The sequence below is a fragment of the Paenibacillus sp. FSL H8-0315 genome (genome assembly GCF_038005365.1).
GTDB lineage: Bacteria > Bacillota > Bacilli > Paenibacillales > Paenibacillaceae > Paenibacillus_AQ > Paenibacillus_AQ odorifer.
Window position 1 is genome coordinate 1,614,800 of the sequence record NZ_JBBOTA010000001.1, and the last position, 57,671, is coordinate 1,672,470.

57 protein-coding genes, 3 tRNA genes, 1 pseudogene and 1 other annotated feature (2 of these 62 running past the window's edge) are annotated in these 57,671 nt (G+C 45.8%); of the genes and pseudogenes, 15 read left to right on the top strand and 46 right to left on the bottom strand.

Features of this window, described 5'->3' with window-relative positions:
• Window positions 1–509 carry the 3' portion of a hypothetical protein gene (locus MHB56_RS06955; RefSeq protein WP_076302545.1) on the top strand. It extends 325 nt beyond the left edge of the window, so the window shows 509 of its 834 coding nt (coding positions 326–834); its start codon lies beyond the left edge, outside the window; the stop codon is at window positions 507–509.
• 340 nt (window positions 510–849) lie between these two features.
• Here the strand turns inward: MHB56_RS06955 and MHB56_RS06960 are convergent, their stop codons facing one another.
• Window positions 850–1,134 (bottom strand): M15 family metallopeptidase, encoded by a 285-nt coding sequence (locus MHB56_RS06960; protein WP_076302544.1) that lies wholly within the window; start codon window positions 1,132–1,134, stop codon window positions 850–852.
• Window positions 1,135–1,822: 688 nt separating this feature from the next.
• On the opposite strand from MHB56_RS06960, the gene MHB56_RS06965 reads away from it, so the two are divergent.
• Window positions 1,823–2,023, top strand: a complete 201-nt coding sequence (locus MHB56_RS06965) for a hypothetical protein (RefSeq protein WP_076302543.1) — start codon at window positions 1,823–1,825, stop codon at window positions 2,021–2,023.
• Window positions 2,024–2,525: 502 nt separating this feature from the next.
• Here the strand turns inward: MHB56_RS06965 and MHB56_RS06970 are convergent.
• From MHB56_RS06970 to MHB56_RS06980, 3 genes are all read right to left on the bottom strand, one after another.
• Window positions 2,526–2,611 (bottom strand) — tRNA-Leu (locus MHB56_RS06970).
• Window positions 2,612–2,770: 159 nt separating this feature from the next.
• Window positions 2,771–3,247 (bottom strand): WGxxGxxG-CTERM domain-containing protein, encoded by a 477-nt coding sequence (locus MHB56_RS06975; RefSeq protein WP_052097266.1) that lies wholly within the window; start codon window positions 3,245–3,247, stop codon window positions 2,771–2,773.
• Between the two features lie 75 nt (window positions 3,248–3,322).
• Window positions 3,323–4,009: a M15 family metallopeptidase gene (locus tag MHB56_RS06980; protein ID WP_076220018.1), complete on the bottom strand. Its 687-nt coding sequence runs from the start codon at window positions 4,007–4,009 to the stop codon at window positions 3,323–3,325.
• Between the two features lie 117 nt (window positions 4,010–4,126).
• Here MHB56_RS06980 and MHB56_RS06985 point away from each other — a divergent pair, with 117 nt between their 5' ends.
• Window positions 4,127–4,291, top strand: a complete 165-nt coding sequence (locus MHB56_RS06985; protein ID WP_169744799.1) for a hypothetical protein — start codon at window positions 4,127–4,129, stop codon at window positions 4,289–4,291.
• On the opposite strand, the gene MHB56_RS06990 is transcribed toward MHB56_RS06985, so the two are convergent.
• Window positions 4,288–4,623, bottom strand: coding sequence for a YolD-like family protein (locus tag MHB56_RS06990; protein WP_076128863.1), 336 nt, complete (start codon window positions 4,621–4,623; stop codon window positions 4,288–4,290). The genes MHB56_RS06985 and MHB56_RS06990 overlap by 4 nt on opposite strands.
• Window positions 4,624–4,837: 214 nt before the next feature.
• Entirely contained in the window at window positions 4,838–5,398 is a 561-nt protein-coding gene (locus tag MHB56_RS06995) for a hypothetical protein (protein WP_076128860.1), read from the bottom strand.
• Window positions 5,399–5,515: 117 nt separating this feature from the next.
• On the opposite strand from MHB56_RS06995, the gene MHB56_RS07000 reads away from it, so the two are divergent.
• Window positions 5,516–6,004, top strand: coding sequence for a PH domain-containing protein (locus MHB56_RS07000; RefSeq protein ID WP_076128858.1), 489 nt, complete (start codon window positions 5,516–5,518; stop codon window positions 6,002–6,004).
• Window positions 6,005–6,076: 72 nt separating this feature from the next.
• Here MHB56_RS07000 and MHB56_RS07005 read toward each other — a convergent pair whose 3' ends face one another.
• A complete protein-coding gene (locus tag MHB56_RS07005) occupies window positions 6,077–7,552 on the bottom strand; it encodes a glycosyl hydrolase (RefSeq protein ID WP_340397092.1) in 1,476 nt (491 codons plus the stop codon).
• Between the two features lie 176 nt (window positions 7,553–7,728).
• Window positions 7,729–8,145, bottom strand: coding sequence for a cytidine deaminase (locus MHB56_RS07010; RefSeq protein WP_248549353.1), 417 nt, complete (start codon window positions 8,143–8,145; stop codon window positions 7,729–7,731).
• A gap of 100 nt (window positions 8,146–8,245) precedes the next feature.
• Here MHB56_RS07010 and MHB56_RS07015 point away from each other — a divergent pair, with 100 nt between their 5' ends.
• Window positions 8,246–8,683 (top strand): NucA/NucB deoxyribonuclease domain-containing protein, encoded by a 438-nt coding sequence (locus MHB56_RS07015; protein ID WP_076128851.1) that lies wholly within the window; start codon window positions 8,246–8,248, stop codon window positions 8,681–8,683.
• Between the two features lie 80 nt (window positions 8,684–8,763).
• Here the strand turns inward: MHB56_RS07015 and MHB56_RS07020 are convergent, their stop codons facing one another.
• Window positions 8,764–8,913 (bottom strand): hypothetical protein, encoded by a 150-nt coding sequence (locus tag MHB56_RS07020; protein WP_155288175.1) that lies wholly within the window; start codon window positions 8,911–8,913, stop codon window positions 8,764–8,766.
• A gap of 149 nt (window positions 8,914–9,062) precedes the next feature.
• Here MHB56_RS07020 and MHB56_RS07025 point away from each other — a divergent pair, with 149 nt between their 5' ends.
• The 7 genes and pseudogenes from MHB56_RS07025 to MHB56_RS07055 all read left to right on the top strand — a co-directional run bounded on the left by MHB56_RS07025 (window position 9,063) and on the right by MHB56_RS07055 (window position 12,926).
• A complete protein-coding gene (locus MHB56_RS07025) occupies window positions 9,063–9,239 on the top strand; it encodes a YjfB family protein (RefSeq protein WP_076098563.1) in 177 nt (58 codons plus the stop codon).
• A 163-nt stretch (window positions 9,240–9,402) separates the two neighbouring features.
• A complete protein-coding gene (locus tag MHB56_RS07030) occupies window positions 9,403–9,954 on the top strand; it encodes an ImmA/IrrE family metallo-endopeptidase (protein WP_036683410.1) in 552 nt (183 codons plus the stop codon).
• Between the two features lie 66 nt (window positions 9,955–10,020).
• On the top strand, window positions 10,021–10,182 hold the full coding sequence (locus MHB56_RS07035) for a hypothetical protein (RefSeq protein ID WP_155288176.1): 162 nt from the start codon (window positions 10,021–10,023) through the stop codon (window positions 10,180–10,182).
• 363 nt (window positions 10,183–10,545) lie between these two features.
• On the top strand, window positions 10,546–10,881 hold the full coding sequence (locus MHB56_RS07040) for a DUF3139 domain-containing protein (protein ID WP_076279280.1): 336 nt from the start codon (window positions 10,546–10,548) through the stop codon (window positions 10,879–10,881).
• 114 nt (window positions 10,882–10,995) lie between these two features.
• Window positions 10,996–11,115: pseudogene (locus MHB56_RS07045) on the top strand (phosphomethylpyrimidine synthase ThiC); the annotation flags it as partial.
• Between the two features lie 330 nt (window positions 11,116–11,445).
• Window positions 11,446–11,940: an RNA polymerase sigma factor gene (locus tag MHB56_RS07050; RefSeq protein WP_076136658.1), complete on the top strand. Its 495-nt coding sequence runs from the start codon at window positions 11,446–11,448 to the stop codon at window positions 11,938–11,940.
• Complete coding sequence (locus MHB56_RS07055; RefSeq protein WP_341143428.1) at window positions 11,937–12,926, top strand: hypothetical protein; 990 nt, start codon at window positions 11,937–11,939, stop codon at window positions 12,924–12,926. The genes MHB56_RS07050 and MHB56_RS07055 overlap by 4 nt, the downstream gene beginning before the upstream one ends.
• Window positions 12,927–13,776: 850 nt before the next feature.
• Here MHB56_RS07055 and MHB56_RS07060 read toward each other — a convergent pair.
• Entirely contained in the window at window positions 13,777–14,280 is a 504-nt protein-coding gene (locus MHB56_RS07060) for a hypothetical protein (RefSeq protein WP_076128844.1), read from the bottom strand.
• A 408-nt stretch (window positions 14,281–14,688) separates the two neighbouring features.
• Here MHB56_RS07060 and MHB56_RS07065 point away from each other — a divergent pair, with 408 nt between their 5' ends.
• Together MHB56_RS07065 and MHB56_RS07070 are read left to right on the top strand one after the other, a co-directional pair.
• Window positions 14,689–15,054 (top strand): hypothetical protein, encoded by a 366-nt coding sequence (locus MHB56_RS07065; RefSeq protein WP_339244497.1) that lies wholly within the window; start codon window positions 14,689–14,691, stop codon window positions 15,052–15,054.
• A gap of 33 nt (window positions 15,055–15,087) precedes the next feature.
• On the top strand, window positions 15,088–16,305 hold the full coding sequence (locus MHB56_RS07070; protein WP_076128840.1) for a sialidase family protein: 1,218 nt from the start codon (window positions 15,088–15,090) through the stop codon (window positions 16,303–16,305).
• A 439-nt stretch (window positions 16,306–16,744) separates the two neighbouring features.
• Here the strand turns inward: MHB56_RS07070 and MHB56_RS07075 are convergent.
• The 14 genes from MHB56_RS07075 to lspA form a co-directional block, all read right to left on the bottom strand.
• Window positions 16,745–16,818, bottom strand: a tRNA-Ile gene (locus MHB56_RS07075).
• A 44-nt stretch (window positions 16,819–16,862) separates the two neighbouring features.
• Window positions 16,863–16,939 (bottom strand) — tRNA-Met (locus MHB56_RS07080).
• Between the two features lie 82 nt (window positions 16,940–17,021).
• On the bottom strand, window positions 17,022–17,186 hold the full coding sequence (locus MHB56_RS07085) for a hypothetical protein (RefSeq protein WP_167347621.1): 165 nt from the start codon (window positions 17,184–17,186) through the stop codon (window positions 17,022–17,024).
• A gap of 112 nt (window positions 17,187–17,298) precedes the next feature.
• The gene (locus MHB56_RS07090; protein WP_341143429.1) at window positions 17,299–18,786 is read right to left on the bottom strand and encodes an ABC transporter substrate-binding protein; all 1,488 of its coding nucleotides are present in this window, start codon (window positions 18,784–18,786) and stop codon (window positions 17,299–17,301) included.
• Between the two features lie 1,173 nt (window positions 18,787–19,959).
• Window positions 19,960–20,598 (bottom strand): orotate phosphoribosyltransferase, encoded by a 639-nt coding sequence (gene pyrE / locus MHB56_RS07095; protein ID WP_076128834.1) that lies wholly within the window; start codon window positions 20,596–20,598, stop codon window positions 19,960–19,962.
• Window positions 20,595–21,341: an orotidine-5'-phosphate decarboxylase gene (pyrF, locus tag MHB56_RS07100; protein WP_341143430.1), complete on the bottom strand. Its 747-nt coding sequence runs from the start codon at window positions 21,339–21,341 to the stop codon at window positions 20,595–20,597. Before pyrF ends, pyrE begins: the two co-directional genes overlap by 4 nt.
• Before the next feature lie 111 nt (window positions 21,342–21,452).
• On the bottom strand, window positions 21,453–24,680 hold the full coding sequence (carB, locus tag MHB56_RS07105) for a carbamoyl-phosphate synthase large subunit (RefSeq protein WP_076185242.1): 3,228 nt from the start codon (window positions 24,678–24,680) through the stop codon (window positions 21,453–21,455).
• A gap of 1 nt (window position 24,681) precedes the next feature.
• A complete protein-coding gene (gene carA / locus MHB56_RS07110; protein ID WP_051491286.1) occupies window positions 24,682–25,863 on the bottom strand; it encodes a glutamine-hydrolyzing carbamoyl-phosphate synthase small subunit in 1,182 nt (393 codons plus the stop codon).
• 115 nt (window positions 25,864–25,978) lie between these two features.
• Entirely contained in the window at window positions 25,979–27,262 is a 1,284-nt protein-coding gene (locus MHB56_RS07115) for a dihydroorotase (protein WP_076128828.1), read from the bottom strand.
• 109 nt (window positions 27,263–27,371) lie between these two features.
• On the bottom strand, window positions 27,372–28,277 hold the full coding sequence (locus MHB56_RS07120; protein ID WP_036683376.1) for an aspartate carbamoyltransferase catalytic subunit: 906 nt from the start codon (window positions 28,275–28,277) through the stop codon (window positions 27,372–27,374).
• Window positions 28,278–28,281: 4 nt separating this feature from the next.
• On the bottom strand, window positions 28,282–28,845 hold the full coding sequence (gene pyrR, locus MHB56_RS07125) for a bifunctional pyr operon transcriptional regulator/uracil phosphoribosyltransferase PyrR (protein ID WP_036683379.1): 564 nt from the start codon (window positions 28,843–28,845) through the stop codon (window positions 28,282–28,284).
• 1,004 nt (window positions 28,846–29,849) lie between these two features.
• Entirely contained in the window at window positions 29,850–31,103 is a 1,254-nt protein-coding gene (locus MHB56_RS07130; RefSeq protein WP_076098555.1) for an LL-diaminopimelate aminotransferase, read from the bottom strand.
• A 205-nt stretch (window positions 31,104–31,308) separates the two neighbouring features.
• Window positions 31,309–32,280, bottom strand: a complete 972-nt coding sequence (locus MHB56_RS07135) for an RluA family pseudouridine synthase (protein ID WP_076192046.1) — start codon at window positions 32,278–32,280, stop codon at window positions 31,309–31,311.
• Entirely contained in the window at window positions 32,273–32,785 is a 513-nt protein-coding gene (lspA, locus tag MHB56_RS07140; protein WP_036683603.1) for a signal peptidase II, read from the bottom strand. Before lspA ends, MHB56_RS07135 begins: the two co-directional genes overlap by 8 nt.
• 246 nt (window positions 32,786–33,031) lie before the next feature.
• On the opposite strand from lspA, the gene MHB56_RS07145 reads away from it, so the two are divergent.
• Complete coding sequence (locus MHB56_RS07145) at window positions 33,032–33,754, top strand: TraR/DksA C4-type zinc finger protein (protein WP_076098553.1); 723 nt, start codon at window positions 33,032–33,034, stop codon at window positions 33,752–33,754.
• A gap of 92 nt (window positions 33,755–33,846) precedes the next feature.
• Here MHB56_RS07145 and MHB56_RS07150 read toward each other — a convergent pair whose 3' ends face one another.
• The 22 genes from MHB56_RS07150 to MHB56_RS07255 all read right to left on the bottom strand — a co-directional run.
• Window positions 33,847–34,137, bottom strand: coding sequence for a DUF5665 domain-containing protein (locus MHB56_RS07150; protein ID WP_282579970.1), 291 nt, complete (start codon window positions 34,135–34,137; stop codon window positions 33,847–33,849).
• A gap of 335 nt (window positions 34,138–34,472) precedes the next feature.
• A complete protein-coding gene (gene ileS, locus MHB56_RS07155) occupies window positions 34,473–37,565 on the bottom strand; it encodes an isoleucine--tRNA ligase (RefSeq protein WP_341143431.1) in 3,093 nt (1,030 codons plus the stop codon).
• Between the two features lie 916 nt (window positions 37,566–38,481).
• Window positions 38,482–38,756: a binding site (T-box leader), on the bottom strand.
• A gap of 185 nt (window positions 38,757–38,941) precedes the next feature.
• Window positions 38,942–39,454 carry a DivIVA domain-containing protein gene (locus MHB56_RS07160; protein ID WP_051491297.1) on the bottom strand — a complete coding sequence of 171 codons (513 nt, stop codon included), beginning with the start codon at window positions 39,452–39,454 and terminating at the stop codon, window positions 38,942–38,944.
• 227 nt (window positions 39,455–39,681) lie between these two features.
• Window positions 39,682–40,464 carry a YlmH family RNA-binding protein gene (locus MHB56_RS07165; RefSeq protein WP_339169298.1) on the bottom strand — a complete coding sequence of 261 codons (783 nt, stop codon included), beginning with the start codon at window positions 40,462–40,464 and terminating at the stop codon, window positions 39,682–39,684.
• A gap of 9 nt (window positions 40,465–40,473) precedes the next feature.
• Entirely contained in the window at window positions 40,474–40,740 is a 267-nt protein-coding gene (locus tag MHB56_RS07170; RefSeq protein ID WP_036683616.1) for a YggT family protein, read from the bottom strand.
• Window positions 40,741–40,747: 7 nt separating this feature from the next.
• A complete protein-coding gene (locus tag MHB56_RS07175; RefSeq protein ID WP_036683619.1) occupies window positions 40,748–41,188 on the bottom strand; it encodes a cell division protein SepF in 441 nt (146 codons plus the stop codon).
• 11 nt (window positions 41,189–41,199) lie between these two features.
• On the bottom strand, window positions 41,200–41,886 hold the full coding sequence (locus MHB56_RS07180) for a YggS family pyridoxal phosphate-dependent enzyme (protein ID WP_340394477.1): 687 nt from the start codon (window positions 41,884–41,886) through the stop codon (window positions 41,200–41,202).
• Between the two features lie 3 nt (window positions 41,887–41,889).
• Complete coding sequence (gene pgeF, locus MHB56_RS07185; protein WP_340394480.1) at window positions 41,890–42,747, bottom strand: peptidoglycan editing factor PgeF; 858 nt, start codon at window positions 42,745–42,747, stop codon at window positions 41,890–41,892.
• 104 nt (window positions 42,748–42,851) lie between these two features.
• Entirely contained in the window at window positions 42,852–43,196 is a 345-nt protein-coding gene (locus MHB56_RS07190; RefSeq protein WP_036683628.1) for a YlmC/YmxH family sporulation protein, read from the bottom strand.
• Window positions 43,197–43,326: 130 nt separating this feature from the next.
• Complete coding sequence (gene sigG / locus MHB56_RS07195) at window positions 43,327–44,109, bottom strand: RNA polymerase sporulation sigma factor SigG (RefSeq protein ID WP_036683631.1); 783 nt, start codon at window positions 44,107–44,109, stop codon at window positions 43,327–43,329.
• Between the two features lie 78 nt (window positions 44,110–44,187).
• A complete protein-coding gene (sigE, locus tag MHB56_RS07200; RefSeq protein WP_036683937.1) occupies window positions 44,188–44,910 on the bottom strand; it encodes an RNA polymerase sporulation sigma factor SigE in 723 nt (240 codons plus the stop codon).
• 92 nt (window positions 44,911–45,002) lie between these two features.
• Window positions 45,003–45,950, bottom strand: a complete 948-nt coding sequence (gene spoIIGA / locus MHB56_RS07205; protein WP_076129086.1) for a sigma-E processing peptidase SpoIIGA — start codon at window positions 45,948–45,950, stop codon at window positions 45,003–45,005.
• 269 nt (window positions 45,951–46,219) lie between these two features.
• Window positions 46,220–47,341 carry a cell division protein FtsZ gene (gene ftsZ, locus MHB56_RS07210; protein ID WP_076129065.1) on the bottom strand — a complete coding sequence of 374 codons (1,122 nt, stop codon included), beginning with the start codon at window positions 47,339–47,341 and terminating at the stop codon, window positions 46,220–46,222.
• A 61-nt stretch (window positions 47,342–47,402) separates the two neighbouring features.
• Window positions 47,403–48,665, bottom strand: a complete 1,263-nt coding sequence (gene ftsA / locus MHB56_RS07215; protein ID WP_076136520.1) for a cell division protein FtsA — start codon at window positions 48,663–48,665, stop codon at window positions 47,403–47,405.
• Between the two features lie 343 nt (window positions 48,666–49,008).
• Complete coding sequence (locus MHB56_RS07220) at window positions 49,009–49,764, bottom strand: cell division protein FtsQ/DivIB (RefSeq protein WP_076129061.1); 756 nt, start codon at window positions 49,762–49,764, stop codon at window positions 49,009–49,011.
• 65 nt (window positions 49,765–49,829) lie between these two features.
• The gene (murA, locus tag MHB56_RS07225) at window positions 49,830–51,113 is read right to left on the bottom strand and encodes a UDP-N-acetylglucosamine 1-carboxyvinyltransferase (protein WP_036683642.1); all 1,284 of its coding nucleotides are present in this window, start codon (window positions 51,111–51,113) and stop codon (window positions 49,830–49,832) included.
• Window positions 51,114–51,318: 205 nt separating this feature from the next.
• On the bottom strand, window positions 51,319–52,431 hold the full coding sequence (murG, locus tag MHB56_RS07230; RefSeq protein ID WP_076278780.1) for an undecaprenyldiphospho-muramoylpentapeptide beta-N-acetylglucosaminyltransferase: 1,113 nt from the start codon (window positions 52,429–52,431) through the stop codon (window positions 51,319–51,321).
• 5 nt (window positions 52,432–52,436) lie between these two features.
• Complete coding sequence (gene spoVE / locus MHB56_RS07235) at window positions 52,437–53,534, bottom strand: stage V sporulation protein E (protein WP_036683647.1); 1,098 nt, start codon at window positions 53,532–53,534, stop codon at window positions 52,437–52,439.
• A gap of 49 nt (window positions 53,535–53,583) precedes the next feature.
• Complete coding sequence (murD, locus tag MHB56_RS07240; protein ID WP_076185248.1) at window positions 53,584–55,005, bottom strand: UDP-N-acetylmuramoyl-L-alanine--D-glutamate ligase; 1,422 nt, start codon at window positions 55,003–55,005, stop codon at window positions 53,584–53,586.
• 3 nt (window positions 55,006–55,008) lie between these two features.
• Window positions 55,009–55,974, bottom strand: a complete 966-nt coding sequence (gene mraY / locus MHB56_RS07245) for a phospho-N-acetylmuramoyl-pentapeptide-transferase (RefSeq protein WP_036683653.1) — start codon at window positions 55,972–55,974, stop codon at window positions 55,009–55,011.
• A gap of 21 nt (window positions 55,975–55,995) precedes the next feature.
• Entirely contained in the window at window positions 55,996–57,402 is a 1,407-nt protein-coding gene (locus MHB56_RS07250; protein ID WP_036683655.1) for a UDP-N-acetylmuramoyl-tripeptide--D-alanyl-D-alanine ligase, read from the bottom strand.
• Window positions 57,399–57,671, bottom strand: the 3' end of a protein-coding gene (locus MHB56_RS07255) for a UDP-N-acetylmuramoyl-L-alanyl-D-glutamate--2,6-diaminopimelate ligase (protein WP_038572864.1). The gene runs 1,215 nt beyond the window's last position; 273 of the gene's 1,488 nt are visible here — the last part of the coding sequence; its start codon lies beyond the right edge, outside the window; the stop codon is at window positions 57,399–57,401. Before MHB56_RS07255 ends, MHB56_RS07250 begins: the two co-directional genes overlap by 4 nt.

The following is a 57,671-nucleotide window of genomic DNA, read 5'->3' on the forward strand; positions in this document are numbered from 1 at the left end:
AAGAATCACCTAAAAATTGGATTTTTGAAGCATGGGATGGGGAAAACTGGGTTGTTCTTGACACCCAAAACAACATTACTGGTTGGACTACATCAGTGGACAAAGTATTCGCGTTTAAAAATGAAAAAGAGTATAAAAAATACAGATTAAATATATCAGAAAATAATGGATACTCTTATTTTGTTACTATTGGTGAAATAAAAATGAATTATACTCCTGCTCCAGAACCAACTTTCACGCCTGTACCAACTCCATCTGCTACTCCGGAAGTTCCAACAGGTGACAGAGCAATTTTGACAGTAACTCTAACCACTGGGTTAGAAAAAGAATTTGATCTACCAATGTCAGAAGTTACTACATTCCTAAATTGGTACGACAGTGCTTCGGAATCTGCACGTTATGGAATAGATAAGCACGAGAACAACAAAGGCCCTTTCAGCAAACGTACAGAATATGTTGTACACGATAAGATACTTACATTTGAAGTTAGTGAATACACAATTGAATAAATAAAAACACCTCGCCGACCAATAAAGGTTGGCGGGGTGTTCTTATCACTGCTCAAAATTCAAATCGCACTCGCACGAAATGGGCACGAGCAATCTTAATTGAGTCTGGTGTATATCCCTCTACGATTCCGTCGTAATCCATCTTGGTACCATAAAGATACCATAAATTAAACCAATACTGTCATAAGAAACTCGCCGCTTCCTTGTACCGCTCTATATTAGTCAAATCTTTAGCCATTTCCGTTTCAGTCAGCTTAGTACCCGCACGTAGTTGTGAGGTTGTCAGTCCAGAGGTCATTTGAAAATGCTGTGCATCCTTATTAAGAAAAAAAACATCGCCTCAGTTGAAGCCAAAAGATTTTGCCTCTTGAACTACCTCCGTCCAATCAGCCACTTTACCACCGTCACCGTCACGTTTTATATCCCAAGATACTTGTTTCCCATCGGGTAGTAACACTGCAAGGTCGATAGCTAGTCCAAAGTTATAATAACTAGTTCCACCCTTTGCATTGATAACACTAAAGCTGAGTTTAATGCTTCCTAGTGCATTTAGAGCGACTTGCTCAGCAATAGTTCGAAATAGTTGAGTGAAACGGATAGGCAGTCCGAGTGTAACAGCGTTCAATTAAAACTGTGATAGCTAAAATAACGGGATGGAAACCAATAAATCTCGTAGATGATTTACTCTTTACTCGATCCAGTGTCAGAGACATTAATCATCGCCTCCCTTTCTGCTGGTAGCGCGTTTAACTTTCTTATCCAACTCACTACCTCCCTACTTGAGCACTACATCCAAGACAGTTAATGGAAGTGAATCTCCCCACACTGTCCGAATTAAGTTAGGACTCATGCTTTGTAAAACATGAAATAGGTTACTGATGGACAGCGCTCCAAACCTCAGGCAGTCCAAACACCATGTTCAAAAGATATCCATCAGCCGGAAGCAGTAACATAAAAAATGTTCGGGAGACTCCATCAATTCCGTATTTACTAGCATGGGTGTTGTCTTTCTTGCCTGCTCTAATACCTGATAACCAATCCATGATAATAAAAGCGCGACCATGATGGTTACGACTTCGTCCGCCTCCCCATATTAATAATCATATGTCGGAATAAGTACTGCACCTACTGTTGACGTAGCGATTTGTGATTTAGTCATTATAATTCGCCCCTTTCTATTGTTTTTCCGAATTAACTAGCACTTCTTTTCGTAATCACTGCGGATTTGATGACCACCGTTAACTCTAGGGCATTTAAGGAGGATACAGTGAAATAATGTATAATTATGGTAATGGAATGAAGAGGTTTTTATTATGCCAAAGAAAGAGGAAGAAAAGCAATGGATCTCATTAATGGATCTGTCGATAAGGTATGGGCAAGGAATTTCCCTAAAACATCCGGCGACATCAACAGAACTTCATCTCAGGATGCCACCAAGAGTGATACGTAAGGTGAACAATAACATGTGTAATAAACAAGCAGTTAATAGTCAGCCTTTATTTGAGCATCTTTAATTTGCTTTGAATCAAATATTTTTACATAAATGCCCGACTTTGTGTCATGAAAAATCTTGTATACTGAGATATCGTGTCTTTCTCATTTACTTCTCCAATTCCGCAATCCGCATATCGACATCAGATAGCTGCTGCTGGAGAACGGTGAGATCGGACTTATGCTTTAATAGAATTGCCTCATACTGTTCAAGTACTGCTTTTGCTGTTTCATCAGCGCCTTTATTATTTTTGAGAATTTCTGCTGACTTGATACAAATTCATTTGTAACTCGTATGCTTGCCCAAATAAAAGATGGAGAACTTAGATATGTGTAAATCAGCGTTTATTCTGACAAACAAAGAGAGAACGCTATTGGAAGCTTTACCTGGGGTTCTACTATAGGGACAAAGTTCTTATCAAGTGCTTTTAATTTGTCCAATATTATCATCCTTTGCTTTGGAATTTTTTCCGAAACCAATAAAAAAAACAAAAAAACCTTGATTTCTCAAGGTTTTCACTGTGATGCCGAGGACGGGGGTCGAACCCGTACGGTACTCACGTACCGCAGGATTTTAAGTCCTGTGCGTCTGCCTGTTCCGCCACCCCGGCATATTATGTGTTGAAGCTTCATACGTTGTTCACATATAACGCGACAAGAAATATAATATCATGAATATCGATAACGCGCAATCCTTTTTCGAAAAAAAATTATTCACAATAAAAATAACCCGTTCAGCCAGAACCGATACGGGTTATTATAAACGCGGATTATCTACGCTCGTCACTTCTGCTTCTCATTCCGGCAAGACCCAAAAGTCCAAGCAGACCGAGCCAGCCCCAGTTAGATCCTTTGTTAGTTGCAGCATTCGTTGTTGTACTAGTTGCACGGTATTTGCCGGTCTGTGTGGTATTGGTTGCCGGGTTGACAGTGCTGTTGGTTCTGTAGTTGTTCCTGGTGTCATTATAGTTATTGGTGTTGTAGTTGTTAGGTCTGTAATTATCATCGATGCGGATCTTATCTTTCATAATGCTCTCATGCTGATTCATTGTTCCCGTGGTGCCGTTCATTAAATTGCCTTCCGTGTTCATCATCCGAGTGTGTTCCGCAGTCCCATCCATCCCGGTATTCGCGGCGGGGATACCGCCCAATGCTGCTGATCCCACGGCATTTGATGCATAGCTAGCTCCCATTAGACTCATTGATAATACAGTACCGCATGCAAGGCTTGTTATCAGCTTGTTCACAGTGTTATGCCTCCCTTTAAGGTTAGTTATCACTGATAATTTCCCCTTGGACGGCACTGTCTATGCATGGTGGTTTTACTCTTTTACTACATTAACTGTCTTAGTCACAGCATCATAAGTAACCTTTGCTCCAAGCGCCTCAGCCAGCGCACGTATGGGTACATAGGTTGTTCCGGTATCGAGAACGCCATCGGTAAGCTTGCGGCCGTTTAGGTTAATGGTCACTGTAACGTCTTTGTTCACCTGATCATCCCCTCCGGTAATCTTTTTTAAAGCCTCTTTGGCTTGGTCCGTCGTTGGACGTTTACCTGCCCGAAGTTGATCTATAGTTAAACCGAAAGTCATTTGCAGATGTGAATAATCTTTAAAAGAGGTCCAGTCCCCGCCCCATTCTAAACCAAGCCGCTTAGCCTCCTGTACAACCTCTTGCCAATCTGCTGTCTTATCCTTATCACCATCACGATTGATATCCCAAGAAAGGCTAGTGCCATTCGGCAGCAAAAGCGCAAAATCAAACGCAAGACCATAATTATGATAGCTGGTACCGCCTTTAGCGTTGGTAACTATCGGTCCTGGTTTGCTTCTACCCTGCGCATACAAAGCATTTTGCTCAGCAATGGTCCGTAGACCCTGAGTAATAACGATAGGGACTCCTCTCGCATGGCTTTGCTGAATCAAAACATTCGCACCTGCCGCCAAGACAGGATGAAGCCCGACCAGACGCGCCGCGGATTTTTCCCTCAATTGCTCCAAAGTCAGCATAGAATCACCCCTTTGGTATATTCAATGATGCCGCTGCCCTATTTGCCTGTACCCCTGTCCCCTTTAGGATGATTTCCACAAAAAAGGACAAAATATTTAAGGAAAGGTGGGAGACATATGGATATTCATAGCGATAGCTATAAAGTTGCAGCCCTTAGTGAACAGGAAGAAGCACTGGAAATTATTCGGAATGCTGAAGCTTCCATTGCACATCTGACCGGTAACCCTACCGTTACCTTAATCGCTTATGAGAAAAGCGAAGGCAACGGTTCTCAGCATTAAACGATGTAGACCTCGACAATATCATCCACATCGATCCACTTCCATTCCTCCGCCCACTGCAGCTTAAACTCACGCGAGTGGGTGTGAATGGAAGTCACAAAACCACTTAACATCGTATTTTCAAAAGGGTCAAAAAGAACAACTGTCACTCGTACATGACTCCGCAACGACAAAGCCAGTGTACATTCAATCTCCTCCAGCTTCTGCTCATCCAGAATAGGCTTGATGCGGCGCAGCGTTTCCCGTTCATCTCTTATAATTCGTATCTTATGCTCCGGCAGCATCATGCGGCTGCTTTCCCACAGCCCGTTTTTCTCCAGCTTTTTGCCCATGGTAACCCCTCCTTAATTATATATCTATTCCTCTAAACACGAACGTATGTTTGTATTATATCCGTATCTTCGCATATTAATCAATAATCAGGAAAAAGATACCTTTTTAAGGGTCACTCTTTATTCAAAAGATGTATATTAATGTATATCTATTCAAGCTAAAATTCGCAGCAAAAAGACGCTGACAGATAAACTGCGCAGCGCCTGATTTGATTTATTCTTGAACAACGTCCCCAGACTCTGAGGTAGCCTGACCTTCGGAGTCTATAAGTCCTGTTGCTTCTCTTGCCTCGTTAAGCTTGGAAATACCGAATAACATCGCTACATCAGCGTTCTGATTCAATTCATTAAATTGCTCAGCCGTAACGTTTGCGGAATCAGCACCTTGAGAGGCCTCTTCTTTTAAAGAATAAGCACTTTCAAAGGCAACTTTAGACTCTTCGAGCAACTTACGAATGTCTTCAGGCAAGCTGGAGGAAATTTTTACTTTCTCGGCTTGATTCGATAAATCAGTTGCGGTACTCTGGAATTGCTTAATTTTCTTCTCCAACTGCTTGTCCGTGAGTTCTCCTGCTGAATAACCAGCAATGGCTTCGTTGAACTCCGCTAAAGAAGTTTTTCCTGACTCTTCAAGTTTAGACATTTCATTGTAGAAGTTTTGCACGGTCTCCTGCACTTCTTCCTCCGTGGCAGGTGCCGATGAAGTTGAATTATTGCTGCAGGCGCTAAGGATGACAGTCATCATCAGCATTCCTATTAGTAAAGCTTTTTTCATTATTTATCCCTCCACTTAACAGGATAATGTCGGTTTGTGTAAAGCGCAAATGAAATATATGTAAAATGACTGTTATGTTATAATTATTTTAATTGTGATCAGGAAAGGAGAGTATTTATGCCTTATTGCACCACCTGTGGAGCGGAATACAAGCAGGGCGCTAAATTTTGTGGAGAATGTGGAACCAGCCTTGACGGCACTGCTCCAGTAACCGCTCATCGACCCGCAGTAGATAATCATGTCATTCAAGAAGTCGTGCTCTGGAAAGGCAAACCTGCCGGCATCTCGGATCGACTCAAAGGAATCGTAGGACTTAACACAACTTCATATACCATTACAAGTCAGCGTATTATGGTAAAGACCGGACTTATCGGTAAAAATGTTGAAGAAATCGAATTGCTGCGCGTACGCGATTTATCCGTAAAACAGTCTATCATGGACCGGATGCTTGGCATTGGGTCATTAACTGTATTTTCTGATGATGCCTCAGCGCCTCAGCTTCTTTTTCGAAAAATCCATGATGCCCAAACCGTCAAAGATGTTCTGCGCAAAGCCGTTCGTGACGAGAAGATCGCCAACAACATTAGCTACCGCGAGCAAATTTAAGACGTTCATACGTAAAAAGGCCCCGGAAAACCGGGGCTTTTTGCTTGCGCTTGCATACTTGAAGTACTCTTTTTATGGAAGATAAAATGCCCCCGCTGGGATAACCCCCTTGATCTGGCTCGGACTCTCCCACTGCAAAACAACCCGGGCGTCGCCCGCATTCTCATAATACTCCACCTTTATTTCATACGGCTTACCTGCAATCAGGTTTATACTCCCTTTTCGTTCCTGGCCGCTCTGATTCACCCAACTATCAATGACTAGCCCGCCATCAATCCATACCCGTATCCCATCATCAGAGTAGGAATAAATGGTATACACCTCGCTAAAAGCAGCCGTCAGCTTCCCACTCCACCGCACAGAGAACGCATCTACACGAATGGCAGGATCAGGCGAACCTTGTCTCCATGAAAAGTTAATATTGGCATCCGTACGCAACAGTGCAGGCGTGCCGCTGAGCGTCATGTTATTGTAATATTGGCCACATAATCCACTCTCCAGCACACTATCCCCGATAGCAGCGAAAGCGGCGGCCTCAGCAGCATACTCCTCTCGTGTGAATACCATTTTATCGTTCATAAAAGCTTTTATCACAGCATCGGTATTCTTCTCATAGAGGAGTTTCCCCCAGGTCAGCTGATAAGACCATTTGGGCTGTGTTTTGGACAACAGTTCAGCAGACGGAAGCTCTCCATTCTCACCAATCGCAATCAGCTTGCCACGACCCAGATCCCATAAATTATCATAATGACTAATCTTGAAATCCGCGTCATAAATGTCGAGCGCCAGCACATCTACCTTATCACTGCCCGGATAGTATTCTGCCGGCTCATCACACCACTGATTTTTTGCATTTGGACTCCAAACCCACAATAAATTATGCAGCTTATGATAATTGGTAAAACGATCGAACATAAGGTTCCACAATGCAGCGTAATTGCTCTTTTGCCCCCACCAAAACCATCCACCATTCATTTCATGATACGGCCGCCAAAGTACAGGAACCCCTGCGTCATTAAGCTTTTTCAGCGACAGGGCTATCTTATCCAGATCAGCTAACAGAGCATTATACTGGGTGGTACCTGGGGTTATATATTTATCAAAATCAGCATTGCTTAGGCTCGTATTTACATTCCCCCAAGTTGGCGCTGTCCCCGGTAATGCAGCGTGATAACACATCGTTACGATCCCGCCGGCCCTAGACCAGCGTATCGCACTGCTGACGACCCAATTCCGTTGATTGTCAATTAGAGCCTGTGACTGATTATTGATTGCGCCCAGCTCGTAGCCATGCAGCGCAGCATATTGCCCGCTGCTATTTTTAAGCTTCTCCATGAGCTCATCTGCACTTTCCAAATAATCATGTTGGCCGCTTATCACACCCTTTCCCTGCAAGTAATAGAGGGTATTCAGCAATAGCTGAGCCGAGGACGACAGCCCCGAATCCGCCGGAGCCATTTGTAATCTGCGAAAAGCCATCTGCCACTGCACATCGCCCACGAACCTTGATGCTGAATCAACCATCTGACGAATAATCCGCTGCTCCATCTATTCTCACCATCCTTTTAAATCTTTTTAAGTTATAGTATGGGGACAATAATGACATGAACTCAGCGAATGGACATGAAGTTGTAAAATAAGTTGGGACGATTATAAGGAACTGCTGAATAAATTCACGGCTCAACAAAAAAAAGGAGCTCCGCGGCTCCTCATTACTTTTTTTCTTATCTCGTGTACCTTAAAGGCAATAGCTCAGCGATTTCATATTTAGCTAATCGGTCATCCTCCGATACAATTATCTTGCAGTCTATTCCATAATCCGCAATTAACTCTCGGCACATGCCGCAGGGAGAGACTACTTTAATCTCTTTTTCCTCGCTGTCTGGATCAGAATGCCTTACCGCAACAATCGTATCAAATTCCTTATAACCTTCGGATATCGCTTTGCCAATCACCATCGCTTCTGCACAGACTGTAATCCTCCCCATACTGGCTTCCACATGTACCGCTGTAAAAATCTCTCCTGTTTTAGTACGAAGCGCTGCACCCACATGATGACGCCCCCATTCATAACGTCTGGTAATTATATCTTCGGCAGCCGTAATAAGCGTCTGATCCTCAATGGTAATTATGTACTCCATATCCAGTTACGTCCTCCTTTATTTTACCTAATTATATTAAATCGCACTGAATTATGATATAAGATATACTATTTTAAGTGCCAAAAAAGGAGGAGCAGAATTGAAAGTAAAAAAATGGATCTCCAGTCTCATCATTGTTGCATTACTTGCTTTGGCTAGTTACTGGTTTGAACAAAACGGAGAGCCTACAGACCCCTCGTCTCCATCCGATTCGAGTGTTGTTCAGCTAACCTTCCCATCAGACCGCTATCCTGAGACCGCCAAGCATATTCAGGATGCCATTGCGAAAGGTGAATCCGCCACATGTACGATTAACCGAGAGCAGGCTGAAGAGAACCGTAAAGAGTCCTTAAAAGGGATCCCCACTAAAAAGGGGTATGACCGGGATGAATGGCCAATGGCTATGTGTAAGGAAGGCGGCGTTGGTGCCGACATTGAATACATAACGCCAAGCGATAACCGCGGGGCAGGAAGCTGGGTTGGCAATCAGCTGGAGGATTATGCAGACGGAACCCGGGTAGAATTTATGTTTAAATAACGATCTGTCTGACCATCCCAGGCAACAGAATAGCCCCACCTGGCATTCGCCAGATGGGGCTACACTGCACATCAGCTAACTTAGAATAAGCAAGCTTTAGTGATGATAACCAGCAAGATGAAAAGTACCAGAATTGCTCCTGTTGAAGTCCAAGGACTACACACCGGACCTACTGATGCTGGACTTACTACCGGACCTACGTTACAACCACAACCATGTTCCATTCCCATTTTCAATTCCTCCTAATGATTAATGACTACAGCACAAGATATGTAAAAAGGAGATAAGCCGTTTGGGCGAATTGGCAAACAAATGCCAATCACCTAATGAATTGAAGGTGGACAGTCGATAAACAGGATATACACAAAGGAGGTGCAATATGGATATAGCTGCATTATCAATGGCAATGAGCCAAGCATCCTTAGCTCAAAATGTAGGGATACAGGTCATGAATATTGCCAAGAATCAGGCTGAAACCCAGAGCCAAACCATGGTGGAAATGCTGGGCAAAAGCGTTGCTCCTAATTTGGGAAAAACACTTGATATTAGTGTGTAATTGCTTTATGCTAAGGATACATGAGAACGAATGTTCTTGTGTATCCTTAGCATTTTTTTACTCTACATAGCCCTTCGGGCTTTTCTTTTGCGCATTTATGCGAACATACGATCCCATTAGTGATTTATTAGTGATTTTAAACGAGGTGAATAAGTTGGAGAACATGAAATCATATTATCAAATGACTGTGCTTGAGAAATGGACGGAGGATTTATACAAGCGATTAAATCTTCATCAGCCCTCACAAATTTCAATATCGTATATTGCAGAGCGGCTTAATATCTGGGTTCATTATTTGGATGTGAGAAGCAAGAGCATTGAAGCGTCTGCAGGGATGTACAGCCTGTTTATCGACAACCGCCTTCCAGCCAATCTTCAACGGCTAGAGTTTCTTCATGAACTGTGTCACCTCCTTCGCCATGGCAGTGATAATCAGACCTTGATGCCAGAGCATTTCACGCGGGCACAGGAGGATGAATCCGAGCGTTTTATCTTGTATGCGGCGATGCCTTACTCCATGATCTCCCGCATGACATTGCCTGAGCAACGGGAGGATGCCATCTCCTATCTCGCAGCAGAATTTCAAGTTCCTGCCGAGCTGGCCTTACAGCGGATTGATCAGATCCAAAGACGTGTGTTCCAAGGGCAATTATTGGCCGTGATGGGAAGAAACGAAGAACGACTGACACATATTCGCAACGGATCACGGAGATAATAAGCTTAGTTGCAATAGTGCTCTGCATATTCATTTATGGTGGAATTTCTCGTGAGGGGGAACGACATGGAAGCCATTAAAGTAATTGAATTATTACTGACTCATCCGGATTATAATGTAGATGCAGTACACCCCGAAATCCCGGATTTCGTGGGCATTGAGACGATTGAGGTGGATCACGAAACGGGGACCTTCTCCATTTTATTGCAAGAACCCAAAGAGGACTAAAAGAGAATCATTATTCTTCATAAGTTAAAAGGCAGCAAATATAGTATGTCCCGGCAATTCTTCTTTCGCTTACGCCTGGATTACTATCAGTATTTGCTGCCTTTTTGTATAATCTGTTATGCAAATACAAACTGTATCACACCAATAAGAATTAGAATAACAAATACACCGACAAAACCCCATATTAAAAACCATAAGATTTTCACCCCCGGCAGCCTCGGACTTGCCTGGTCCTCCAGCATCTTAATTTGCTGCTCCAGCTCCAGTATTTTCTCTTCTCCTGCGTCATATATCTATGAATGACATACCAGTCTCAGTATATTATCTTATACTATATACAAATTATTTATATGGAGGGAATTAATGAAGAAAAAAACAAAACTAATCTTCATCGTTCTAATCCTTTTAATCTATGGAATAACATCCTTAGCCCTCCACTCCTTCCAAAATCATATGAACAGAGAAGTCATTCATTATCTAGTAGAGACGAGAAATTATAAGAAAGAAGATTTTGATAAAGTATACACCCAGATTGCCAAAGCTCCCCTCGTAAGTACCACGGTGATTTTTGCAGACGAACCCTACGCAAGATACTTTTATCGAAAAGAAAATGGAAGGATCTTTCAATACAGCAGGGCTCCTGTTAAAGGTAATGATCCTAGCTATACATATAAACATATCGAGGAGAATCTCCCGTGAAGGAGTTGCCCTATAAAAAAGACGCGTTTGTCCAGCAGTCAGCACTTTGCTGCTTGGGCAAACGCGTTTTTTTGATCTTCCCTGCTCTAAATAGGTAAACATCGTTTGCGTAGACAGGTGATGGTAGAGGGTCCAGGACATGTGCCGATGCACTTGACTAAAGAGAGTATGGATAAGCAACTTGAAACTTGTAACGAAGCCCCTTTTTATACATTAGGTCCACTGACTACAGATAACATTGGCGTGGTTCTTAGCAGCTATCGGACACAGTTGATCTTATGCGCGGTATAACACTCCATTTCAAAGTGTAGCGGACCCCATAGCCTTTATTGGCATGAAAAACACCATATAAGACCTCCTTTTTAAGGAATAGCGTCACTGGAGTCCGCGAACCTGCTCAAAAGCCTATAAATATGCAAATAACGACTTCTGAGTCCGTAAGCCTCTGGAGATAATTTATGAATAGGTATTCTTTACGCTCAAACACAAAGGAATTTCCTCAGGAACAAAATGTGACCTAATGCCGTCCTAAATGGTGTTATAGGTAAAGGGGGGCACAGTATCATGCAGCGATCCATGACCCGGCCGGGAAATCATGTGATGAAGAGTTACGAAATCTACGCAGATATGCTGTTCCGGATCGCTTTGGTCCATCTAGGCAACCGGCAAGATGCCGAAGAAGCCACTCAGGATACCTTCATCAAGCTAATAGAAAAAGCGCCGGAGTTCAAAGATGCCGAACATCAGAAGGCATGGCTGATCCGGGTAATCACCAACCATTGTAAAACACTACTGGGCAGAGGCTGGCGCAAGCGTGAGGTTAAGCTGGAGAGCGCTGAGCCAATTGCGGCAGACAGCCCCGAGGATTGGGCTCTGCTGCAGTTAGTTATGGCGATGCCCATGAAGTATAAAACCGTAATCCATCTTTATTATTACGAGGACTATCCCATCCAGGAGATCAGCAAGATTCTGCAGATTAGTCAGTCTGCCGTGAAGATGAGACTTCAGCGGGGACGGCAACTGTTAAAACTGGAGCTGGAAGGAGCGGAACCACAGTGAAGGAAGATCAGTTTCGAACAACATATAAGAAAGCGGTGGATTCGATGAAACCAGGTGAAGAGATGAAAAAAGAATTGTTCAATAAAATAGAGCAGCGGCAGGAGCGGAAGCGTCCGCGCAAAACCGTTTATATCGCAGCAAGTGTCGTGCTCGCCGCAGGAATAGGTCTGGCTGGGCCTAGTATATGGCAGCAGTTGAACAGTCAGAGCTCCCCAGGGCAGGTTGCCCAGGTAACTCCGGGAGCAAGTAATGCTGGCAATTCAGGCACAGCTACATCCGGCAGCATTGTCATTCCCAAGCTGAAACTGCCAGATAAGGAGTCTGGCGTGAAGGCAGATATGATCGCCTTGGTCGTGTATAAAAATAATATTTATACACAGTCAGCGACTCGCATTGACGCTGCCGATGCTGCTGCTCTGCGCGGTGATAAGTTGGGACGCACTACAGGCGGCATCAACGAATGGAGCGGTAACGACGAATATATTGAGTTAGCCTCGAACATCGGCGAAACGGATCTCTATTCCGTGAAGGGCTATGACTCCAGCTTTCTGATTATGTCCTATTCGGTAATCAACGGCGAGGTATTCGCCGAACTGTATGAGCACACGAACGGCATCACCATAAACAGCGGCGCCGACCTGTTCGGCAAACTGAATCTTGAAGGCCGAGTTACTTCAGCTCAATGGGAAAGCTTCAACAGTTGGAACAACGGCCTCCAGCAGCAGGCGCCAATCGCCAATAGCGAGGCGCTTGATGGCTTCCTGACAGCCCTCCAAGCGGCCAAACCGCTGGCAGCAGAGCCGCTGATCGAGCAAGGCATCTACGACAGCGAAGACCGCAAGATCATCTATTTGCAGCTGGAAGACAACGCCCGAGTAGAGCTGACGCTGTTCGGTCAAGGACTTGTACGCTACGGTCAAGCACCGGTATTCTTCGAGGTCGAATCCGGGGCATTCCAGCAGCTGTGGAACAGCATGAAACTTTAGGAATGCTGGTGGAAACCCAGGGATAGCGATCGGGACTCGATCGGGACTGCGATCGGGACTGCAATCAGAACTGCGATCGGGACTGCGATCGGAACTGCGATCGGGACTGCGATCGGAACTGCGATCGGGACTCGATCGGGACTGCAATCAGGACTGCGATCGGGACTCGATCGGGACTGCGATCGGGACTGTGATCGAGACTGCGGTTGGACTGCGATCGGGACTGCAATCGGAAGAAATTAGGGACAACGTTTCGGTCACCCTGCTCTCCATTGGACAATTTAGCTGGCTGTTAACAAAAACGGCGCTGCTTCAAAACCATTTCATGGTTTGGAGCAGTGCCGTTTTGTGCTTTACTGAATGGTTTATGAACTCGCATACTAGATATGCTGGTTGTAGAGGTGAGACTACTGATTGTTCCTTTAAAAGCTGCTTCTCATTATAATTTCTGCAACTAAATCTGTGAGGAGCACGGCACTAACGAGCTAACGAATAAACGAACTAACCTCCTCCACCTCGAGCTATCGGACCCAGATGTCGCTATTTGCTGATTTTCAGCCTTAAGAGCATGGTTTCGGACTCCATGGACGCTAATGCCTAGAAAGAGGCTCACATGCGGTACTTTTTATGCCAATAGCGACTATGGAGTCCGTTAGAATTGCAAATGTGGAAAAAAACCGCTTTAAGGGTCAGCTGTGTCTGACAGGAGAAGCATCGTTCACGTAATTGTTATGGAATCAAATTTCAAAGGAACACAGGGTCTCTCTCGATACTTCCGATTGCTGCAAAAAAGGAACGCCCACCATGGACGCTCCTTGAATTTCTTATTAGTCTACTACACTCTAGCTAGTTACGCATTTACACTTTCTGTTTTACGATCCTGTCTTGCGTGTAATGTTTTCATCGCAAATCTTGCGATCGGCTGCGCAACCAACAGTTCAATCCAAAATGCTATTCCAAAGTTTCTCGGCCAGATGTGAAGGAAGTTTTTAAGTGGATCCAGGCTTATTTGTTTCGTCCCAACCCATGTGCCGATAATTGATAGTAAAATAGATAACACTGTGACATTCAATAAAGTATTCAACAGAATCCTTGCATTAAATCCATCGGTTTGTCCCATGAATTTCGGCATCACTTTTCCAACAATCGGTCCTGCAACTAATCTTACGGATAAAACTACGATCATCCACATAAACGGAATAACCTTTAGTGTATCTATATACACTTCCTTACTGAAGCCGCGTTCCAAACCCACAATAATAGGGGCAATAGTGTTAACTGAAATGATTGAAATAATGAGTAAAAATAGTATACCTTCTTTTCCGTTTCTGGGCAGTCTTGTGTCTCCATGCATGTTTGTCATCTCCGTGAATAATATTTCAGATGGCAGACGTATCATGAGACATATATTTTTGGCCCAATAAAAAAGACCAATATCTCTACACACTGATATTATAATTATAACATTTATTTAAAATGAATGTCAGACCTTCTATTTAAAATTCTTAAAATTCTCCTCCTGATAGCGAATAGTTACCTGCATGCGCCTTACAAGATCAGCAGTGGCAGAGAAGTCGTAAAAATCGTCAATTGCTGTTCAACTTATAATCAAGTTATCTTCAGATTTCTGAAAATTTATTTGTATTTCCCCACCTAATTAGACCTCTCAGTATTCATTTCCGCGATTTTTCTGATTCCCTTGTCCAAACACAATGAATCTCAATTCATATATATATAGCAAACTAATAAAGAGGTGAAGCTCATGGCAACAACAACAGGCATCATTACGAACACAGGGACTACCCCAGCATCCAACGTGCTCATTAATATCGATAATGACAACCTTAGTTTTTCATCTAACGTAGTCTATCACGTTTACGTATGGAATACCTTGGTTAGTAAAGGTTTAGTCTACTCCAACTCATTAAATGTTAATGCTAACACCAGCCAGTTTCTCAGTTTTAATATCGCAGGCAATTCAGCTTATGAAGTCCAATTTCTCGTAACTGGAAACGCACCGGCAGACACGATTATCACGGTGTTCGGAACGGATTCGTCAGGAAACGTCATTCCCCATCAAAGAGTGCTGCAATCCGAACTTACTTTCATAGCTCAGCTGAACCCATAAGTACCGAAAACTCTCTGACGAAAGGAGCTTAGCATGGCTAATATTCAAATTTCGCCGAGCGCAAGCGTTCAGTTTGAGCCCACCATCGCGGTAAATTGGCTTAATCCTTCAGTTATGGTTGCCGTAGCTGTAGATCTTCGATTAGGCCCTCCTAATATAGGTTTATACAAATCTATTGACGCAGGTGCCACTTGGACAACAACGTTATTGCCGTTACCGACAGGATTTGCAGGCATCGAAGCACCACATATTGATTATATTTTCCCGACCACTTTCGTAGTATTAGCCCACGCCTTCGATTCAGACGGTCTCAGCGGGTCGATCGTTTCCTATACATCTGCCGACAATGCCTCTTCATTCGGACCTCCAGTCATCGTGAATCAAGGGTTTGGGCAGTTTGTAAATGATGATCAGGTGGTCGTTGTCACCGACAAAGCTGGATCAAGTCCCTTTTTTGGAAATGTATATACTGGTTATACGCATGATTACAACACACAATTCATACCGGGAAATACGATATTCTTCAATCGTTCCCTAGATAACGGTAGTACCTATTCCAGTCCCTCCCTGCTGTCTTCGGTCGAAGAATTCGAAGAATTCCCCGGTATAGCAATTACATTAAATGGGATTGTTATCGTAGGATGGATCAATCAGCCTCCCGGTAATACTGATCTTAAAATTCGCACATCCTCAGACGGTGGGGTCATTTTTACTCCTGAAACCATGGTCGCCAGCGTTGTAGTCCCACCAGATCCATTGCCGGGATATACATTTAGATGTCTGACATACCCTTCCCTCGCAGCAGATATTTCTAATGCACCGACGACGCGAGGTAATGTCTATGCTGTATGGCAAGATTTTCGAGAAGGTTATTCCGATATTTTTCTTGCCACTTCCACCAATTTTGGTGTGGATTGGGGGGCACCAATATCCATTACAGGTAGTCCGGTGGGCTCCCAAAACTTTTTCCCAGCCATCACCGTATCCCCTGCGGATGGTGCAATATTCGTTACCTATTACACTAATCGAGTCAACCCCCTCAACCTTGATGTTTATCTAGCAACCTCTAGAGATGGCGGTATGACGTATACAAACACTCGGATAACAACAACTTCCTTTGACGTCACCGGCATCCCCCTAATTGGGGACTACATCGGTAATGCCATCGTCCCCCAAACAGGCCGTCTAGTGAGCGTATGGACAGACACGCGGACCGGTACTGAGAACATCTGGTTTGGGGATAATCAATAAGCTATTAATCAACTTCTGATGATAAATTAAAAGGCTGTTAAGTTAGTATATCTACTTGCAATAAAGGATGCCGAGCGAATATGCGGCATCCTCTATTGCTTCTTATCAAAATTCAGCATTAACCTGTTCAAAGAAATCATCAATTTCAGCGTATTGGACATGCTTTTAATTCAATCAAAATCTACGGCGTATGGTGCTTGCTACTTAATAGTCTATATGTCATGACTGTCCCCTTTCCTCTACAAGAGTAGGGCAATTCCACAGAATACATACTTTTTACCGTTTTCCAGATGATCTGTGATAAAACCAGAGGATCTAATAACGCCGTGACCAAAATGTGATCATTTTCTATTTTGTCGCTTTTCCAACTCTTCCACTTCTACTTACAAGGAGCCTATAGATAGCAAAAAACCCTTACTACGTAAGGGTTTTCTCTAAGTGGGCCCTGAGGGACTCGAACCCCCGACCAATCGGTTATGAGCCGACCGCTCTAACCAACTGAGCTAAGGGCCCGGATCTAAAAATATCCGAATGTACAATTGCTGTTGTAATAAAATTGGTTGCGGGGGCAGGATTTGAACCTGCGACCTTCGGGTTATGAGCCCGACGAGCTACCGGGCTGCTCCACCCCGCGTCAGAAATAATATTCAAACAGCGACAATAAATAATATACAGTACAAAATGGGTCTACGTCAAGGATGAATTTGTAAAAGTTCTCAAGGCAAAAATCTAACCCCATATCTTCCTTTGCGGGATCGATAAATCTCCACAAAACTTGGGTCATGATAGCCATAAATCCAGCCATCTTGCTCCAGTCTTTTTGCCAAACAGCCTGCTTGAAATCTCGTTCTGAACAGTTTCGCGAAGTATATCCAATTCATGATGCCCTCTTCTCCTTTTCGCAAATTAATCTTACGCTGCTCTGAACTTATCATGCCCAAGTTCCACAAAATAAGCCACCGGAAATCCGGTGGCTTCTGCATATTCCAAAACTCAATCCCCTATGGAGTCAAAATAATATGTGGGATCTTTTTCGAGCGTACCCAGCATCGTATTCCCTTGCTTCTCCCAAGCTTTAAGTGCACTCTCGACCGTTCTCTTGCCCTGATAAACTTCTGTGAACAGTTGACGCCCAACATCGTTAATACGGCTAATTCCAGGCTTCTGTGTTTGTAGGACGTTCATCAAAGGATCATTGGCTGGTAATGGTTTAAGCGTATAGAAGGACTCCAGATTTACTGAAGGTACTTTCGTGGTAATGTAATCCTTACGGGAAGTTAGTTCCCCGCGGGTATGGGCTTTAATTTTAGCTACTTCATTACTGTTGACGAATTTGATCAAATCCCACGCATCTTCCTTATTAGCAGCCATAGTGTTGATAGCCATCATATTACCTACCCAAGTACCTACAGCCACTCCTGGTTTCTCCTTAAAAGTAGGTACGGTAACGAAACCCCAATCGACAGGATTATAATTTTTAATTTTTGCTGCATTGCGGCTCACACCTGCAAGCTCATTAAGATAATCGTATTCTCCAATTACCATTGCAGCTTTTCCGGTAAGGAAGAGATCCCCTTGGACAGGACTATAGGTACTCCGTTCTGTTTCTATAAAATCCATACCGTTTAACCCAGGTGTAATTTGCTTTTTCACCAATTGGCTGTAGGTCGTCCAAGCTTGACTCCACTGTGTTTGGTTTACCTCCATCTTATGTCCCTTGTTGTCATACATAGCAAGCTCCAGCGGTGAGACATAGGTCTGCATATCCCAGAAAGGATCGCTCATATAACGGTTCATCGAAAAGCCATATATACGCTTATCTTTATTTGTCGATTTCTTGGTCACCTTTTCGGCCAGCGCGAACACTTCATCCCAAGTCATTCCATCTGTCGGATAACCTACACCAGCAGCATCAAAAATACCTTTGTTAAAATATAACGCACTCGACATAAAAGTCGGCGCTAACGCGTAAAGACTTCCTCCACCCAGCTCACGAACTCCACTTAGCATCGTAGGCGCCATATTGCTTAAATCATATTGATCTCGTGCGATAAGCGGCTCCAGCGGTTGCACCAGATTATGTTCCACCAAACTCTTCACCAATGTACTATCACCGACGATTACATCAACTGGCTCTGCACCGCCCATAATTGCTCGGATATTCTCCAGATTATCTGGGTTAACCTCTGGATAGGTGCTGTCAAAACGAAGCTCATTCATATTGATGGCTGGAATAATCTCAAGTTTGATTTCAGGATGCTGCAATTCATACATATCTGTAAACTGCTGACGAAAAGAAGAATCGTCCTCTCCAGACCAGAGGCTGCCAATACGTAACACGCGCTGTTCTGTAGATGGCTTAGAAGCCTCCGCCCAAGCTGTGTGCCTGCTTTCAGAAATTAAAGGCAATAGGAGTGCTGCACATATTCCAAAGCTTAACCAGCGCCGCCATAGCCTTCTATTATTATTTATATGATTCATTCTTGAACCCTCCCATAAAATACTCAATCCATCCACCTTATGAATAATTACCCATAATTCTAGTAACAGTATATAGCTTTATTCAGGAGGGGAAGTTACAGGCTGTTTAAAGTTATGCTACGATTTCTTCATATTATTTCTATAAAAAACGTTCCGGGAGTTTCCTGAGGATACTAAAATGCCTTTCTGCGGCAGGATAATTGCACTTTGTGCAACTATTACAGCTGAGTGTGTTGTGCTTCTCCTTTTAATTGCACTATGTGCAGTTAAAAAACGTTATTAGGTGCTTTCAGCGGATTTCTGGCTGATTTAATTGCACAAAGTGCAATTATATCGCCAGATCCTCTAAGGAAGGTTAGTTTAAGTGCAGAAACTGCAACTATTCTGCGTTTGAGACGACAGCGCAATGGAATCACCGGGTGTCAGAGCGTTCAGAGCGTAGAGCGATAGCGCATAGCAGCAGAGTTTCAGAGTGTAGAGCGACAGCGCATAGCAGCAGAGTATCAGAATCCAGAGTGTCAGAACGCAATATACCAGAGCGACAGAACTCAGATCAGCCAAGTGTCAGAACGTGAATGTAAATGTAAATGTAGATGTGAAATGTGAATGCAAACACCAAAACCCTACTCTCCACTCTACTTTTCCTTTTACCAGTACAGCATTCGCCTTCCCTACTAACTAACCTACTAACTAACCTGCACCTTTCCTGTGATCGGTACAAATAGCCCCTTCTGCGGCAGGATAATTGCACTTTGTGCAACTATTACAGCTGAGTGTGTTGTGCTTCTCCTTTTAATTGCACTATGTGCAGTTAAAAAACGTTATTAGGAGCTTTCGGCAGATTTCTGGGTGATATAATTGCACAAAATGCAACTATATCACCAGATCCTCTAAGGAAGGTTAGTTTAAGTGCACAAACTGCAACTATTCGGCGTGTGTGACGACAGCACGATGGAATCACCGGGGCAGAGTATAATATTCCAGAGCGCCAGAGTTTACACCTGCCGCGGCTGGATCATTGCATCTTTCAGCAATAAATAACAACGTACTTTATGCACCTATACAGCAGAGTGTGCTTTAAGCTTTCCTTTTTATTACACTCAATGTAGTTAAAAAGAAAAGCCTCCCACCAAAAAGTGAGAGGCCCGTCCAATCTATACTCAAATATTTAGTTTAAACGCCAAATGCGGAAGGATCTTTTCTCCAAGATTTCAGCAGTTCCACATCTGTAGCTGCGATCTTGCCTTGTGTAAGAGCCACATCAATCAATGTGCTGTAGTTGGACAAACTTTGTAATGGCATCTCTGCTGCGGCAAAAGCATCCACCGCACGGTCCAGCTCGTAGCTGAAGATTGCCAATACAGCCAACGCTTCTGCGCCTGCTTCTTGCACAGCTTGAGCTGCTTTGATGGAGCTTCCACCAGTGGAGATCAGGTCTTCGATAACGACTACCTTTTGCCCCGGCTTAATCAGTCCTTCGATCTGGTTCTGCTTGCCGTGACCTTTAGCTTTATCGCGGATATAAGCCATTGGCAGATTAAGTTTATCAGCTACCCAAGCTGCGTGAGGAATGCCTGCGGTTGCTGTACCTGCGATCACCTCTGCGTCTGGATACTGGCTTTTAATAAGCTCAGCGAAGGCATCAGCAATATAGTTACGTACCTCTGGGTAAGCCATAGTCAGACGGTTATCGCAATAGATCGGGGATTTAATACCAGAGGTCCAGGTAAAAGGCTCCTGCGGACGCAGTGCCACTGCTCCTATCGTAAGCAGATAACTTGCTACTTGTTCACTTCTATTTAATGTACTCATGCTAGGGTCATCTCCTCAATAATATTTAGTGCTGCTTGACGTGGATCAGCCGCAGTTGTAACAGGACGGCCCACCACCAGAAAGTGGCTGCCTTGCTGAATGGCTTTGCCCGGCGTCATCACCCGGGACTGGTCACCTAGGGATGCACCTGCTGGCCGGATACCAGGTGTAACTGTACAAAATGCGGGCCCACAAGCCTCTGCGATCGCTGAAGACTCTTGCGGTGAAGCCACTACTCCATCCAGACCTGCAGCGGCTGCCAGCTTAGCGTATCTGACTACAGTATCTGCTACGTCTCCTGCGATTCCAATTTCGTTATTCATCACTTCTTGGCTCGTGCTGGTCAGCTGTGTAACTGCGATAATCAAAGGCATTTTAAGCGAAGCATTCGCATTAACTACTGAAGCAGCGCCTTCCCGGGCTGCAGCCATCATCGCTGAGCCTCCTGCGGCATGTACGTTAAACATATCCACACCGAGGTTCGTAAGGCTTTCTGCCCCACCTTTTACCGTGTTAGGAATATCATGCATTTTGACATCTGCAAATACAGAATACCCCCGAGATTTCAGTTCATTAATGAATTCCGGTCCCGCTGCATAAAAGAGCTGCATTCCCACTTTCATATAACAAGGAATCCCTTCCAGCTTGTCAATCAAGGTTCTTGCCCCTGCAACATCAGGGTAATCCAAGGCGATCATCAAGCGATTCGCCATTTCATTCCACTTCGCATCTCCCTGTCCCATAACCGTTCTCCCATCCAGTGCAGACTTAAATCCACACTCTTCATTTATTAGCCCCTAGGCATAGCGGAACGGTCTGCGTAAACGCAAACCGCCCTATACATCTTTATGAGATTAGTTTAATTGACCGACAAAAGCAGGCATGGACTGTGACGAGAAATTGATCGTCTGCAGCATTCTGAGCAGTGCCGTTACTGTATCGAGTGATGTCATACATACGACACCATTCTCAACCGCTTCACGACGGATACGGAATCCATCACGCTCTGGTGTTTTCCCTTTAGTCAGTGTATTAAAGACGAAGTTGGCTTGCCCACCACGAATCAAGTCGAGAATGTTCGGCGCACCTTCATCCAGCTTGTTTACGTTCATTACGTTGAGACCTGCTTCTTCAAGCGCTTGAGCGGTGCCTCCGGTAGCAATGATCTTGTAACCCAGCGAGTGGAAGCCTTTCATAAGCTCTACAGCTTCTGCTTTATCTTTATCTGCCACTGTAACGATGATAGCGCCGGTTGCTGGAATTTTCATTCCTGCTCCGATTAGACCTTTATACAAAGCTTTTGCATACAATTTATCGCGGCCCATAACCTCACCCGTCGATTTCATTTCAGGTCCGAGCGTTGGTTCTACTCTACGCAGCTTGGCAAAAGAGAACACCGGCACTTTAACCGATACATAATCACTTTCCGGCCATAGACCTTCTGTATAACCGTCATCTTTCAGCTTGCCGCCGAGAATGATTTTGGTTGCCAGATGCGCCATTGGAATTCCAGTTACTTTACTCAAGAATGGAACCGTACGCGATGAACGTGGATTTACTTCAATTACGTACACTTCATTCTGATAGATAACGAACTGGATGTTGACCAGACCAATCGTTTTCAGTTCCTTAGCAATCTTGATTGTGATCTCAGCAATTTTTGCTTTCAGACCTTCATCCAGATATTGCGGAGGATATACAGCGATGGAGTCACCGGAGTGAACGCCTGCACGCTCAACATGCTCCATGATCCCTGGAATAACTACCGTCTCACCGTCACAAATTGCGTCTACCTCAACCTCTTTACCTAACATGTAACGGTCAATCAATACCGGATGCTCCGGATTTACCTTAACCGCTTCTACCATGTAGCTAAGCAATTCCGCATCATTATATACAATTTCCATTGCGCGTCCACCCAGTACATAGGAAGGACGTACCAGCACCGGATACCCAAGCGATTGTGCAGTTTCTACTGCTTGATCTACGTTGATAACCGTCTTTCCTTTTGGTTGGGCAATATCCAGACGAGCCAACAAAGCTTCGAATTTCTTCCGGTCTTCAGCTTCGTCAATACTGTCTAGGCTAGTTCCGAGAATCTTAACGCCAGCCGCACTTAGTGGTGCAGCAAGGTTAATGGCTGTTTGGCCTCCGAACTGTACGATAACCCCAATCGGATTCTCTTGCGCAATTACGTTCATTACATCTTCAAAGAATAACGGTTCGAAATACAACCGGTCCGAAGTATTAAAATCCGTAGATACAGTCTCAGGGTTATTATTGATAATAACTGCTTCATAACCTGCCTTCTGAATCGCCCACACTGCATGCACAGTGGAGTAATCGAACTCAATCCCTTGGCCGATCCGGATTGGACCCGATCCAAGCACGATAACCTTTTGTTTATCGGAATGAATGACCTCATTTTCAGTCTCATAAGTAGAGTAGTAGTAAGGTGTAGAAGCTTCGAACTCAGCTGCACAGGTATCTACCATTTTGAATACAGGCGTTAATCCTCGCTCTAAACGAAGCGCGCGTACATCAGCTTCTTTAGTGTATTTACCGTTCGCTTGTCCTTCTGCACGTATCTCAGCAATCGCACGGTCTGTAAAACCTCTGCGTTTAGCTTGATATAAGGTTTCTTCTGATAAGCTTTCATCCCCACGGATGACCTCTTCAAAGTTGATCAGTCCCTCGATTTTGGACAGGAACCACCAGTCTACGTTAGTAATGTCTTGAATCTCTTGCAAGCCAAATCCGCGGCGGAAAGCTTCAGCGATCAAGAACAACCGCTCATCATCAGGTTTTGCCAGACGTTCACGCAGGACGCTTTCTTCCAGATCCTCAGCGCCCGGCAGGCGGAAACGGTGTACACCGATTTCCAGGGAACGAATTGCTTTATGAATGGACTCTTCGAAGGTACGACCGATGGCCATAACTTCTCCAGTTGCTTTCATTTGTGTGCCCAGCTTACGGTTCGCATGAATGAACTTGTCGAACGGCCAGCGTGGGATTTTGCTTACGATATAGTCAAGTGTAGGCTCGAAGCAAGCATAGGTCTGTCCAGTAACTGGATTGACGATTTCATCGAGTGTGTAACCAAGTGCGATTTTGGCAGCCATTTTGGCAATCGGATAACCGGTTGCTTTCGAAGCCAAAGCCGAAGAGCGGCTGACACGTGGATTTACTTCTATTACATAATATTGATAGCTTTGCGGATCCAGTGCGAACTGCACGTTGCAGCCACCCTCGATATTCAGCGCACGAATGATTTTGAGTGAAGCGCTGCGAAGCATTTGATATTCACGGTCGGATAACGTTTGGCTAGGTGCCACAACGATACTGTCACCCGTATGCACACCTACCGGGTCAAAGTTCTCCATGTTGCAGACAACGATACAGTTGTCATTCGCATCACGCATAACCTCGTATTCAACTTCCTTCATGCCGGCAATACTTTTCTCCACCAAACATTGTCCAATTGGACTATAACGAATACCTGCTTTGACAGTCTCAAGCAGCTCTTCTTCGTTGTCGCAGATCCCGCCGCCGGTGCCGCCAAGCGTATAGGCTGGGCGTACAATCAGTGGAAAACCAATTTCCTCAGCGAATTTCATCGCTTCATCTACTGTGGTAATAATAGTGCTCTCTGGTACAGGCTGTTCCAATTCGCGCATCAAATCGCGGAACAAATCGCGATCCTCTGCTTTTTCAATGGATTCAAGCTGGGTACCTAGAAGCTTAACATTCTCTTGTTCTAGTACTCCTGCACGAGCCAATTCTACAGCCATATTAAGACCTGTCTGTCCTCCCAAAGTTGGCAACAAGCCATCTGGGCGCTCCTGGCGGATGATGCCAGTTACGAATTCAAGGGTAATCGGCTCGATATAAACTTTATCAGCCATATTGGTGTCAGTCATGATAGTCGCTGGGTTACTGTTGATCAGCACAACTTCCACGCCTTCTTCTTTCAGGGCCTGACAGGCCTGAGTTCCGGCGTAGTCAAATTCTGCGGCTTGCCCGATAACAATCGGTCCAGAACCAATTACTAATATTTTTTTAAGCTTTTCATTCTTAGGCATGTTATAGAGCTCCTTTCACGGCTTCAAGCTGTTTTACTGTAGGTTTTGGCGCCGTGATTCTGGCGTTTGCCGCAAGCTGCGCCTGGCGCGAGCTTACAGGTGTGTTAGCTTTATGGTCAGCGATCATCTGTAAGAAACGATCGAATAAATAGCTGCTGTCATGAGGTCCCGGTGCTGCTTCTGGATGGTACTGTACTGAAAATGCAGGGTAACGGGTATGTTTAAGTCCTTCAACGGTCTTATCATTATTATTAATGTGAGTAACTTCTAGATCCGTGCTCTTCACAGAATCTTCATTCACTGTGTAGCCATGGTTCTGAGAAGTAATGAAGCAACGTCCGCTCTCCAATTCTTTAACCGGATGGTTACCGCCACGGTGCCCGAATTTCAGCTTCTCTGTATCCGCGCCACAAGCCAGTGCAAACAGCTGGTGACCTAAGCAGATGCCGAAGATTGGGTATTCACCAAGCAATTCCGAGATCGTCTTCACTGCGTGTGGGACGTCTTTCGGGTCCCCAGGGCCGTTGGACAGCTGGATACCATCTGGATTGAGGCGACGAATCTCATCAGCGGTTACGTCATGAGGTACAACTACAACGTCACAACCGCGATTGTTCAACTCGCGCAAGATACCAGCCTTCGCACCGTAATCTACCAAGACGATGCGCTCTTTGGTTCCTGGACTATTGTACATGCTTGGAGTAGATGTGCGAGCTACCTGATTGCGCAATTCTTCAATTGAGGTGTCGCCCATCATTTCCATCAATTCCTCTACACGTTTGTTAGAGGTAGTCAGGATCGCCTTCATTGTTCCGTAGTGGCGAATAATCCGCGTCAACATCCGGGTATCAATCTCGCTGATTCCAGGAATATCATATTCTTTCAGCAGGTCGTCCACACTGTATTCTGCGCGCCAGTTACTTGGAACTTCTTCATGACGACGCACTACAAAACCGTGTACGAAAGGTCGAACAGATTCGAAATCATCCCGCGTAATCCCGTAGTTCCCGATCAATGGGTACGTCATGGTAACGATTTGTCCGCAATATGAAGGGTCAGACAGCACCTCTTGATATCCTGTAATTCCTGTGTTAAAAACAACCTCGCCTGTCTTTTCACCTTCAGCGCCAAATGCGGTACCTGTAAATAAAGTTCCGTCTTGAAGCAGCAATCTCGCCTGCATTCCCTTCCACTCCTTCATGTTCTGTAGTCTGATACGTATGCCTTGCATGCCTTCCGGAGTGTACGCGCTCAAATTGCTGATCTGTAAAGATCAGCAATTTCGCCTCACCAGTCCGCTAGTTTTTCTCAGTCCATACGGCTTTGCCGTCCACCCAAGTTTTTACTGGCCAACCCTTAAGCTTCCAGCCGCCAAAAGGAGTGTTACGTCCTTTGCTTGCGAAGGAACTTGGGTCTACTTCTTTTTCCTGCTCCAGATCGATCAGTGTCAAATCTGCAGGAGCTCCGATCTCCATAACCCCGGTGTTCAATCTGAATACCCGTGCAGGATCGGCAGTCATTCTTTGTACAAGTAAGGATAAATCCCATTTTCCGGTTTCTACAAACGCCGTGTATAAGAGTGGGAAAGCTGTCTCGAATCCAACGATACCAAAAGGTGCCAACTGCATTCCTTTAGCTTTCTCTTCCTCACTATGTGGCGCATGATCTGTAACAATCATATCTAGTGTGCCATCAAGCAACCCTTCGATACACGCTTCAACATCGCGGCGGGAGCGCAGCGGCGGGTTCATTTTCCAATTGGCATCCAGGCCTGGAATATCGTCTTCAGCAAGAAGCAAGTGATGCGGACATACCTCAGCAGTTACTTTAATGCCGATCTCTTTTGCTTGGCGAATCAGCCGCACCGACTGTTCAGTACTGACATGGCATACATGGTAATGAACGCCTGTCGCTTCTGCCAGCAAAATATCGCGTCCAACATGGATCGCTTCTGACTCATTCGGAATTCCTTTGAGGCCATGCTTCTTAGCGAACTCACCTTCAGCTACACAGCAGCCTTCAACCAGCGAATTATCTTCGCAGTGGGCAATGACTGGCATATCGAGCGATGCTGCGATGTTCATTGCATCTTTCATCATTTGAGCACTTTGTACGCCCACACCGTCGTCTGTATAACCAATAGCTCCAGCTTCTTTGAGCGCCGCAAAATCCGTCAACTCACGTCCGAGCTCATTTTTCGTAATGGCTGCATAAGGAAGCACTTTAACTAGTCCTGCTTCACGCGCCTTGTCTTTCACAAATTGCACGATCTCCGGGCTATCTGTCACCGGACGAGTATTTGGCATACATGCAATGGTTGTAAATCCGCCTTTAGCAGCTGAGCGACTTCCGGTTTCCACTGTTTCCTTGTGTTCAAATCCCGGTTCACGCAAGTGCACATGCATATCAATGAGTCCCGGAATGAGCAGCTTACCTTCAGCATCAATGATCTCCGTGGCTTCTCCGATAGCTTCATTTCCGTCGATTATAGCCGAGATCACACCCTCCTGAAGTTCGATGTGTTTGCGCTCAAGCAAGCCTTCCTTATTCAATACGCTGGCGTTTCTAATAATCACTGTCATGATTCTACCTTTACCCTCAGATCACAGCTGCGGGCCCTCTCGTTATTATATAATAAAAATTCATCTTTGTGTATATTTATTAGTCTCTATACGTTAGCATTCTGTAAGCTTATAGTAAAGCTCTTTCGAGAACCGCCATCCGGACCGGTACGCCATTAGACATTTGCGGGAAAATCCGCGATTGACTGCACTCAACTACTGCATCATCAATCTCTAGATTCCGGTTAACCGGAGCTGGATGCATAATGATTGTGTCTTTGGCCAGCTTAGCTGCCCGCTCTTCTGTTAGACCATAGTGGCTACGGTAATCTTCAGCAGACAGCTTAATGCCGGAAGTATGGCGCTCAAGCTGTACTCGAAGCATCATTACTACATCCGCTTTAAGAGCTTCTTCCATAGTTACGTAAGGCGCATACTCCATAAGCTCAGGAGCCTTCATATTATCCGGTGCGCAGAACTGCACCTTGGCTCCCATTTTCGTAAGCCCCCAGAGATTAGAGCGCGCTACGCGGCTATGCATAATGTCCCCAATGATGGAGACTGTCAGACCCTTTAGTTCCCCAAAGGTTTTGGTCATGGTGTATAAATCAAGCAGCGCCTGCGTAGGATGTTCATTGTTGCCGTCGCCCGCATTGATAAGCGGTATGGACACCTTCTCAGCTAACTGCTGCAGCACACCTGCAGGCTTCAAACGCACAACTCCGGCATCGATCCCCATCGATTCCAGTGTGCGCACTGTATCGTAGATCGACTCCCCTTTTTCTACACTAGAAGCTGCAGCCGTAAAATTAAGTACTTGTGCACCTAGTCGTTTCTCTGCCATCTCGAAAGAGAAGCGTGTGCGTGTGCTGTTCTCAAAAAACATGTTAGAAATAAAATGGGAGTTCAAGATGGGCGTTAGCTTTTCACTTTGATTGTCCCAAAATGCTGTTCTGTCAAGCAGTTGGATAATTTCCGACCGGTCAAGCTCTTTGATTCCCAGCAGACTACGTTCCTTTACCTTGGTAAGTGTCATGATGTTATCGTTCCTCCCGGTTTGAAATAATGTAGACCTCATCTTTGCCGTCGTATTCCTTCAGCGCCACTTCAATCTGCTCGTGCTTTGAGGTAGGTACATTCTTACCGATGTAGTCCGGCCGGATCGGCAGCTCGCGGTGTCCGCGGTCAGCCAGTACTGCCAGTTGAATCATTCGTGGGCGTCCGCAATCCATCAAAGCGTCCATCGCCGCGCGGATGGTGCGTCCGGTGTAAAGTACATCATCGAACAAAATGACTTTCTGATCATGGATGCCAGCACTTCCTGAAGTAATAACGACGTTACTCTTCACTACTGCTTCACTGCCTTCCACTTCACGGTCATCCCGGTAATGTGTGATATCCAGCTCACCGTATGGAATCTCGACGCCTTCAATCTCCTTGATGCGCTCAGCGATACGTTGTGCCAGATACACACCTCGTGTCCGAATGCCGACCAGCAGACAATTCTCGATACCTTTGTTCTTCTCCAAAATCTCATGAGCAATACGCGATAAGGCCCGGCGGATCGCCGTTTCATCCATAATGACATTTTTCTCAGTAACCATAATCTTGTCACCCTCCAGCTTGTTCGCCTATTCAAGTTCCCGGAAATCAAAAAACTCCTTGCCTATAACAGGCAAGGAGTGAAATCCGCAGATGAGGAAGATGACGGCCGCGCGCATAAAAAGACAGTTCCGTATTTACACACGGATACCTTTCTAAGAGTCGCGAACCTCGATTCACGTTACCTTGCCAGCCTCACAGGACTGAATTAAAGGCGCTATTCATTTAACAAGAATTATGACAGAACAACCCCCTCATGTCAACTTTCTCTGCCTAAACTTTTGCACTTCTCTTCCTTACTTCTATTAACAACAAGGGGGAAGCGGTACTCAGTATATCTGCATAAAAAACGAGGCTGGTCCCAAATAGCCTTTCATCGCTTTTTGGACAGCCTCGTTTATGTTCTTAACACTACTTAATGTCCAAATGATTCAAAAGGCGCACCTAGTAATGCTGAAAATGATGCAATCGGTGAGGTACTTATATAGTAATTAAGGAATTTCTCCCTGAAATTCAGTGATTTCTGTTCATCAGACTTGTTATTAGGGAAAACTTCCCTAATTATTGGCCAGTTCAGTAAATAATATAGAAAACCCGCTGATTATTAGGGAACTTTTCCCTGATTTCGTACATTTAGAGCGAATATCGGCTAATTTCAGGGAGTTTTTCCCTAATTAGTTTATAACCCACTCTTTACTTCGCACAAACACAGAACGCATATCGCTCACCACACAAGCCCACCGCAGAAAGTCCACTGCACAAATTCCACCGTCACAGCTACCACAAATCATCTACTGCAAGCTGTACGAAAATCAAATATTGCAGTCAACCACCACCCACCCGAATAACAGAACACTACACTAAAATGCACTACAATACACAACACGTGGCATATAGTCATACGGCACAGTAACATCAACAACATTTCCTATTCCATAAAAAAGAAGCTGCCCCAAAGTAGAATTCACTACTTTTGAGACAGCCTCATTAATTTCAATAACAATGCTTAAAACTCAAATTCCACATCGCTAAGACGTCTTTGAATTTCAGAGATGACACGTCTCTCTTCCTCTTCACCTTTAGCAATAAAGGTAACGGAGAAACGAACAAACGGACCTGCATCATCCCAAGGCACAGTGGAGATCAGCTTCTCACGAATGAGGAATTGGGAGAAATCTTCACCGGATTCAAAGCGACGGCCGTCTTTGATTCCCTTAGGTGCAGCGACATACAGGAAGAAGGAGCCTTTTGGCTTCTCAGCTTTAAAGCCGAGGCTGTTCAGTGCATCAACCAGCAGGTTGTGACGACGGGAGTATTTATCTGCAATCGCTTCAGTAATCTCCGGATGAGCAAGACCATAAGCCGCTGCTTTTTGAATCGCGATAAATTGGCCGGAATCGTTATTATCCTTCACATCGCTGAAAGCTTTAACCACTAGCGGATTACCAGCCACAAAACCAATTCTCCAGCCCGTCATATTGTAAGACTTAGAAAGAGAATGCAGCTCTACACCCACATCCTTTGCACCTGGAACGGAGAGGAAGCTAAGTGGCTTCAAACCGTCATAGGTCAAGGCAGCATAAGGTGCGTCATGGATAACCACTACATCGTATTTTTTCGCCCATGCAACGACCTCAGCAAAAAACTCAGGAGTGGCACTAGCGCCCGTTGGATTGTTTGGATAGTTTAGATAAAGAAGCTTAGCTTTACGAGCAATGTCTTCCGGAATTTCATTCAGATCTGGAAGGAATTTGTTCTCCTTCTTCAGCTCCACTGTAAATACTTGTCCACCCAAATATTTAGTATGTGTACCCAAGACTGGATAACCCGGCACGGTCATAATCGTGATATCACCTGGATTGATGAAACAAGATGGCAACATAGCCAGCGCAGGCTTCGATCCGATGGAGTGAACTACCTCCGTGTCTGGATCAATTCCTTCCACCCGGAAAACTTCCCGCAAATATTCAGCAGCAGCAGTCTTGAATTCGGCAATTCCATTGTCCGCATATCCGCGGTTTTCTTCCTTCGCTGCTTCTTCAGCAAGCTTAGCTACGATACCCGCATCAGCCATCTCATCCGGCTCGCCTACGCCCATATCAATTAGTTCAATGTTAGGAAAATCCTGTTTTGCGGATGCTTTAGCACGTTTGATTTTCTCGAATTTATAAATCGAAGTGTCTTTGCCATAATTGGCACCGCCGATGCGGTCTGCAAAATTAGTCTGAATGAAGCTATCTTGGTATTGTTCAATACTCATACTGTCATCTCATCTCCTGAATATCTATTCTACTTTTAAAAGAAACGGCTTCGCCGTCCCTTGGATGGCGTATGTTTCCGGATATCCGTTTCATTATAAAAATAAGGATAAAGAATAAGGCATTACCCTTTCTTTATCCTTATGTTTTTAAATATGCCGTAAAGTAGTGTTCAATACCATAGACTAATTATCACTTCATTTGTACTTATCTGCTGCGTAGTGTGAACAGCACTTCTTCCATATCCTCTGGAATAGGTCTGCTGAATTCTTTATATTCACCTGTGGTAGGATGAACAAATCCAAGCACCGCCGCATGCAACGCTTGTCCATTCATCGTAGTGCCCTTGCTGCGTCCATATATCGGATCACCTACAAGTGGATGGCCAATGAACTTCATATGTACCCTGATTTGATGCGTGCGGCCAGTCTCCAGCTGCAGCTCCAGCAGTGTACAATCTCCGAAACGTTCCATTACTGTAAAATGGGTTACGGATTTCTTGCTGTTCTTTTCGGTTACTGTGTATAGCTTGCGATCATGTGGATCTCTGCCAATCGGTGCGTCAACAGTTCCCTTATCATGCGACAAGTTGCCGTGTACGACTGCAATATATCGGCGCGTAACACTATGCTCTTTAAGCTGTGCGGCAAGCGAGGCATGACTGGCATCATTCTTAGCCACCATGATAAGACCAGAGGTATCCTTATCGATCCGATGGACAATACCTGGACGAATCTCACCGTTAATGCCGGACAGATCCTTACAGTGATACATCAGCGCATTTACTAAGGTGCCTGACGGATGTCCCGCAGCTGGGTGCACAACCATGCCCCGGGGTTTATTAATCACAATGACATCGCTGTCTTCATATACAACTTCAAGAGGAATGTTCTCCGCGATCAAATCCGTTACTTCTGCTTCAGGGACAACAACGCTAACCACGTCGCCTTCCGATAACTTATAGTTGGCTTTCACTGGCTTGCCATTAACCGTAACGTTACCGCCGCTGATCCACAGCTGCACCTGAGAACGGGAAATTTCTTCTTCCCATGATTCCGTAATATATTTATCGATTCGCTCCCGCGCGTTCTCTGCCGAAACGGTCCATTCCGTGACGTCCCTCTCTTCTTCGCTCGTAGATGCCGCTTGGTGATTGACGTCTTTATTCAAATCATTCATTCCCTTCTCTTACTTCCTTTGCTTCTTTCACTTCTTTTATTTCCGTAATTTCTTCGCCATTCTTAAGGTCACGAAAAGAATCCAGAAGAATCAATCCAACCCCAATGACAATACAAGAATCCGCCACGTTAAAAATCGGGAAGCTATAGCTCCCAAAATTGAACAGAAGGAAATCAACAACCTCACCATTGATTATCCGGTCCAGGAAGTTACCGATAGCTCCACCCAGTACAAGCCCTAGGGCAACAGATAACAGCTTCCGCGAGTGTCTAGTCTTGTTCAAATACCAAACGATACCACTAACCACTACAACCGTAACTAGAAAGAAGAACCATTGCTGACCTTCGAGAATCCCAAAAGCAGCCCCGCGATTGCGATGAGAGGTAATCAGGAAAAAATCTCCGATAACAGAAATCTGTTCTCCGATCTCCAGACGTGTAGCAATGAGATACTTTGTCCCTTGATCCACCAAAAATACAATAAGAGCAATCAAATAGTACACCACAGAAGTTGTCACTCCGTTCTTATTTTTCCCGCTAAATGCGGTACGAATACTGTTTAAAGACTTGTATATTGTAGCACAGCCCTTAAAGAATCGTCTATTGCGGGACATCCGCTAAGTTCAATCTTGGGGACTATTTTCCAGCGCTAAAATCCCTGCTCTCCGGTCAACCTAACAGAAGAACCATCCGGTGTTATCCGGCAAGTCGGAATGATTCTTATAAAAGGTACAGAAAGGAGCTTTCTCATTATGACGCACCTGACAGTACAGCAGCTCTCAGAGCTACGCGCACGATTGGAAAAAGATCGGGATACGATTCAGCACAGGCTTCAGAATAATGAACATTACGGCTTAGATGAATCCATGCGGGATGGCTCCGGTGAACTTTCCGAGAATGACAACCATCCAGGAGATGCAGCCACCGATTTGTATAATCGCTCCATGGACATTTCACTGTTAGAGCGGGACGAGCATGAGCTGGACGATATTGAAGCTGCTTTATCCGCTATGGATAATGGCACCTATGGGATATGCAAGGCTAGTGGTGAGCCGATCCCTTTTGAACGTTTATCTGCCATCCCTTCCACACTTTATTGTAAAGAGCACAACCCGCGGCAAAACGCACCTTTCACTCGACCAGTAGAAGAGGAGCTGTTATCTCCACCTTTTGGACGAACCAGTCTGGATGAACGCGACGATCAAAACGGTTTTGACGGCGAGGATGCCTGGCAGATTGTTGAAAGCTGGGGTACCTCGAATTCTCCCGCCATGGCGGAGGGCAACAATATTGATTCTTATAATGATATGGAGATTGAAGCTGATGAGCTGGAAGGCTGCGTAGAGCCTTGGGAGAACTTTATCGCCACTGATATCACGGGCAACAATCTAATTGTAGTGCCGGGACGGAGCTACCAGCGTTATTTGGACAGTGACGAGGCAACCCATAGCCTAGATCCTCTCGACGAAGACTAAACACAAATGTCCCCTATACAAAAACATTTAAACAGCGTACTGTTCCAGTTTTGAGGAATGGTTCGCTGTTTTTAATCTTAACGTTTCGATGACTATTTGAACTCTAGCTGACGCTGTACGATCCGCACAATATCCGCAATATAATCACCAATGATCGGTAGATTGAGCGCGCCTAGTCCCTGAAGGATATAAATAATCGTTGCCGCAAAAAAAGTAAAACCCAGTGCAATCCCAACTCCCCGAGCTGCTCCAAATAAAATATTTCTCCAAATCAACCGCCAAGGTGAATATAGCAGATCCGTATATTGATAAATTCGGGATTTTTCCAAAATATGAGCCCACTCAAAGGTCAAACGGTACATCGTATTCATTTTTTCTTCCAGCGGAATATCCTCGGGATTACGCGGATCTGCTGTTAGATACTCAGGATTAACTTCAGGAAAAGCCTTATTCTCCCTTTCCTTGTCTGGGTTATTCTTATTGCCGGATGTCTTAATGGAGATTCTCCTCTTATTTCCCTCCACAGCTACGGCTCCTCTCATATGTCTTTCCTTCGCTACAAAGTAAACGAGCCCGGCCAAAGAGAATTCATCTCCTTAAGCTCGGGACTCGTTAGTTTTGCGCCGAAATATAAAGACTATATTTCCCGCATAAACGGAAGATCTCCGTTTACACTTATGCCGCTAGTATATGCTGTTTTGGGACAGGTAATGCAGAATTATACTTCGATATGGATACCGATGGATTTGTCACCGACTTCTACCGTCTCAAAAGCATGTTCTCCATCAAAATCAACCGTAGTCACAAGAACATTGTCTCGCAATACATTGTCAAATGCTGTAACAGCTGCTTTTAGCTCATCATCTAATTTCAAGGTGAGTGCGATCCGTTTCTCAATCGGCAGATCCAGACGTTTACGGTAATCTTGAACCGCACGAATGATCTCACGAACCCAGCCTTCTTGTTCAAGCTCAGGCGTGATTTCGGTATTGAGCGCAACCGTAACTCCATATCCGGAAGCTGCGGCGAAACCTGCTTTGGCTTGTTTTTCAACAAGCAGCTCTTCAGAAGTGATTACAAGCTCTTCACCTTCAGGTGTCGCAATTGCAATTTTACCGTCCTGTACCGCTTTGCGGGTAGAATCACTGTCGAGGCTTTTCAGGAAGCCTTGCAGGAAGCCTACATTTTTACCGTATTTTTTACCGGCTACCTTAAGATTCAGCTTGAGTGTGAAATCAACAAATCCGCTGTCACTGTTCTCCAGCACGATGTTCTTGATGTTGATCTCATCTTTGATGATCTCTTCATACTCAGCCAAATGGAAGTCGCGGTTCATCGAAACGATCAGCTCGGACAGCGGTTGACGATTCTTAATGCCTGTTTCGTTACGTACGTTACGCGCCAACTCAACGATCTGTCTTGCACTTTCCATATCCTCTTCCAGCTCTTTATCGATCAAGTTCTCGTCAGCAACCGGGTAGTCTGCCAAATGCACACTTTCTCCGCCGCCAAGGTTCGTGAAGATATCTTCGGACAACATCGGTGTAAATGGAGCCATCAAAGTTGCTGTCGCCAAAAGCACATGAGTCAACGTACGGTATGCATCCAGTTTATCTTCACCTAGGCCACTCCCCCAGAAACGGTCACGGGAACGACGGATATACCAGTTACTCAGCTCATCCACAAAGTTCTCAATAGCTCTAGATGTATTCACGAAGTCATTTACCGCAAGTCCTTTATCCACCAAAAGAATCAAGCTGTTCAGACGGGACAGAATCCAGCGGTCCAGCTTATGTTTTGATACTTTAAAAGGATGATCGGCTGGATCGTAACCATCAATGCCCGCATACAGCGTCAAGAAGGCATGTGTATTTACCAGCGTATCCACTACTTTAGATTTCGTCTCACCTACAAGACCACGCGAGAAACGTTTATTATTCCACGGTGCACTGTCGGACAAAATAGCCCAACGGAAAGCATCCGTACCATACTCATTCATGATTTTCCAAGGATCAATAACATTGCCCTTGGATTTGGACATTTTTTGACCATTCTCATCGAGGATATGGCCTGTAGCAATTACCGCTTTATAAGGTGCTTTACCCTTGAACAAGGTGGATACTGCAAGCAAGCTATAGAACCATCCACGGGTCTGGTCGATCCCTTCACAGATCATATCTGCCGGATACTGATCATTCAGCTTATCCTCGTTCTCAAACGGATAATGGCTTTGTGCAAAAGGCATCGAGCCACTATCGAACCATACGTCGATCACTTCCGATGTACGAACCATCTCTGCACCTTCGCTAAACGGACTGCGCAGTTTGATCTTATCCACGAAAGGTTTATGCAGTTCGATATCTTCAGGAACATCACCAATCGCCATCGCTCTTAGCTCTTCAATGCTGTGTGGAGCAAACTCTTTGCCCGTCTCTTGACATACCCAGACATTGAGGGGTGTACCCCAATAACGGTTACGGCTGATATTCCAGTCAACCAGTTCATCCAAGAACTTCCCGAAACGTCCTTCACGTACATGCTCAGGGTACCAAGCCACACTGTTGTTGTTAGCAATCAGCTGATCTTTGATCGCTGTAGTGTTGATGAACCAGCTGTCTGTTGCGTAATACAAAAGTGGTGTATCACAACGCCAGCAGAACGGATAGCTGTGCTCGTATTTCTCTTTACCGTAAAGCAATCCTTTTTCAGACAAAACCTTAATGATATCCAGATCGCAATCCTTAACAAAACGTCCCGCAAAATCAGAGACTACATCTGTATACTTACCGGAATTATCAACCACATTTACGAAGCTGATGCCATTCTCACGGCAAGTCTTGTAGTCATCCTCACCATGTGCTGGTGCCATGTGTACGATCCCTGTACCACTGGAATCTGTAACGAAAGAAGCGCCTACGATAACATTGCTTTTCTCTGCCTTAATATATCCGAATGGAGGTGCGTAAGTTTTACCGATAAACTCGGAACCTTTATGTGTAGAAAGGACTGTGTGCTCACCTTTCATTACTTCTTCGACCAAGTTTTTAGCAACGATGTACACACCATCTTCTTGTTGCACACGTACATAATCCATGTCCGGGTTCATAGCTAACGCCATATGGGCTGGCAAGGTCCAAGGTGTTGTCGTCCAAGCCAATACGTAGTCTCCGCTGTCATCCAGCTTGAACTTCGCGGTTGCACTGAGATCCTTAACGGTTTTGTAGCCTTGAGCAACTTCATGTGAGCTTAGTGTAGTCTGGCAGCTCGGGCAATACGGGCTAACACGGTGTCCGCGGTAAAGCAACCCGTTCTCATGCACTGTAGCCAAGATGTTCCATACACTTTCGATATAGGTGTTATCCAAGGTTACGTAAGGATTATCTAAATCCGTCCAGTATCCGATTGCTTCTGTAAATTCACGCCATTGCTTCTCATAACCGAAGACGCTGTCTTTACATTCCTGGATGAATTTTTCTACGCCATATTCCTCGATCTCTTGTTTGCCGGAGATGCCAAGCTTCTTTTGTACTCCTAGTTCTACTGGCAGACCGTGTGTATCCCAGCCCGCTTTACGTACCACGCGGTAACCTTTCATCGTCTGGTAACGACCGATGAAATCCTTGATTACCCGTCCCAGCACGTGTCCGATATGCGGCGCACCGTTTGCTGTAGGCGGACCTTCATAGAATACATAGTTTGGACGTCCCTCACGGTTCTCCATGGACTTGCGGAACGTATTTTCGTCGCTCCATTTCTTTAATATGCGGACATCTCTTGCCCGCGCCTTTTCTCTGACATCTACTTTTTGCATGTGATGGTCAATCCTTTCATGGATTAGTCTATAAAGCTCTTTTCGATCTTTGGGCGACCTTGCGCAGCTGGTCGCTCACCGCTCTTGCCCTGGCTCCCGAGCTGCGATCCCGTAGGGCAGCAATCGCTCGGGGCGCCATACGCGACCTTGCGCAGCTGGTCGCTCACCGCTCTTGCCCTGACTCCCGAGCCGCGATCCCGTTAGGGCAGCAATTGCTCGGGGCGCCATGGGCGACCTTGCGCAGCTGGTCGCACCGCTCTTGCCCTGGCTCCCGAGCCGCGATCCCGTTAGGGCAGCAATTGCTCGGGGCGCCATTTTCGCGACCTTGCGCAGCTGGTCGCACCGCTCTTGCCCTGGCTCCCGAGCTGCGATCCCGCAGGGCAGCAATCGCTCGGGGCGCCATTCCGCGACCTTGCGCAGCTGGTCGCACCGCTCTTGCCCTGGCTCCCAAGCCGCGATCCCGTTAGGGCAGCAATTGCTCGAGGGGCCAATGGGCGACCTTGCGCAGCTGGTCGCACCGCTCTTGCCCTGGCACCCGAGCTGCGATCCCGCAGGGCAGCAATCGCTCGGGGCGCCATACGCGACCTTGCGCAGCTGGTCGCTCACCGCTCTTGCCCGGGCTCCCGAGCTGCGATCCCGTAGGGCAGCAATCGCTCGGGGCGCCATGGGCGACCTTGCGCAGCTGGTCGCGCACCGCTCTTGCCGTAAAGGCCCCGCAGGCGAACCCGCCAGGGGAGCCTAAGAAGGGCCGCTCCTTCAGCCACATGAATCCGTTCGTTTCCACCACCGTACCTAGTTTGCACGAGGCTTTACTTTGCGGGTGTCCAGAGGGCAGCAGCCCTTGGGGTCCCCCTTAGAAAGGGGGATTTAGGGGGATGGCCGTCCCGGAACAACAAAATAAGCGTCATCCCACCCCCAAAGGGGCGAGACGACGCTCGCGATACCACCCTAATTCTGCGCATGAGCACATCCTTAAGGGGAGTGTATTCAGCACAATCTCAGTCCTGCGCGTAAATCTTGTGCACAGGTCCGGTGTAACGTCCGGCAGACGGTTAGGCTTACGCACGATCAACGCTTCAGCTTAACTTCTAGGGGAAGATCTTCCGGCAGGGTTCGAACAATCGGCTCGCAGCAATCGCCGACTCTCTGGAGAACGTTACCTTGTCGTACTTGTCCCGTCATCGAATACATATAAATATTATTCAGATATGTTCTATTTATAGACTTTTTGAATCTAAATGTCAACAACCATTCGCCCAATCTAGCTATTATGAGGGTACTTGCACATGGAGTTCACTTTATTATGGTCTATTTTATCGGAAAATAAAAATAGAGGGAATAGCTCCCTCTATTTAGCCAATTATCGTCTGAAACCTTTAGATGCGATGAAGAACATCATCCTTGAAAGCTACGTTCTCGCTCGCCTCACGACTCTCTAAGGCATTCCAGTCATCCTGTGATAACAGCTCCAGCTGAGCTTCCACTAATGTCCGGAAACGAGTGCGATAGATCGAAGCTTGCTTGCGCAATTCTTCAGTCTCAATAGCAACCTTACGGGATTTGGATAACGCTTCGTTAATAATACGATCGGCGTTTTTCTCCGCTTCCTTGATAATGAGCTGGGATTCCTTCTTGGAGTTGTTCTTCACATCATCCGCCGCTTCCTGAGCGACTAAGATCGTCTTCGATAAACTTTCTTCAATATTCACAAAATGATCCAGACGCTCTTGAATAGACAAAAGCTGATTCTGCAGTTCCTTGTTCTCACGGATGACGCTTTCGTAATCCTTGATCACTTGATCCAGAAATTCGTTGACCTCGTCCTCATCATAACCGCGAAGTCTCCGAGAAAACTCCTTGTTATGTATATCGAGCGGTGTTAATGGCATGCTGTGCACCTCCTAGAAATTTCGGACCTTCTTTATCTCTAAATCGCAACTAAGCGGCAGACAAAGAAGAAAGACTGTACTTCAAGTAAAGGCAGAAGGTGTTCCTGTGTTCCGCCTGCCATTCATGGTCCGCCTCTTCTTAAAAGTATCGGCGTCCAGCTTAAAAAATGTTTGATTCCCTCGAAATAATCAATTTCGACAAGTAAGACCGTATTCCTGCAAGGGATTCACACAAATTTACCAATCTGAACACGGTATCGGCCCTTTTTCGTCAAACTGCCGACCTCTAGAACCTTGAAGCGACCAAAGCCTTGAATAGATACCATGTCACCATCCTTAAGACCGCAGGATGGGTCTTCCTCCACTTTCCAGTTTACCCGAACACGTCCAGCCTTGATGGGAGCAAGAATTTTGCTTCGGCTAAGCCGTGTTACATCTGCGGCAATGCCATCCAATCGCAGGGATGCTACAGTCAAATCCATCAATTCCAGCTTAACCTCACTATTACGCAAGGCGGAAAGGGGTAATACTTCCGTACTTACCTGTATCCGGTGCACTCCAGTTAAATTCATAGCTAAATAATCTGCAATATCAGCAGCGACTACAACATGACAACCATCGTCCAGAACATGAATATCACCGATTTTGCCTCGTTTAACGCCCAGCCCCAGAATAGAACCCATGTAGTCCCCGTGCTCCAGAGACAGAAACTTCTGCTCCCCTGAGGTTATTGCAAGCACCTTCAGCTCCATGTCTTCCTGATCCAGGTCACGATAATCAGGAGCGACAAGCGCTCGCTTCCGCTCTGCCTCAGCATGTCCACCTTCCCATTTAACAATCACATCAGGATGGCGGTTAACTAAAGTTTGCAAAATAAAACCTTGGCGGGGATCGAGAAATTCAGTTAATTTAGTCTCATGATATTCTCCAGCGTTGGTAACCCATTCGAAGGCCTTGTCCACAAATTGACGTTCATCGGGATGAAAATGCCCGTAAACTTCGTTCTTCATCACAATTGCCTAAAAAATCAAATGCAGGATAGATTTAAGTCCGCCTGCAGCGAATTCCAAGACAAGTAATGCAATAATTGGAGAGATATCAAGTGTACCGAAGAGCGGTGGAATAAACCGTCTGAAAGGTGTTAAATACGGCTCTACGAGTTTGCTTAGCAGTTCTCCAATGAAGTTATCACGAACGTTGGGTAACCAGGACATTAGCACATAGAAAATAATCATGTAAAAATAAATGTTAAACAAAATATCGATAATGTAATCAATTTGAAGCAAAGCCCATTCACCTCATTCTGTTATAGTCTTGATCGTCACCTAGGATTTCTGTAATGGAGCCTTGAATTTCAACAGTATCTGGAGTGCACATAAATATATTGCCCCCAATTTTAGAGATTCCTCCCCCAAGGGCATAAACAGTTCCGCTGAGAAAATCAATAATTCGCATTGCTTGATCATTGCGAACACGCTGCAGGTTAATTACTACCGTCCGATGCGAACGGAGATGATCAGCAATCTCCTGTGCCTCATCATATGAACGTGGTTCATATAATACAACCTTGACATTTTTTTGCGAATGGATACTGACAACGTTGCCCCTCTGATTTTTGCGGGTTTCTACAGGGGCCGGCTCATACTCATCCTCTTCGTGGATTTGCTCCCGCTCCACAACTTCCTCTTCCTCCTGCAAGCCCAAAAAACTCATAAATCGGTTCATAACGCTCATCACGATCCCTCCTAATGGCCTACTAACACCGTACCCAGGCGTACCCAGGTGGCTCCTTCCTGTATCGCCACTTCAAAATCATTCGACATTCCCATGGACAGCTCCGTAATCGGCTCAGGTGTCAAAGCAAGTTGATTAAGCTCATCGCGCAGCTCACGAAGTCCGCGAAATACAGGACGGGTAAGCTCTGAATCACCTTCTAAAGGTGCCATCGTCATAAGTCCAATTACCTTAACGCGGTCCAAACTAGCGATTTCACGTAAAAATCCAGGTACTGCCTCAGGTGACAGACCAAACTTCGTATCTTCGCCAGAGATATTCACTTGAAGAAACACATTCACTTCCTGATCAGCGGCAAGCGCCTTTTTGTGTAATTCTTGCGCCAGAGACATCCGGTCCAAAGAGTGTATATATTGAAATTTGCCAATAACGTCTTTAACCTTATTGGTTTGCAAATGCCCGATAAAATGCCATGTCCCTTTGTCCCCTAAAACCTTCCATTTGTGCTCAGCATCCTGCCAGCGACTCTCAGCAACATGCTCTAGGCCTGCCTCCAATACGGAGGATACCATTTCCAGAGAAACATATTTCGTCACTGCAATTACCTTGACGTCATTACGATCCCGGCCGCTTGCCGCACAGGCACGTGCTACACGTTCCTCTACCTCAGCAATTCTCTCCTGCAGTGTTAAAGACAACTTTCAACTCTCCTTTATTCCGATCCAGCTCGTCATTCTGCCTGTAATACCGTTTTCTTTGCGATAAGAAAAAAACAAATCACGATTACAGCTTGTACACCATGTTGTACATTCGATATGAGTCGGCAATATTCCTGCTTTTATCATAATGCGTCGATTCATTTCTTTCAAGTTTAGCAAGTATTTACTCTGATCAGTCTCTGAGGCTCTGTAAAGCTCCACAGCATCGAAAGTTTTTATCCCCTCATTCAAGCTGCCCTCCAGCTGCCGAACATGCTCCATCACATAATCATCCACCTCATAACAGCAGTCGCCAATGGATGGACCGATCGCTGCCACAATATCATGTGGATGGCTGCCGTATACCGTTTGCAGCTTACTCACCATAGCTGCGGCAATCTGAGCCACCGTTCCTTTCCAGCCTGCATGCGCAAGACCAACGACTCTACGCACGGGATCATAAAAATAAAGGGGCACACAATCCGCATAAAAAGAAGTCAACAAAACCCCAGGCACATCCGTCAGCAGACCATCCGTAGCTTGAAATGCCGATGCTCTGTCCTGTTGTCCCCGCCCACGGTCTACTTCCCTTACTACAGCTATCTCTGCCCCATGAGTTTGTTCTCCACAGGTCCATGCTTCCGGCTTGAAATCAAGAGCTTCGGCAAGCGCTCTCCGATTGCTCAGGACATCTTCAGGAGCATCCCCAACGTGAAACGCACAATTCAGGCTGTCATAGGGCACCTTGCTAGCCCCTCCCTGTCTACCAGTAAACCCCGCTGTAATTTCGTTATGCTCCACTCGCCAAGGCTCCAGATGGAGCAGCATAAGCATTTCTTTCCCCTGCACAAACGGTTCCATTTCCTCACCTCCGCCTTAGTGTACCACATGTAAATACCCGTACAAAGTGACGGTTAAGCCTGATCGCCTAAATTCTTAAATAAAAAAACAAAAAACGCACCTAATTAATAAGTGCGCCGTTCGCTGCGATCTCCCCGTTCCAGATACATCGTTTCACGCTCTTCCTGTCCCGGAGACATCCGCGACTCTTCAATCTTCACGAGTACTACATCGGACCCGATCTTAACTATATTCCGCCATGGAATAATCAGATCTGTCCCGCCTCCGAACAATCCCATAAACCGAGTGTATCCGGGTATAACGATGGCATCAATGACACCACGGCGCAAATCAAGCTCCAGATCACTAATCTGCCCCAGCCGCTTGCCATCTACAATGTTGATAACATCCTTCGTCTGAAAATCTGAGATTTTCATTTTTTTGGCAGACCCTTGATAATCCTCATTCATCTCACCACCCCTGTACAATCCGACCTATAGTCCAATATATGATCCGGAAGCTTGTCAACATGCATTAAAAAGAGGAGACAACCCAAAATCCTTAACCCGGATTCTGGAATATCTCCTCATGGCTACTGCTCTAAGATTTCACGTGTTTTTGCATTTGCTGAATCGCAGATTTCTCCAGACGTGAGACCTGTGCCTGTGAAATGCCAATCTCATCTGCGACCTCCATCTGTGTTTTCCCTTCGAAAAACCGCATGGATAAAATTCGTTTCTCCCTTTGTCCTAACTTACGCATCGCTTCACGTAATGCAATTTCTTCGATCCACGACACATCCTTATTCTTATCGTCGCTAATCTGGTCCATTACATAAATAGGATCGCCGCCGTCATGATAGATCGGCTCGAATAAGGACACTGGATCCTGAATGGCATCAAGAGCAAAAACAACATCTTCCTTCGGCACACCCAGCGCTTCTGATATTTCGAATATCGTCGGTTCCCGTGAGTTCTGATTGGTCAGACTATCACGTACCTGGAGCGCCTTGTAGGCGATATCTCTGAGAGAACGTGATACCCGAATCGGGTTGTTATCACGCAGGTAACGCCGAATCTCACCGATAATCATCGGAACTGCATATGTGGAGAATTTAACGTTTTGTGATAAATCGAAATTATCGATGGCTTTCATCAGACCGATGCAACCCACCTGGAACAAATCGTCAACAAATTCTCCCCTATTATTGAACCTCTGGATAACGCTTAGAACAAGTCTAAGATTACCGTTTACCAATTTCTCTCTGGCGGATCGCTCGCCCTGCTGCTGCAGCGAAGTGAACAGTTGCCGCATTTCCACATTCGTTAGAACAGGCAGCTTAGCAGTATCCACACCGCAAATCTCGACTTTATTACGGGTCATGATGATTTACCTCCCAAGGAGAAACATTACTGTACATTATCTCCCGGGCTCGCCATTTTATTCCTTGCTAATTTCACCTTACACCATCTTGTTAAACTCCTTGCGCAGCCGCTTGATAATTCTTTTCTCCAGCCGCGAAATATAAGATTGGGAGATGCCAAGCAGATCAGCCACATCTTTTTGTGTCTTTTCTTCGCCTCCGCGCAGGCCAAATCTCAGCTCCATAATGAGTCTTTCCCGGTCACTCAGCTTTTCCAGTGCCTTTTGCAGCAGCTTGCGATCAACCTGTTCTTCTATGTTCCGATAAATGGTATCATTTTCCGTTCCTAATACGTCAGAAAGCAATAATTCATTGCCATCCCAATCAATATTAAGCGGCTCATCAAAAGAAACCTCACTCCGTGTCTTGCTGTTCCGCCGCAGATACATTAAGATTTCGTTCTCTATGCAGCGGGATGCATAAGTAGCCAGTTTTATTTTTTTCTCAGGATCAAAAGTGTTCACAGCCTTAATTAAGCCAATAGCGCCAATCGAAACCAGATCCTCGATATTGATTCCGGTATTCTCAAATTTACGAGCGATATATACTACCAAGCGAAGATTGCGCTCAATCAACATCGCACGAACAGCTGCATCGCCGCTAGACAGCCGCTGAAGCAGATATTCTTCTTCTTCCCGTGTCAGCGGTGGAGGAAGTGCCTCACTCCCGCCAATATAATAGATTTCCTGACTCTTCAGCCCTAGTAGAAACAGCATGCGGTAATATTGCAGCTGCAGAGCAATTTTCCATTTGACCATTATTTGTTCCTCCTCCAAGAAGTGCACGGTTCGCGTGTGAAGCTTTCAAATCCCGCTTTCAGCCATCAGAAGTTTGGTTCAGCTAGCTTTAAAGATTAGGAAGGCAGTGCTGCAACAGTAGCGCTCTCTTTTTGAGTCAAATCAGGATGTATTACAGCCCGATAGGCTCCATCCCCCGACAATGTCCCACCATCCAGCCCAATCAAGACTCTTTTACAATAAAAGATATCTTCACCAAGCTTTATCGTCACCTGATCAGGCTTCAGTGCGAGCATAAATGATGCCCCCCGGTTAACTCCCCTGTAAGGCACCAGTCGCATCCTGTCCTGCCAAGCAAACGACTGCCCGTCCGTTTCTAGTAAAAGTTTGTCCGCTCCGTCCTGAGTGAGTCTACCTTTCCATGTTTCAGGCAGATGTCCCTCCCAGAGCGAAGATTCCATAACCATCACCGGTATGCGGGTCAAAGGATCACAAAGCCGGTTACCTGTGTCTAGCAGGCCGGGACAGGAAACAGTCACTCCATCAATTTCTACTACCACCTCACCGATATAGGTTTCAAGCTGCTCCCTTCTGATTCGTGAGGAGTGCACTGCCTTGAAGCAGATTAACACCAGGGGAAATACTGCAATTACAAACCAAAAGCCAATCTTTAGGCGGTAAGCATGCCCTCCTGAAGCAGTGAACATAATACCATTCCAAATATCACCGGAGCTCTGCAGCAAATAGTGAATACCTACAATCCCACCAGCCGCTGCGAAATTGATAATATAAAAAGCTCCCATAGTGCGAAGGTAGCTTTGCAGACTCCCAAAACCAAAGGCAATCCATAGCATAACCACCGACAATCCAAACTTAATGAGGAAGGTATACATGAAAGACAACTCCGGCACAAACATCATCACCACATACAGCGCACCAACCAGAGCTGAGAGGACTAAACGCCACCATGATATCCTCAGCTTGACCATCCAGCCTGTCAGCCACAAAAGAATTCCGTCGATCACTAGATTGGCGGCGAATATCAAGTCAATATAAACAACCAGTGCATTCACCTGCTTACTATGGCGGAATCTATCCTGTAGCCAAAATGGATCAGGCTCTGTTTTTTTGGACGATATGATTAGTATAAAAAGTCTCGCATTCAAAGTCTGTCTAAACTTGGGGGGCATTCTTAAGGTTTTTTTGTCGAGTTATAGCGCGGGAGGGTTTTATTCCTACTGAACAACATTTCACATAAAAAAAAGCACCGCATTGCCCTAGCTCTATTAGCTGGGGAATACGGTGCTTCATATCTTTTAATAAAAATATTTAATTAGTCATTGTTGCCACGATTACGGTTACGCAGGAACGTCGGAATATCTAATTGATCTGACGTATTCTGATTCCCGAACGGACGCAGATTAGCAGCGTTCTTATCCGGTGCTGCCGCTGGCTCGTTATTCGTCGAGACCGGACGGCGTCCTGGTGCTTCAGGTGATGGTTTATGTTCAAAGCCAGTAGCAATTACTGTTACTTTGATATCATCCTTCAGGCCTTCATCAATTATCGCACCAAAGATCATATTCACTTCAGGATCAGAGGCGGATGTAACAATCTCAGCCGCTTCATTGACTTCGTATAGAGAGAGGTTAGATCCTCCCGTAATGTTCATAATTACGCCGCGGGCGCCTTCAATAGACGTTTCCAAGAGTGGGCTCATGATGGCTTTACGTGCTGCTTCAGACGCACGGTTCTCACCATTTGCAATACCAATACCCATAAGGGCTGAACCGCGCTCTGTCATGATCGTCTTTACATCCGCAAAGTCAAGGTTAATCAGACCAGGAACCTTAATTAGGTCAGAGATACCTTGAACAGCCTGCCGGAGAACATTATCTGCTTCACGGAAAGCTTCCAACATCGGTGTTTTCTTATCAACAATTTCAAGCAAACGGTCATTTGGAATGACGATTAGTGTGTCGACTTTTTCTTTCAAAGCTTCGATTCCAAGCATTGCCTGGTTATAACGTTTTCTTCCTTCAAAAGTGAACGGGCGAGTCACTACACCCACAGTCAGGGCTCCACACTCTCTAGCAATTTCAGCTATAACTGGTGCCGCACCTGTACCTGTACCGCCACCCATTCCTGCAGTAACAAATACCATATCTGCACCTTTAAGGGTATTCGAAATCAGATCACGGGATTCCTCCGCTGCTTTCTTACCGACTTCAGGGTTGGCGCCTGCACCCAAACCGCGGGTCAGCTTGTCCCCAATCTGCAGCTTGTGCTCCGATTTGGCCATATGCAACGCTTGGGCGTCTGTATTAACCGTAATAAATTCTACACCCTGAACGCCGTTTTCAATCATCCGGTTGACAGCATTACTACCTCCGCCGCCCACGCCGATGACTTTTATTTGCGCCAAGCTCTCCATTTCAAAATCAAATTCTAACATATTGTTCCATCTCCCCCTCAATGTGCTTGGATGGCCGGTCCAAGTATATCTGGACTTACACTTATATAAACTCGCTAAACATATTTTTTAGACGCTCCACAAATCCGGGCTTCTGAACAGTTTCCTGACTCGGAGTGGCGTTCTGCTTGCTCCGGTTGACCGTCTTTTTGTTGCTGCTTCCACCACTGTTTCTTCCACGGAAACTACGGACAACATTATGCAGAATACCGACACCGCCGGTAAACCCAGGGTCCCGTACACCGATATAATCCGGCACGGCGATGCGTACAGATGCAGCCAGCTCGGTCTGAGCAGCCTTCAATACACCCGGCATCGAGACAGTCCCACCTGTTAGTATATAACCTCCAGGCAGTTCACTGTAACCAAGCCGTTTAACTTCTTGACGAATCAGGTGGAATATTTCTTGCACCCTTGGCTCGATAATGGCCGCCAGATCCTCTTGGTTAAATTCCTTCTCCACGTTACTGCCAATGCGCAATACCTTGAAGACAACGTCTGAGGCTGCATCGTCAATCCAAGCACAACCATATTTAAGTTTTACCTTCTCCGCTTGATCAGTAAGTGTCCGAAGTCCGTAGGCAATATCATTGGTTACGAATTCTCCTCCGATCGGAATCGTGGAGGTTGCACTAAGAGAACCCTCTTCGTATATGGCTATTGTTGTTGAGCCCGCACCGATATCAACCAGAACAGATCCCATCGATTTCTCGTCCTTGGACAGCGCCAATCCACCAGCTCCAAGAGACATCAGCACAAGATCCTTTACCTTCAGCCCTGATTTCTCAACACAGCGTAGTAGATTATGTATTGGCGTCTTAGCACCCGTAATGATTGTTGCCTCAACTTCCAGACGAACACCAATCATTCCGCGCGGGTCTTGAATTCCTTCAAGACCATCGACGATAAATTGTTTGGGAACAACATCAATCACTTCACGCTCCGGAGGCATAGCAATGACTTCCGCAGCTTTAATTACGCGATCGATATCATCATCGCCGATTTCACGATCCTCATTCTGAACGGCCACAACACCGTGGCTGGATTGCAGGCCAATATGATTACCGGAAATGCCTACATAAACCTCTGATATTTGAATACCCACCATCTGCTCTGCATGATCTATAGCACTTTTGATCGATTGCACAGTTTGGTCGATATCTACAATCGCGCCTTTACGTATTCCTTCCGAATCGGCAGATCCAACGCCAATAATATTAAAGGTTCCATTGGTAACTTCCCCAATTATTGCCCGAACTTTGGATGTACCGATGTCCAAACTAACAATGATGTCATTGTTGCTCAAGTCCTATGGCACCTCCTGTTATAATCATAATTAATTGCATTACCTTATCCCGGTCCCGGGAAACTTCTCTGTACATATTCAACATACCTAATCCTTTCCCTCTTTTTTCTACAAATTTTTTGAACGGAATAATATTCCAACATCCCCAAATGTGAATAGTTACTCATATGTTATTGTAAAAATAGCAATTATCACAAGAAATATCGGCCTAATTGGTCATTTCAACCAAATATAGTACTATATCTCAAAAAAATCGAAGAAAAAAGAGGGATATAGCTTATTGCCCGTAACTCCGATTGTAGCATTTTTTTAACTCTATTAGTAGGGACTATTTACCTCCACACTACTCTTGCGCAACATCTTCTTCATCGCTTACAACCTGAAAGGGAACATATGAATCGGCTTCTAGCATTTTAATCAGTCCAGGCTGTTCAGTCTCTATAATCTGATTCAAATAGGACACCTTGCTCTTTAGCAATGAGATGGCTGTAATCACCTCAAAACGGGATCTAGTATAGAGCTTGATCCGGTCTGGAAAAGACAAGGTCGGCGAGGGAACAATCTCAGAGATATCACTTGTCAATTCATTAGGAATGCTTGCTAATGCTTGACATAGCTTAGCCTTATTCGGATCTTCCGGGTCCCAGTTCGTTAATATGGGTTTCTCAACGGCAATTCCTGTCTCATTAACAGGGACTGCAGCTCCACTGGATAGAATTGCCTTCAAGAGGCCTCCCTGTTCCAGTTCATAGGCTACCGCTGGAAATTCCTCAATCTTCACTGTGATCACCCCGGGGAAATCCTTCTGCACGCTGACGTCTTTAATCGTCTTAAGCTTCAGCAGAGATTCTTCCACAGCTTTCGTTGATACAGCAAAGAATTGCCCACCTATTTTAATTCCACTTTGTGAGAGTAGCTCTTCACTAGTAGAATACTTACTACCTTGAAAATCTATCACTGTAATATGGCTAATAGACGATCTAAAAAAAATCACAGCAAGAAGCGCAGTGAACAGCAGCAGCAGGATCGCCGTAATCTTACGGCTCATTTTTTTCTTAGGCTTGTCCTCTTTAAGAAGAGGTAATCGGGTTGTAGTCATTCTCATATTCTCCGTAATAAGGCCCTGTCTCCTTCTCTGGGAGATCTGGAAGGAGACAGGGAGCTTTAATTGGCCAAATCAAGTGGATCCGTTACAGGCACCTTACGGCTTATACGCGCGCCAAGCTTCTGAAACAGCTTCTCTATTCCATCATAACCACGGTCAATGTGATGCGCTTGCTCAACGACCGTAGTCCCTTGTGCAGCAAGCCCGGCAATGACCAGAGCTGCACCCGCCCGCAAATCAGTAGCTTCCACAGTAGCACCATACAATCTCTGAACGCCGCGAATAAACGCACGATTCAAATCGATAGAAATGTCAGCACCCATCCGGGCCATTTCTTCCACATGTTTGAACCGTCCCTCAAACACCGTCTCCTTGATCACACTAAAACCATCGGCGAGCGACAGCAGCACCATGACCTGAGATTGCAGATCCGTCGGGAAAGAAGGATAAGGAGAGGTTACAATTCTCTCAACCGCACGCGGACGCCCCATGCAGCTGACATTAATTATATCATTGCATACTGTGATTTGAACACCAGCCCGCTTAAGCACATGAATAAGCGAAGTCAGATGCCCGGCGTTCGTATGTGTCAAGGTCACATTCCCACGTGTAGCTGCCGCAGCAATCATTACAGTTCCAGCCACTATCCGGTCTGGGATTACCTCGTACGTACAGGGATATAAGTTTTTGACACCCTGGATCGTAATGGTATCCGTGCCTGCACCGATAATCTGAGCACCCATACTATTCAAAAATTGCTGTAGATCCTGTATTTCCGGCTCTCTTGCTGCTCCCGATATCGTAGTTGTCCCCTCTGCCTTGGCGGCAGCCATCATAATATTCTCCGTGGCTCCAACACTTGGATAGTCGAGATGAATATCACTCCCTACAAGCTTTGAGCCCCGACAGGATATTCGTCCGTTGCTTTCCTCGATCTCCGCCCCCAGTGCTTTAAGACCCTGCAAATGAAGATCGATTTTACGCTCCCCGATCGCACAGCCACCAGGCTGATAGATCGTTACCTCACCAAATCTGGATAACAGCGGTCCCATTAAAAAAATGGAAGATCTCATCTGCCGCATCAAATCCTCAGGTACATGAGATGTCCCCACGGCTGACGTATCTATCGTCACCGTATCCTCTTGATGCACGCACCTGCAGCCCAGCCGATCCAAGATGTCTAGCATAGTCTCGATGTCCAGCAGCTTCGGCACATTATGCAGTGAGTGAACTCCTTCGGCCAGCAGGCTTGCCGCTAGAATCGGCAGCGCCGCATTTTTTGCTCCATGGATACGAATGGTGCCTGACAGGGGACTTCCACCCTCAATCACCAATTTGTCCAATGTATCACCTCCGAGATTACCGCTCACCCACCACAAACACTTCCGATACAAGGTCATATGAAATGTACAAGATTATCCTGCACTACCTTTCAGGTTAGGAAGTGTCCTGGGTGATTGTCACGATTATAGGATTATCCTATGTTCGTTCCTCCAAGTGTGTGACAGAGAGCTGCCAATAAGGAAAAACCTCTCAAAGGTTAATGGCTTAAGACTGTTTACCGGCTAGTCTTCGGAGTTCGTTAGTGACAATGGCAGCAGAATCCCTTTTGCCCAGTCGTCTGGAAGCCTCGGACATTTTTTGGCGTACAGCTTCAGTTCCAATGATTGCTTGCACAGCTTCATAAAGCGCCTTACCATTCAAATCCTTCTCAAGCAGCACCACAGCGGCCCCTTCGCGTTCCAGCTGTCTTGCATTCGCCTCTTGGTGATTATTCGTCACATTAGGAGAAGGGATAAGTACAGAAGGAATGCCCAGCGCTGTAATCTCAGCGAGAAAGGATGCCCCCGCCCGATTTACGATTAAGGAGGTACAAGCCAAGACCTCCGGCATATTGTGAACATAAGGTAGGACATGCAGCCAGTTCGGTGTGCTACCCAGCTTCTGACGCAATTCAGCACGGGTATCCTCAAAATAAGGCTCACCTGTAACGTAAACATAATGAACACCATTACCCTTACCCACAAATGGGGCCATTTCAATCATGGCTTTATTAATAGCCTTAGCCCCTTGACTGCCGCCAACAACCAAAACAACCGTGCTGTTATCCGGAATGCCCAGCGAGGCAAACCCCCGTTGTGAACTAGCCGTAGTAACCGTCGTTGCCCGAGGATTACCTGTGTAGATTACGTGCTTGCTCCCCGGAAAAGCAGATTCTGTCCCTTCAAAGCTTACGGCCACTGTACTCGCGTAACGACTTAGAAAACGATTTGTTAAACCAGGGATAGCATTTTGCTCATGGATCAAGGTTGGGATGCCCAGCCGGGATGCAGCGTAAACGACTGGACCACATACATAACCGCCTGTACCAATTACAACATCAGGCTTAAACTCTCTTAACATTTCTTTGGAAGCCTTAACGCCCTTTAAAAAACGCATCACCGTCTTGACGTTGTCCATGGACAGCTTGCGCCGAAAGCCAGTGATGTCGATAGATTTGAAAGGGATATTCTCTTGGGGAACGAGCTTGCTCTCTAAGCCACGCGTTCCACCAATATACAGGAAGGTAGATTCACTATCTTCTGATTCCAGTTGTCTAGCAACAGCGACTGCGGGATAGATATGACCACCCGTGCCTCCGCCGCTTAATACGATACGCATGTCTTTCACCTCGCATAACGGGATAAGTTCAATAGAATGCCCAGGGAGGTTAACATCAGTGTAAGTGAAGAACCTCCATAGCTAATCAGAGGAAGTGTGATGCCTGTTACAGGCATTAGACCGATGACCACACCAATATTAATAATGACTTGCACAGCCACCATACAGACGATGCCAACGGCCAAATAGCTTCCAAAACGGTCAGGCAGACTCATCGCCACCTTCATTCCGCGCCAGATTAGAATAAGAAACAGGATCAACACAGCCAAACCACCGATAAACCCCAGTTCCTCGGCCAATATAGAAAAAATAAAATCGGTCTGCGGCTCAGGTACATAACTGTACTTCTGCCGGCTCATTCCAAGTCCGAGACCCCCGAGCCCTCCAGGCCCAATCGCGTATAGCGACTGAATAATCTGGTAGCCTGCACCGAGGGGATCGGACCAAGGATCAAGAAAAGCGGTGATCCGCTGCAACCGGTAAGGTGCTGCGGCAACCAAAGCAACAAACCCAGCCACCCCAGCTACTCCTAGTGAGAGTAGATGTTTCATTCTTGCCCCAGCTGTAAAGACCATCATTAAGGCTGCGCCAAACATAACGGTACCTGTACCCAGATCCGGCTGGAGCATAATCAGTGCAAAAGCTGATCCGATAAGCGCTAACGGGGGAAGTAAGCCACGAGTGAAGGAGGTGATATCATACTCTTCTTTTCCCAGCCAATTCGCCAGAAATAGAATCATCCCCATCTTCATGAACTCGGAGGGCTGAATCCCGAAGGAGCTGATTCCGAGCCAGCTGCGCGCTCCCCCGCGAACTACACCAATGCCGGGAATAAGCACCATAACGAGCAGGATAAAGCAGACAATCAGTGCCGGCTTAGCCAGCTTTTTTAACACTTTGTAGTCTGTATTCGCTGTAACAAACATTGCAACAAGTCCCAGTCCTGCAAACAAAAGCTGCCTCTTTACAAAGTAAAACGAATCTCCATAATTGCGGAAGCCTAAAACAGATCCGGCGCTGTATACCATCACCATGCCGATCACCAGCAAAGAAAGAATGGGAATCAGCAACCAAATATCGGGAGCATGACGAGTTTTGTTCATCAGGAGCACACCTCTTGCATCCGTAGTAGGGGCTTATCCACCCCCCTACTTAAAGGTTATGCACCGCCTCTTTAAAAATACACCCGCGCTCTTCATAGGATGTAAACATATCCCAACTAGCACATGCAGGAGACAGGAGAACGATATCTCCTTCTTCCGCCAGAGCGGAAGCTTCCCGCACAGCTGCTTGCAGCACGGCGGCGGCGCTCTCCCCATTATCGACGGAGATAATCTGCTTTAATCCTGCCAGCTGTGCTACATTTATTAGCTTGTCCTTGGTTTGTCCTAACGCCACCAAAGCTTTGACGCGTCCGCTCAGGACAGGCAGCAGCTCCATATAATCGGAGCCGCGGTCTAATCCGCCAGCAATCAATACCACCGGCCGCTGAAACGATGTCAAAGCCGTAATTGTCGCTTTGGAGTTCGTTGCTTTGGAATTGTTATAATAAGCGGCTCCAGCCTTATCAGCTACATACTCCAGGCGGTGCTCCACACCGCGAAAAGAAGAAAGCACTCCGCTTAATAGAGAGGGGTCCGCTCCAGCGGCAATAGCAATTCCACAGGCAGCCAGCGCATTCCCCACATTAAAGCGACCCGGAAGGGCGATGGAATCTACATCCGCGATTATCGTTTCCTTGTCCGCAGATTCGCGATAGATAATGTGGCGCTTCAGCTCATCATCTTGCCCCGTAATGTAGGACGGGCTAACAAATACTCCATGAGGCAGCTCCTCAAACAAGGAGAATGGAAGAATCGAAGCCTTCATATAGGGTACAAGTTCCCGGCAGACAGGATCATCCCAGTTCAGCACTGCTGTATCCGTAGCTAATTGATTAGCGAACAGCTTGGTTTTGGAATCCACATAATCTTTCATGCTTCCATGATAATCCAGATGGGTCTCTGCAATATTCAGCAGACAGCCTATCTTAGGCCGGAAGGTCTCCGTTCCTTTAAGTTGAAAGCTGCTAAGCTCAACTACCATCCAATCATCCTTTGTAGCCTCTTGTGCAGCCTGACAGAGAGGCGTACCAATGTTGCCCGCAACTATAGGGTTCATTCCCGCAGCTTCCAGCATATGGCCTACCCAGGTCGTCGTTGTCGTCTTACCATTGGAACCCGTGATCCCGATCATCGGCGCTGCACAAAGTCGATAAGCCACCTCTACCTCTGTGACCACTTCAATTCCAAGCTCAATTGCCTTTTGTACAGGGGGCGCAGAATAAGGAATGCCTGGATTCTTGATTACCAGACTTACACCTTCATGAATAAGACCTTCCGGATGCCCACCGCATATAACACAAATTCCCAAAGATTCCAATTCGGAAGCTTCGGGACTTTGATCTCTTTCCTTTTTATCGTTCACCGTAACTACAGCGCCGCGTTCATGCAGCACTTTAGCCACCTGGACACCGCTTTTAGCAAGCCCAAGAACCACAACTTCTTCACCACGATACTTATCTGGATGTTTCATTCTCTACAACCCCTTGCTAATAAATAGTCCCACAGCAGCCAACACCAAGCTAACCGCCCAGAACGAAATTACCACACGCCACTCCGACCAGCCACCAAGCTCAAAATGATGGTGAATCGGGCTCATTCTGAATACACGTTTGCCACGGGTTTTAAATGAAACGACTTGAATCACAACGGACAACATTTCAATTACAAAAACGCCGCCAATGATGAGAAACAGCAGCTCACTCTTCGTGACAATAGCAATAGCACCTATCGCGCCACCAATACCAAACGAACCCGTATCCCCCATAAATACTTTAGCAGGGTGGGCATTAAACACAAGAAAGCCAAGTACAGCACCAATCATGGCCGCAGCACATACACCTGCCGCAATAGACGTAGCCTGCATTGCCACCACCGCGTATGCGGCCAAAGCAATGGCACTAACCCCGGACAACAGTCCATCGACTCCATCTGTAAAGTTAACGGCATTCGTCACTGCCATCATCATAATAATGATGAATGGATAATAGAACCAGCCACCCCAATCAAAGCTGAAATCAGTACCTGGAACGCTGATACTTGTACTGTGTCCGGCATAGATCAGAAGACCGCACATTAAAGCACCAACCAGCAGCTGTCCAAATAACTTTTGACGAGCTGTGAGCCCTAAGGAACGCTTAAATACAATTTTGATATAGTCATCCAAAAATCCAATCAATCCAAAACCAAGCGTAGCTACAAGCAGTACATAAAAATCTGTATTCACCACAGAAAATTTCAGATAAGACAAGGTAAAAGCTACGATAATCACGATACCGCCCATAGTCGGCGTTCCCGCTTTCTTCAAATGGGTTTGCGGTCCGTCATCTCGCACCTGCTGTCCGAATTTCATCCTGCGCAGAAGCGGAATGAAGAGCGGAGCGGCAATGACCGCAAGGATAAAGGAAACAGCAATAGTCAATAACAATAGTTGATAATCCATGGGTACACCCCCTCCAATGATTTAGGTCTGTTGAATATCTTTATTTAGGCTCTGAAGCACTTCCTCGAGCTTCATCCCTCTTGATCCTTTAAATAGAACAATATCCTTAGCACTGCATTTCTCTAGAAGGACAGCGGTTAGTTCCGCTTTATCTGTAAAAGCTTTGACGCGCTCTTTGCCGAATTTCTCTTCTGCTGCTTTGGCAATATGAACGGATAATGGTCCGTAAGTACATACAAAATCAGTTAAGGAAGGGTCAAGGTAGTAGCCTATTTCTTGATGAAATTCTACTTCCTCCGGCCCAAGTTCCAGCATGTCCCCGAGCACAGCGATTTTATTGCCACTGCATTTCATAGATTGCAGGACATCTATAGCCGCCTTCATAGAAGTAGGGCTGGCATTATAAGCATCGTTTAAAAGCGTAAGTCCGGAGGAAGTCCGAATCACTTCAATCCGCATGCCCGTCAACTTGAGCTTGCTCAGACCGTCCTTCATATTCTGCTCCGTAACCCCAAAATGACGAGCAACCGCTAGTGCAGCCAGAGCGTTAACAACGTTATGCTGACCTGGCAGCGGTAATGTAAAAGCATGTTCCTTATGACGGCTTGACGTGAACGTCATGCCACCAGTATGGGACATCATCCCTGTTGGATAATCATCATTATCCTCATTTAGACCAAATCGGAACGTTCTCATCCCTTCTGGAGCCTTAAAAGTGGACTCTTGCATTACCTCAGTCAGCAGCGGTTCGTCACCATTATAAATCAGCAATCCCCCCGGCTTCAGCCCTTCAGCAATCTCCAGCTTGGCGCGGGCTATTTCTTTACGTGACCCCAGCTGCAGTAAATGCGACTCGCCTACATTAGTAATTACCGCTACGTCTGGTTCAGCCAAAGAAGCCAGCAGAGCAATTTCTCCCCGCGAGCTCATCCCCATTTCAAGTACAGCGATCTCTGTATCCTCAGCCATGGATAAAATAGTAAGCGGAAGACCGATATGATTATTGAAATTCCCCGCTGTTTTGTGCACTTTGAACTGCACTTCAAGCAGAGACATAATGATATCTTTTGTTGTTGTTTTCCCGTTGCTGCCCGTAACAGCGACAACCTGCGGAGCCACTTCCTTCAGATAAGCAGCGGACAACTTCTGAAGAGCCTCTAGCGTATCTTCAACAATAATAACTCCGCCACCTTCAGGTACCGGTCCTTTATCGCGTTGCCACAAGGTTGCACCCGCACCAGCAGCCAGTGCTGCGGCAGCATAATGGTGACCATCGAATTTGTCTCCAGATAGAGGCACAAACAGGCAACCGGGTGTGATCTTACGGGAGTCGGTAACGACTCCCGTAAGGGTTGTATTCATAGCTTCGACAGCAGCAGGTTCCCCTGCGCACATGGCAGCAATATTTTCAAGCGTTCTTGTAATCAATAGTTTCGGCCCCTTATAACTTCTTTAGCGACGATGCGGTCATCGAAATCATGAACCACTCCGCCAATCAGTTGATAGGTCTCATGACCTTTCCCCGCAATCAATACTACATCGCCAGGGCTTGCCATTTCAATAGCCTTCCCGATAGCTTCTCGGCGATCAACAATCATATGATACCGGTCAGAGGTGACTCCATCCTCTACTAGTCCTGCTTCTATATCCTTCAAGATTAGTTGAGGGTCCTCCGTCCGGGGGTTGTCAGAAGTTAC

Coding starts and splice junctions, on each gene's coding strand:
- MHB56_RS06965 (WP_076302543.1), top strand. CDS start 1,823: ATGCCAAAGAAAGAGGAAGAAAAGCAATGGATCTCATTAATGGATCTG.
- MHB56_RS06980 (WP_076220018.1), bottom strand. CDS start 4,009: ATGCTGACTTTGGAGCAATTGAGGGAAAAATCCGCGGCGCGTCTGGTC.
- MHB56_RS06985 (WP_169744799.1), top strand. CDS start 4,127: ATGGATATTCATAGCGATAGCTATAAAGTTGCAGCCCTTAGTGAACAG.
- MHB56_RS06990 (WP_076128863.1), bottom strand. CDS start 4,623: ATGGGCAAAAAGCTGGAGAAAAACGGGCTGTGGGAAAGCAGCCGCATG.
- MHB56_RS06995 (WP_076128860.1), bottom strand. CDS start 5,398: ATGAAAAAAGCTTTACTAATAGGAATGCTGATGATGACTGTCATCCTT.
- MHB56_RS07000 (WP_076128858.1), top strand. CDS start 5,516: ATGCCTTATTGCACCACCTGTGGAGCGGAATACAAGCAGGGCGCTAAA.
- MHB56_RS07005 (WP_340397092.1), bottom strand. CDS start 7,552: ATGGAGCAGCGGATTATTCGTCAGATGGTTGATTCAGCATCAAGGTTC.
- MHB56_RS07010 (WP_248549353.1), bottom strand. CDS start 8,145: ATGGAGTACATAATTACCATTGAGGATCAGACGCTTATTACGGCTGCC.
- MHB56_RS07020 (WP_155288175.1), bottom strand. CDS start 8,913: ATGGGAATGGAACATGGTTGTGGTTGTAACGTAGGTCCGGTAGTAAGT.
- MHB56_RS07025 (WP_076098563.1), top strand. CDS start 9,063: ATGGATATAGCTGCATTATCAATGGCAATGAGCCAAGCATCCTTAGCT.
- MHB56_RS07030 (WP_036683410.1), top strand. CDS start 9,403: ATGAAATCATATTATCAAATGACTGTGCTTGAGAAATGGACGGAGGAT.
- MHB56_RS07035 (WP_155288176.1), top strand. CDS start 10,021: ATGGAAGCCATTAAAGTAATTGAATTATTACTGACTCATCCGGATTAT.
- MHB56_RS07040 (WP_076279280.1), top strand. CDS start 10,546: ATGAAGAAAAAAACAAAACTAATCTTCATCGTTCTAATCCTTTTAATC.
- MHB56_RS07050 (WP_076136658.1), top strand. CDS start 11,446: ATGCAGCGATCCATGACCCGGCCGGGAAATCATGTGATGAAGAGTTAC.
- MHB56_RS07060 (WP_076128844.1), bottom strand. CDS start 14,280: ATGCATGGAGACACAAGACTGCCCAGAAACGGAAAAGAAGGTATACTA.
- MHB56_RS07065 (WP_339244497.1), top strand. CDS start 14,689: ATGGCAACAACAACAGGCATCATTACGAACACAGGGACTACCCCAGCA.
- MHB56_RS07070 (WP_076128840.1), top strand. CDS start 15,088: ATGGCTAATATTCAAATTTCGCCGAGCGCAAGCGTTCAGTTTGAGCCC.
- MHB56_RS07085 (WP_167347621.1), bottom strand. CDS start 17,186: ATGAATTGGATATACTTCGCGAAACTGTTCAGAACGAGATTTCAAGCA.
- MHB56_RS07090 (WP_341143429.1), bottom strand. CDS start 18,786: ATGAATCATATAAATAATAATAGAAGGCTATGGCGGCGCTGGTTAAGC.
- pyrE (WP_076128834.1), bottom strand. CDS start 20,598: ATGAGTACATTAAATAGAAGTGAACAAGTAGCAAGTTATCTGCTTACG.
- pyrF (WP_341143430.1), bottom strand. CDS start 21,341: ATGGGACAGGGAGATGCGAAGTGGAATGAAATGGCGAATCGCTTGATG.
- carB (WP_076185242.1), bottom strand. CDS start 24,680: ATGCCTAAGAATGAAAAGCTTAAAAAAATATTAGTAATTGGTTCTGGA.
- carA (WP_051491286.1), bottom strand. CDS start 25,863: ATGCAGGCGAGATTGCTGCTTCAAGACGGAACTTTATTTACAGGTACC.
- MHB56_RS07115 (WP_076128828.1), bottom strand. CDS start 27,262: ATGACAGTGATTATTAGAAACGCCAGCGTATTGAATAAGGAAGGCTTG.
- MHB56_RS07120 (WP_036683376.1), bottom strand. CDS start 28,277: ATGACACTTACCAAGGTAAAGGAACGTAGTCTGCTGGGAATCAAAGAG.
- pyrR (WP_036683379.1), bottom strand. CDS start 28,845: ATGGTTACTGAGAAAAATGTCATTATGGATGAAACGGCGATCCGCCGG.
- MHB56_RS07130 (WP_076098555.1), bottom strand. CDS start 31,103: ATGAGTATTGAACAATACCAAGATAGCTTCATTCAGACTAATTTTGCA.
- MHB56_RS07135 (WP_076192046.1), bottom strand. CDS start 32,280: ATGAATGATTTGAATAAAGACGTCAATCACCAAGCGGCATCTACGAGC.
- MHB56_RS07145 (WP_076098553.1), top strand. CDS start 33,032: ATGACGCACCTGACAGTACAGCAGCTCTCAGAGCTACGCGCACGATTG.
- ileS (WP_341143431.1), bottom strand. CDS start 37,565: ATGCAAAAAGTAGATGTCAGAGAAAAGGCGCGGGCAAGAGATGTCCGC.
- MHB56_RS07160 (WP_051491297.1), bottom strand. CDS start 39,454: ATGCCATTAACACCGCTCGATATACATAACAAGGAGTTTTCTCGGAGA.
- MHB56_RS07165 (WP_339169298.1), bottom strand. CDS start 40,464: ATGAAGAACGAAGTTTACGGGCATTTTCATCCCGATGAACGTCAATTT.
- MHB56_RS07175 (WP_036683619.1), bottom strand. CDS start 41,188: ATGAGCGTTATGAACCGATTTATGAGTTTTTTGGGCTTGCAGGAGGAA.
- pgeF (WP_340394480.1), bottom strand. CDS start 42,747: ATGGAACCGTTTGTGCAGGGGAAAGAAATGCTTATGCTGCTCCATCTG.
- MHB56_RS07190 (WP_036683628.1), bottom strand. CDS start 43,196: ATGAATGAGGATTATCAAGGGTCTGCCAAAAAAATGAAAATCTCAGAT.
- sigG (WP_036683631.1), bottom strand. CDS start 44,109: ATGACCCGTAATAAAGTCGAGATTTGCGGTGTGGATACTGCTAAGCTG.
- ftsZ (WP_076129065.1), bottom strand. CDS start 47,341: ATGTTAGAATTTGATTTTGAAATGGAGAGCTTGGCGCAAATAAAAGTC.
- MHB56_RS07220 (WP_076129061.1), bottom strand. CDS start 49,764: ATGACTACAACCCGATTACCTCTTCTTAAAGAGGACAAGCCTAAGAAA.
- murG (WP_076278780.1), bottom strand. CDS start 52,431: ATGCGTATCGTATTAAGCGGCGGAGGCACGGGTGGTCATATCTATCCC.
- spoVE (WP_036683647.1), bottom strand. CDS start 53,534: ATGAACAAAACTCGTCATGCTCCCGATATTTGGTTGCTGATTCCCATT.
- murD (WP_076185248.1), bottom strand. CDS start 55,005: ATGAAACATCCAGATAAGTATCGTGGTGAAGAAGTTGTGGTTCTTGGG.
- mraY (WP_036683653.1), bottom strand. CDS start 55,974: ATGGATTATCAACTATTGTTATTGACTATTGCTGTTTCCTTTATCCTT.